The following is a 55340-nucleotide window of genomic DNA, read 5'->3' as shown; positions in this document are numbered from 1 at the left end:
GGAATCCCAGTGCGAAAGCGGAAGCAGCGGGTGCACCGGTAACCGTCAACATCGACAAGATTGAACCAGGCCAGCAGATCACCGTGGAGTGGCGCGGAAAGCCGGTGTGGATTATCCGGCGTACCCCTGAGATGCTCGAGAATATCGAGAAACTCAGTCCACGATTGAAAGATCCCGAGTCTACAGCAACCAGCCAGCAGCCGGAGTATATCAGTGGGTCTACGCGCTCCCTGAAGCCGGAGTTTATTGTGCTTGTGGGAATCTGTACTCACCTGGGCTGTGTGCCGACCTACCGTCCGGAAGTGGCTCCGGCGGATCTGGGCGACGAGTGGCTGGGCGGCCTGTTCTGTCCGTGTCACGGTTCCAAGTTCGATTTGTCGGGCCGGGTATTCTCCGGGCAGCCGGCTCCTCTGAACCTGGAGGTTCCGCCTTACCGGTATGACAGCGACACGACCATGACCGTTGGTCTTGATCCGGAGGCAGCGTGATGCAGAAACTTCTGAATTGGGTAGATGAGCGTCTGCCGGTTGTCGACGCCTGGAACAAACACCTGGCGAAGTACTATGCGCCGAAGAACTTCAACATGTGGTACTTCTTCGGTTCCCTGGCCATGCTCGTACTGGTTAACCAGCTGGTTACCGGTATCTGGCTGACCATGAGCTACAACCCGTCTGCGGAAGGCGCCTTCGCTTCCGTTGAATACATCATGCGTGATGTGGAGTGGGGCTGGCTGTTGCGCTACCTGCACTCAACCGGTGCCTCTGCGTTCTTCGTGGTGGTCTACCTGCATATGTTCCGGGGACTGATGTACGGCTCGTACCAGAAGCCGCGCGAGCTGATCTGGATCTTCGGTATGCTGATCTACCTGGTGCTGATGGCTGAAGCCTTCATGGGCTACCTGCTGCCCTGGGGTCAGATGTCCTACTGGGGTGCCCAGGTTATCGTTAACCTGTTTGGTGCCATCCCGGTTATCGGTGAAGACCTGTCTCTGTGGATTCGTGGTGACTACCTGATCTCCGGTATTACCCTGAACCGCTTCTTCGCACTGCACGTGGTTGCCCTGCCGATCGTCCTGCTGGGCCTGGTTGTCCTGCACATCCTGGCGCTGCACGAAGTTGGTTCCAACAACCCTGACGGTATCGAGATCAAGAAGAACAAGGACGAAAACGGTATTCCGAAAGACGGTATCCCGTTCCACCCGTACTACACCGTGCATGACCTGCTGGGTGTGGCGGTATTCTTCTTCATCTTCTTCATTGTTGTGTTCTTCTTCCCGGAAATGGGCGGCCTGTTCCTCGAGAAGCCGAACTTCGAGCCGGCTAACAACCTGAAGACGCCTGCGCACATTGCGCCGGTATGGTACTTCACACCGTTCTACGCCATGCTGCGTGCGGTCACGGTTGACCTGTTCGGCCTGGATGCGAAGTTCTGGGGTGTTGTAGTAATGGGTGCGGCCATCGCTATCCTGTTCGTGCTGCCATGGCTCGACAGAAGCCCGGTTCGCTCTATTCGCTACAAGGGCTGGTTGAGCAAAATCGCACTGGCTATCTTTGCGGTGAGCTTCATCATCCTTGGCTACCTGGGTATTGTTCCGGCAACGGAAGGTCGTACTACGGCTGCGCAGATTCTGACCGCCCTGTACTTCCTGTACTTTATCCTCATGCCGTTCTACACACGCATGGAGAAAACCAAGCCAGTTCCAGAAAGGGTGACAGGATGATGAGAAAGCTTATTTTTGGTCTCGTTTTCGCCATCCTGCCGGCCATCGGCCTGGCAGCTGGTGTCGCGGTTCCTCTTGACCCGATGGAGCCGGATCATACCAACAAGGAATCCCTGCAGCGTGGTGCGGCACTGTTCACCAACTACTGCATGGGTTGCCACTCCATGGAGTACGCCCGCTACAAGCGCGTGTCGGATGACCTGGAGATCCCTGCCCAGTTGTTCGAGGAGAACCTGATTTTCACCGGTGCCAAGATCGGTGAACTGATGAAGAACTCCATGAACAAGGACATGGCTGCTGACTGGTTCGGTGCTCCGCCACCCGACCTGACGCTGGAAACCCGTGTGCGTGGCGAGTCCTGGGTATATTCCTACCTGCGTGGCTTCTACAAGGACGAGACCCGTCCGCTGGGCGTGAACAACGCAGTGTTCGACCTGGTGGGCATGCCCCACGTAATGGTTGACCTGCAGGGTCTGTGTGCGGTCAAGCCGAACATCGGTGTAGGCGCCTCGGTAGAGCCGCTCAGTGGCAACATCAACAATGGTGATGTCTGCCCCGAGTACGCCATCGAAGGCAGCATGTCCGGTGCTGAATTCGACCAGGCTATGTGGGACCTGACCAACTTCATGTCTTACATGGGTGACCCGGTAAAAGTAGAGCGCGAGCGGTTGGGGATTTTTGTCCTGATCTTTGTGGTGATCTTCTTCATCTTCGCGTACCTGCTTAACCGCGAGTACTGGAAAGACGTACATTAAGATTTAGGGTATAATCCCGGATCCTGAATTCCAGCGGGCCCAGTCGGGTCCGCTGGTTTTTGCGTTTTCTGGATTGTTTCGGTTTGTAGAATCGTGAGGTAGCTATATGGGCGTTGTGACCAAGCGGTCATCAATGACATTCTTTTCAGATCCAGCCAGTCATTACAGCCATCGCGTGCGTATTGTCCTGGCCGAGAAGGGTGTTACCGTTGACATTGTGGATGTGGATCCGGATAACCCGCCGGCTGAGCTGGCAGACCTGAATCCGTACAACGCCTTGCCGACCCTGGTGGATCGTGACCTGGTTCTGTACGAGCCGAATATCATGATGGAATACCTGGACGAGCGTTTCCCGCATCCGCCGCTGCTTCCTGTGTATCCGGTCGCCCGGGCTAACAGCCGGCTGATGATTCACCGCATCCAGAAAGACTGGTGCAGGCTGGTGGATCAGATCCTGGCGCAGCCCACCGGCAAGGCGGCTGACGCAGCCCGCAAAGAGCTGAAAGAAAGCCTGCTGGCTACCGGCCCGTTGTTCGCCGAGATGCCGTTCTTCCTGTCCGAAGAGTTCACTATCGTGGATTGCTGTATCGCTCCGATCCTTTGGCGCCTGCCGGCGCTGGGCATCGAGATGAACGAGAAGCAGGCCAAGCCTCTTCAGAAATACATGGACAGCATCTTCGCCCGGGAAGGTTTCAAGGCCAGCCTTTCTGACCTGGAAGAAGATATTCGCAGCTGATTGTCAGCCCCCGGAGCCGGGGCAGGAGTGGTTGAGTGTCGGATATGAGTATTGCCATGACATCCAGCCGGCCTTATCTGGTCCGGTCGTTGAATGAGTGGATTCTGGATAACGACTGCACGCCCTACATTGTGGTTGATGCGGGTGTGCAGGGTGTTCAGGTGCCTACCGAGCATGTGGCCAACGGCCAGATCGTTCTGAACATCAGCCCCGGTGCAGTTCGGGGCCTGGTGATCGGAAACGGCGCGCTGGAGTTCAGCGCCCGCTTTGGCGGTGTACCCATGCAGGTGTTTATTCCGCTGCAGGCGGTCATGGCCATCTATGCCAAGGAAAACGGCGAGGGAATGGTGTTCGGCAGCGAACCCGGCTCTCCTGATCCTGAGGGTAACGATGATGCGGGCCAGTCCAGGCGGGCAGATGAGCGCCCGAGTGGCCGGCCTACACTGAAGGTGGTCAAGTAAGCCTGAAGATGGTTGTGCAATGATGCGAAAAGCCGGATGGAGACATCCGGCTTTTTTCTTAGCCGCCGAAAAGCTTATGGTCGATCAGGTCGCACAGGGCGTTGATGATCACCAGGAGCAGGGGCATGGCTTCATGGGGCGCCAGGTCGTTCAAGGCGATTTCATGGTCTTCCGGGTGCATCAGGGAGGAAATATCGGATTTTTCCCGGGCGCTGAGTACAACCACGCTCATTTCCCGGTCATGGGCCGCCTGGATGGCCTGGATCAGGTTGGCTTTGTGGCCGTCATCGACCACCACAAACAGCAGGTCTCCGGGTTTGCCGACGGCTCTTACCTGCCTGGAGAAGGTGTCGTTGAACCGGTTATCCCGGCAGATGGCAGAGTAGGTGGTGGCATCCGCCCCCAGGTTTATCGCGGGAAGGGCCGGGCGCTCCTGGTCAAAGCGTGATAGCAGAGCGGTGCAGAAATACTGGGCCACCACGTTGGCGTTGCCGTTGGCGCAGGCGACAATCTTGCCATCCTGCAACAGGGTATTTACAAAGGCGTCCGCCACCTGTTCGATGGCCGGGGCTGCGTGGCTGGCGGCCTGGGCTGTTTGCTCCATGTGGCTGGCAAACCACTGGTTAATCTTCTGTTCGGTATCGTTCATGCTGTTGAATCAATCTGCCTGAATTGCGTTTCGGATCCATTGTACCCGGTATTTGCTGGTGGAACCCGGTGATATGCCAACCACGTCGATGCGAGTGGGGCTGTCCCAGAGACCCTGGCGGTGCAGGTAAAAAGCGGCGGCTTTAACGAGTCGTTTCTGCTTTTGCCAGGTGATGGAGCTTGCCGGGTCGACCAGGCTGTCGGTTTTGCGAAAGCGGACTTCGAAAAATACCAGCACGCCGTCATCCATGCCGATCAGGTCAATCTCGCCACCACGGTTGTAGACGTTGCGCTCGAGGATGCGTACGCCGCGACTCATCAGGTAGCGGGCAGCCACGCCTTCATAGTGATTTCCGCGTTGTCTTGAGCCTTCCATGGCCTTCCTGTTTAGTTGAAGGTTTCGCCTTCAGTGCCCGGCGGTTCCTGTTCAGGTGTTTCCAGGAGTTCCGGCTGGCCGTTACGGATCCGTGCCCAGAGCTGTTTGCGGTGGATGGCACCGTCCGGGGTCATGCTCAGCTCGCCGGTCTGGCCGTCAATAGTGGCGTCGCTGACTTGCTGCAACAGAGGCAGTCGCTTGCTCAGTTGCCATGCATCGGCCCCCATGGCGAACAGGCGGCCCAGCTGGCCGCGGGTGCCACTCAGGTATTGCTGCGCCTGTTCCCGCAGCGGGTTATCTTCCGCCAGGACCCAGGGGATGTCGGTAAAGTTCACATTGTTAATGTCGCGATCCTTGCCCGGGTCCGGCTCACCGCCGTAGATGATGGACGGAGCGTAGACCGGCAGGTCGCCGCCATAGTAGAAGGCAAACAGGGGGTTGAACTGGCGGGCAATGGTCGGTGTGGCGACCAGTACGATACCCTGTGCGTCTTGCCGGCGCCGTGGCTCAAATTCGACGTTCAGGCCAATGGTGCGCTCTACCGCAATGGCCCGATTGCGCGAGGTGGTAATGCCGAGCAGGTCGGCGGTAACTTGCCTGAAGTTGTCTTCCGGGAAAAAGCGTTCGATATTCAGGGCGCGAAGTCCGTGGGTCTGCGCCCGGGTTCTGAGAGCTGCTTCTACCCGGTCGCCCCATTCACCATGGGGGATCAGCACGAGTACCTGGCGGACGTTGTCTTCGGCGAGTTTGTCGGCAATCTGGCGCGCTTCGTCTTCTGCGGACAGGCCGAACTGGTAGAGGCCCGCAGGTTTGCGGCTATCGCCGGGCAGGTAGTTCAGCCCCAGTACCGGAACCGGCAGGGTGTTCATGCTGGAAAGTTCGGCCAGTCCTTCTTTTTCCAGGGGGCCGACGATCAGGTCTGCGTTGGTTTCGGAAAGCTGCTGGTAGAGTTCCCGGAAAGAGCCGGCGCTGGTATCCACAATGCGGATATCGGTCTTGCTGCGGTCGGCACTGTCGTCGCTGTAGTAGGCGGCCAGGAAGCCATCACGGATGGCTTTGCCGGCTGTGGCGAGTTGCCCGTCCAGCGGCAGTGCCAGTACCAGGTGTTCAGGGCGCGATGTTGCCAGATCAGCCAGCAGGGCCAGTTTTTCCGGAAGCATCTGCGCGGCCGGGTGGCCGGGCCAGTTATTCTGCCACTGGCGGATCAGGCGCCCCTGGTTATCCAGGTCAATGTCCGGGTCTTGCAGGGTGTTGGCAAGTTCCAGCCAGCCTTCGATTTCAAAGCCCATGGCGTTATCTGCGGCCTGTCCGAGCTGGTCCGAAGAGGCATTTTTCAGGTAGTTCCAGATTTCGTTATGCAGCTGTTGCGGGTCAGAGCTGCTGTCGGTCTGGGCCAGCAGGATCAGCGTCAGTGCCGCCGGCAGAGGCTTGCCGGCGAGGGCCTGGGTGCGGGCCTGGAGCGTAGCGGCACGGGCCATGGTTTCGTTCGGATAGCCCAGGAAGTCATCGGCCTTGCTGTTGGCCGTCAGTTCGGTGGCCCAGTCGGTATCTTCCAGTTCCAGGGCGCTGGCCATGGCCTGCAGCCGGTACTGGTTTTCCAGTTCCGGAACCGGATTGGCCATCTGTTCACTGCGTAGCAGAAGGCGGGCGTCTTCATGGTTGCCGCTGTTCTGGTAGCGGCTGGCGATTCTCAGCAGGTAGCGCTGGGCAACCATCTGGTTGCTTTCATCGCTCGCCATGGCAAGAGCCTGTTCCGGGGATTCGGCAATGTGGCTGTCGAGATTGACGGTGGCGCAACCGCCGGTCAGTAGCAGAATGAGGGCTAGCAGGGCGAAAGCCGGTTTGTGGCTGCAGTGTCTGATCATGGCAGGCTCGGTCGTCTCCGGATTAATGGGCTTGTGATGCCGCTGTTTCGGTGGCAAGTTTACCAGCTCCCGGCATAATTCACATGACGTGACTGTCATCGGGCCGGTGTCCCGGCAGTTGTTGCCCCTTTAACGGAGTTTTCTATGTCCAGTTCAGAGCGTTCGCCCGATCAGTCCGGTGGCGTGCTTTCTATTGTCGCTACGCCTATCGGTAACCTTGATGATCTCTCTGAACGGGCCCGGCAGGTGCTGGCAAGTGCAGACCTGGTGGCGGCCGAGGACACCCGGCACAGTGGTCGATTGCTGCAGCACCTGGGTATCAGCAGGCCAATGATGGCGCTGCACGATCACAACGAGCGTGGCCGCGTGGAGAGGGTGCTCGAGGTACTGGGGCAGGGCCAGAAAGTGGCCTTGATTTCCGATGCCGGGACGCCGCTGATTTCCGACCCCGGCTATGTGGTGGTTCGGGAAGCCCGCGCCGCCGGCTACCGTGTAACGCCCATTCCGGGGCCTTGCGCCCTGATTGCCGGCTTGTCGGCTGCCGGTTTGCCGACAGACCGGTTCCTGTTTGCCGGATTTTTGCCCGCCAAGCGGGCCGGGCGCCAGGCAGCGTTGGAGCAGCTGCGAAAGGAGCCGGCCACGCTGGTGTTCTATGAATCTCCCCACCGGATTTCCGACCTGATGCAGGATATGGTCGAGGTGTTTGGTGCCGGTCGGGAGTGCGTGCTTGGGCGGGAGCTGACCAAGACCTTCGAAACCTTCTACTCTGGCAGTGCGGAAACCGTGCTGGGTGAACTTCAGGCCGACGCCCACGGGGCGAAGGGCGAGTTTGTGGTGATGGTGCGCGGGGCTGATGCCGGCCCGGAGGATGCTGGCTCTTCGGTGGATACCGACAAGTTGCTGGAGCTGCTGATTGCCGAGTTGCCGGTAAAGAAGGCGGCGAAGATTGCGTCGGAGTTGACCGGGCTGGGCAAGAATGAGCTTTACCAGCGAGCACTGGCGCTGAAACCTGATTAAAGCCTTGCATGGCGGTGCCGGCACAGGTATTGTCGGCGCCGAGCTCGCCAGACAGTCGCCGCCGGTTTTACCGGGGGAGGAAAGTCCGGGCTCCGCAGGGCAAGGTGCCAGGTAACGCCTGGGCGGCGCGAGCCGACGGAAAGTGCAACAGAAAGTAAACCGCCTAAGCGCCTTCGGGTGCCGGTAAGGGTGAAATGGTGCGGTAAGAGCGCACCGCGTGGCTGGCAACAGTCCACGGCGATGGTAAACCCCACCTGGAGCAAGACCAAATAGGAATCCGTTGGCGTGGCCCGCGCTGGATTCGGGTAGGTTGCTTGAGGCCTGTGGTGACGCAGGCCCTAGATGAATGACTGTCCAAGACAGAACCCGGCTTATCGGCGAGCTCGCTTTTTTCCCTTCCTGAATGTGATGTTCATCAATCTCACAAAATGGCCTTTATAGCCAAAAAATCTTAAACCTGAAGTTTGCTCTTCAGAGTTATTTGCAGGTGTTTGTTTTTCCTCCTTTTCTTTACCTTTTTTTAACATCCTCGTAACTTTTCGCTCCGTAACTCGTTGTCATTAAAGGGAGTTTTCATGATGTGGTGCCGTTTGCGGCGCTTGCATTGTGTATTGCGTGTTTCTATAGTGTGCGGAAGTGGGAAAAAGTGGTTTACGGTGGTTTTTTGTGGATATCGCACCCTTGGATTCAGCATAAATGAGCAACTTTCTTGGCAGTCATGCCATCAATATGGACGCGAAGGGACGCCTGGCGATCCCGACAAAGCTGCGCGAGGAGCTCGCGCAGCTTTGTGGTGGCCGTATTGTGCTGACTGCCAATGCTGATGAAGAGCGCTGTTTGCTGCTGTATCCGGAACCCGAGTGGGAGCAGCTGCGCCCCAAAATTGAAGCGCTGCCGAATATGAATAAAGCCGCCCGCCGGCTCCAGCGCCTGATTCTTGGTAATGCGGCGCCCATGGAGCTGGACAGTGCCGGCCGTATTCTGGTGCCGCCAACGCTCAGAAGTTACGCACACCTGGAGAAAAAGCTGATGCTGATTGGTCAGGGCAAAAAGCTGGAGCTCTGGAGTGAAGAGCGCTGGTTCGCCTGGCTGGACGAGTCGTCCGGTGACGAAGACATGCCGCCGGAAATGGAGGCGTTGTCGCTATGACGGATAACCAGCAGGAATCCGCAGCAGCCTTCAAACACCGTTCGGTACTGCTCGACGAGGCCGTGGATTACCTGGTCAACGATCCGGCCGGTTGCTATGTGGATGCAACTTTTGGCCGTGGTGGCCACAGCCGTTTGATTCTCGGGCAACTGGGCGAGTCCGGCCAGTTGCTGGGTATTGATAAAGATCCCGAGGCAATTCGCGTAGCCGGGAAGCTGGCAGCGGATGATGCCCGGTTCTCGTGGTTCCACGGTTCCTTCGCGCAGCTCGACGAGGCACTGGCCAGTAAAGAGTGGGCGCAGGTGAATGGTGTGTTGATGGACCTGGGTGTCTCGTCGCCCCAGCTGGACGACGCCAGCCGCGGATTTTCGTTTATGCGCAATGGTCCGCTGGATATGCGCATGAACCCGGAGCAGGAACCCAGCGCATCCCAGTGGCTGGCGACCGCCGACGAAAAAGACATTGCAGACGTGATCTGGCGTTACGGCGAGGAACGTTTTTCCCGTCGTATTGCCCGCCTGGTTGTGGCCCGCCGTCAGGAAGAAGCGATCGAAACCACGCGCCAGCTGGCGGAACTGGTGGCAGAAGCTGTGCCCAAGAAAGAAAAGCACAAGCATCCGGCCACCCGGACCTTCCAGGCGATCCGGATTTTTATCAACCGGGAGCTGGAAGACCTGGAAATCGGACTGAAATCGGCAGTAGACCGGCTGGCTCCGGGTGGCCGGTTGGTGGTCATCAGCTTCCATTCGCTGGAAGACCGGTTGGTTAAGCGGTTTATGAGAGACCTGGCCAAGGGGCCGAAAATTCCCCGGGGTGTCCCGGTTACTGCAGACCAGGAGCAGTCGGGGTTTCGCCTGGTGGGTAAGGCCAGCAAGGCCAATGAGCAGGAAATTGAAGAAAACGTCCGGGCCCGCAGTGCAGTTATGCGGGTTCTGGAACGGGTAGCCAATTAAACGGATTTGAAAGGGAGCGCGACGCCATGGGTGCGGTAGCGATCGAACAACCAGTAAAGACAACCCGGATTACCCGGGAGCGTGTGCGCGATGGCATGGCGACGGCGGTGCGTCTGTCCCGCCAGGTATTCGAGGTAACCCGGGAGCCGAAGGTGGTGATTACCCTCGCCCTGGTGCTGGTGCTGACCGCCTCGGCTATTGGCGTAGTGATCAGCGCCCACCAGAACCGGGAACTGTTCAATACCTTGTCCGGTTTGCAGGAGCAGCGCGACGGCTACCAGCGGGAATGGAGTCAGTTGCTGCTGGAGCAGAGTGCGCTGAGCAATCATGGTCGGGTCGAGAAGCTGGCGGCCCAGCGTTTCAACATGGTGGTGCCAGAGCGTCAGGACATTGTCCTGGTGCCGCTGATGTCCACCGTTGCAGCCAAATAATAGCAACAACAAACTCTTGGGGTGGCTGATTTGTCCAGTCAGGGAAAGCAGGCGACAAGCTGGAAACAGCGGGTGCTGACAGGCCTGAAGGCCTGGCGCTTCGGCACTGTGCTGGGCGTTTTCCTGCTGGTTATGGCTGGCATCAGCTGGCGCCTGGTTGACCTGCAAGTAGTCGACAACGAGTTCCTGCGCCAGCAGGGCGATGTGCGCACCATCCGGGTGGAGTCTATTGACGCCCACCGGGGTGTGGTGGCGGATCGCCATGGCGAGCCGCTGGCGGTGAGTACGCCGGTGCAGACCCTGTGGGCCAACCCCTCGGAAACCGATCCCGAAGATCCCGGCCTTGCGGCACTGGCCAGGGTTATCGGCATGTCTGAAGGCGCACTGCGCCAGCGCCTGCGTGATTACGCGGGGCGTGAGTTCATTTATCTGCGCCGTAAGGTTCAGCCTGCCATGGCCCGCGAAGCGTTAGAGCTGGGCATTGGCGGCATCTACTCACGGCAGGAATATCGTCGTTACTATCCTGCGGGCGAAGTGACTGCTCACATCGTCGGCTTTACCAATATTGATGAAGACGGCCAGGAAGGTATCGAACTGGCGTATAACCAGTGGCTGACCGGTGAGCCAGGCCGCAAGCGCGTACTGAAAGACAATCGCGGTCGGGTGATCAAGGATCTCATGCTGATCCGGGACGCCCGGCCCGGCAAGGACATGGAGCTGAGCATCGACCTGCGCCTGCAGTACCTCGCTTACCGGGAACTCAAGGCCGTGGTCGGTGCCCATAAGGCCCGGGGCGGCACCCTGGTGATGCTGGACGTGAATACCGGCGAAGTGCTGGCGATGGTGAATCAGGGCTCCTACAACCCGAACGACCGTTCCCAGCTGGATCCGGCCAATCTGCGCAACAAGGCCATTACCGATCTGTTTGAGCCGGGCTCCACCATGAAGCCCATCACCGTTGCTGCGGCGCTGGAATCCGGCAAGTACAAACCGGAAACCCTGATTGATACTTCGCCGGGCTACCGGCGTTTTGGCCGTTTTACGATCCGGGATTTTCGTGATTACGGCGCTTTGAGCCTGAACGACATCATTGTGAAATCGAGCAACGTCGGGGTCAGCAAGATCGCCACCGAACTGGGTGGCGATGTACTGAGAAACCTGTATGCGCGCCTGGGCATTGGCCAGGCCACCGGTATCGGTTTCCCGGGTGAGGCAGTCGGTGTGCTGCCGGCCCGTCCGAAATGGCGCCCGGTAGAAGAAGCCACTTTGTCCTACGGCTACGGGCTGAGCGTGAATGCCCTGCAGCTGGCCCAGGCCTATATGGTGCTGGCTAACGGCGGCATTCGTTATCCGGTCAGTTTGCTGAAGCAGGACCAGAAGCCAGAGGGCCACCGCGTGTTGTCCGAAGAGGTAACCCTGGCGGTCAGGAACATGTTGAGGAACGCCGTTGCCAAGGGCACCGGTGGCCGGGCCCAGCCTGGCCTGTATGCCGCTGGTGGCAAAACCGGCACGGTGCACTTGGTGGGTGCCCAGGGCTATGAAGACAGCCAGTACAAGGCCATTTTTGCCGGCATGGCGCCCATTGATGATCCGCGAATCGTAACCGTTGTGGCCGTTGATGCGCCGCAGTCCGGGGAATACTACGGTGGTGAAGTTGCCGCCCCGGTATTTGCCCGGGTTATGGGAGACGCATTGCGACTGCTGAATGTGAAGCCTGAACTGGAAGTGTCCGACGCCAAGGCGACGGCATCCGGAGAGAGAGGTTAACGCCATGTGCATCACATCAATCAGCACTCTGCTTCAGGGCATTGTGGACGTGCCATCGGTCTTTGACGTGACCATCCACGGCCTTCAGACGGACAGCCGGGCGGTACGATCGGGCGACGCCTTTATTGCCCTGGCGGGTTCTGCCACGTCAGCGGAACACTATGTAGATGATGCCATCGCTGCGGGTGCTACCGCAGTGTTGCTGGAAGCCAGTGAACACCGGGAATGCCATGAACGCTCTGGCGCCCTGATTGTTCCGGTTGTCGGCCTGCGCGCCCAGTTGGGGCGCGTTGCCACCCGATTCTTCGAGCATCCGTCCCGGCATTTGCGGCTGATTGGGGTCACCGGTACCAATGGCAAGACTTCCGTAACCCAGTACATCGCCCAGTTGCTGAAAGACACCGGCACCCCGTGCGGCGTGCTGGGTACTCTGGGTTATGGCATGCCGGGCAACCTGATGCCGGCCACCCATACCACGCCGGACGTGGTGCAGGTGAATCGTGTGCTGCATCGCATCCGGGCCGATGGTGGCAGGACTGCGGTGATGGAGGTGTCTTCCCACGCCCTGGATCAGGGCCGGATCGACAAGCTGACCATGACCGGAGCCGTGTTTACCAACCTGACCCGGGACCATCTGGATTACCACGGCACCATGGAAGCATACGGCGAGGCCAAGGCCAGGCTGTTCCAGCGCGAGGAATTGCACTTCTCGGTGATCAATTTTGACGATCCGTTCGGGCGCCAGCTGTATGGCCAGCTTGAAGGGTTGTGTGACCGTGTCCGCTACAGCCTGCACGAGGCGCAGACCGAATTGTGGCTGAAAGAATTTACACCTGAAGCCTCCGGCTTCCGTGCCCTGGTGGATGGCCAGTGGGGCGAGTTTGAGCTGCAGGTGCCGCTGCTGGGCAGCTTTAACGCCAGTAACGTGCTGGCGGCCCTGGCCACCGTGCTCACCCTGGGTGTGCCGCTTGAGCGTGCAGTTGAAGCCAGTTCGCACCTCACGCCGCCTCCAGGCCGGCTTGAGCGTTTCACCGGTGCCGATGGCAAGCATGTGATTGTGGATTACGCACACACCCCGGACGCCCTGGCTAATGCCCTGGCGGCCTTGCGGCCCCATGCGGCAGGCAGGCTGATTTGTGTATTCGGCTGTGGCGGCGACCGGGATGCCGGCAAGCGCCCGGAAATGGCAGCAGAAGCGGAAAAGCGTGCAGATGCGGTGATCGTGACTGACGACAATCCGCGCTCCGAAGATCCGGCGAAGATTGCTGCCGATATTGTGCAGGGCTTTTCTGCAGGTGCCGCGTACCGGGTTATCCATGACCGGGCGGCGGCTATCTCCGAAGCCATTGCCATGGCCGGTCCGGACGACCTGGTGCTGGTGGCCGGAAAGGGCCACGAGGCCTGCCAGGAAGTGGCTGGCCAGAAGCTGCCATTCAGCGATGCCGAGCAGGTGCGCCACCACTTGAACCTCAATGGAGGTGTGGCATGATGCGCGCCTTTTCGCTGGCGGAAGCTCAGGGCTTCCTGCAGGCCACACTGGCCGGCGCGCCGGTGGATGCGGATACGCTCCGCTTTGATGGCGTGTCGACCGATACCCGGGCAGTCAAGCCTGGCCAGTTGTTTGTTGCGCTGCGCGGCGACCGTTTCGATGGCCACAAGTTTCTGGAACAGGCCCGGGCACAGGGTGCGGTGGCTGTAGTGGTGGATACCGCAGACGACTCTGTTGTCATGCCGCAACTGGTGGTGGCTGATACCGTCAATGCCCTGGCGGGCCTGGCGGCAGCGAACCGTAACGAAAGCCGGGCAGCGCTGGTGGCGATTACCGGTAGCAGTGGGAAGACCACAGTCCGGCAGATGACCTCCGCCATTCTGGCTCAGATGGGCGCTACCCTCGCGACAGAGGGCAACCTGAACAACCACATCGGGGTTCCGCTGACTCTGTTCCGGCTGGAGCCTGCGCATCGTTACGGTGCCATTGAGCTGGGTGCCAGCGGGTTGGGCGAGATTGCCCACACAGTGAACATCGTTCGCCCGCAGGTGGTCATTCTGACCAACGCCGGGCAGGCGCACCTGGAAGGCTTCGGCAGTTACCAGAATATTGTGCAGGCCAAGGGCGAGATTATTGATGGTGTGGCTGCCGACGGAGCAGTCGTGCTGAACCGGGACGACCCGGCGTTCGACCAGTGGTTGCAGCGGGCCGGATCGAAGCGGGTCGTGAGTGTTTCCCGCATGGATCACCCGCAAGCGGATTACCGCGCCCGGGCAGCAATCCAGGCAGACCAGTCCCTGGCGCTGGAGATTGACGGCCCTGACGGCTGGCATTGCAGCCTGGTACTGCCGCTGCCGGGTGAACACAATATTACCAATGCACTGCTGGCGCTGGCGGCATGCCGGGAGCTGGGTGCGACCGGGCAGCAGCTCTTACACGGGCTGAGCGGTGTGCAACCGGTAAAAGGGCGGTTGCAGGTACTGAAGCTGACCGACGATTTCACAGTGATCGACGACAGCTATAACGCCAATCCCGCGTCCATGAAGGCGGCGCTGGATGTCCTGGCGGCCTGTCCGGGTACCCGGGTGGCCGTATTCGGCGCCATGGCTGAGCTGGGTGAAGGCGCTGAGGCGCTGCACCAGGAAGTAGGCGCCCACGCCCGGGCAAAGGGTATCGAACGCCTGTTGGCGGTGGGTGCCGGTAGCGAAGGCTACGCCCGGGGTTTCGGAACAAATGCCGAGCAGGTCCAGAGCCATGAACAGGCGATGGAGGCCATTCTGAATGGCCGGCAGGGAAATACCACTGTACTGGTGAAAGGTTCTCGCAGTTCCGCCATGGATCGCGTGGTGGAGGGAATTCAGAAAAAGGTGACAAACACATGCTGCTCTGGCTGACAGAGATACTATCGCAATACTTTTCATCACTGACGGTGTTTCAGTACCTGACCCTGCGCGCCATTCTGGGTGTGCTGACGGCGCTGCTGATCTCGCTGCTGATCGGCCCGGTGATGATCCGGAAACTCAGCCAGTACCAGATTGGCCAGGCGGTTCGGGATGATGGCCCGCAAACCCACCTGAGCAAAGCAGGCACCCCCACCATGGGCGGCGCGCTGATTCTGGTGGCTATCGCGATTTCCACCCTGCTGTGGGCAGACCTGAGCAACCGCTATGTCTGGATTGTACTGCTGGTCACCTTGTTGTTCGGTGCCATTGGCTGGGTAGACGACTACCGCAAGGTGGTGGAGCGTAATCCGCGCGGCCTGCCGGGCCGCTGGAAGTATTTCTGGCAGTCGGTGATTGGTGCCGCGGCGGCGGTAGGGCTGTATTTCAGCTCCTCATTGCCCCAGGAAACGTCCCTGTACCTGCCGTTCCTGAAAGATGTGTCCATCACCCTGGGGCCGGTGATGTTCATTCTGCTGACCTACTTTGTGATTGTCGGCAGCAGTAACGCGGTGAACCTGACAGACGGCCTCGACGGCCTGGCGATTATGCCTACGGTGATGGTGGCCAGCGCCCTGGCCATCTTCGCGTATGTGTCCGGCCATGCCCAATTCGCCAACTACTTGCTGATTCCGCATCTGCCGGGAACCGGCGAGCTGATTGTGTTCTGTTGTGCCCTGGTGGGCGCGGGCCTGGGTTTCCTCTGGTTCAACACCTATCCGGCCCAGGTATTTATGGGTGATGTAGGTGCGCTCGCCTTGGGGGCGGCCCTGGGTGTGGTGGCTGTGATCGTCCGCCAGGAAATCGTGTTGTTCATCATGGGTGGTGTGTTTGTGATGGAAACCATCTCGGTGATCCTGCAGGTGGCATCGTTCCGCCTGACCGGCCGCCGGATTTTCCGGATGGCACCGTTGCACCACCATTTCGAGCTTAAGGGCTGGCCCGAGCCGCGAGTCATCGTGCGCTTCTGGGTCATTACCGTGGTCCTGGTCCTGGTTGGCCTGGCCAGTCTGAAAATCCGATAGGAAGTTGCTACGGCTATGAGTGTCATTGTTTCGGATCGTCGCACATTGGTAGTAGGGCTCGGTAAAACCGGGCTCTCCTGCGTGCGCTATCTGTCTGGAACAGGCAGGGACATTGCCGTGGCTGACAGCCGGAGTAACCCGCCGGGGCTGGATGAGCTGAAGGCCGGCTGGCCGGATGTGCCGGTGTACCTGGGCGATTTTGATGAAGAGCTGTTTGCCCGTTTTAACGAACTGGTGGTCAGCCCGGGCATCAGCGTTGCCGAGCCCGCCATTGCCGGTGCCGCGCAGAAAGGCGCAGTGATTCGCGGTGACATCGACCTGTTTGCGGAAGCCGCAGACGCACCGGTCATCGCCATTACCGGTTCTAACGGTAAAACCACGGTGACTACCCTGGTGGGCGAAATGGCGAAGGCGGCCGGCCGCAAGGTTCAGGTAGGCGGCAATATCGGTACCCCGGCCCTGGACCTGCTGGATCAGGGCGCCGATCTGTATGTGTTGGAACTGTCCAGCTTCCAGTTGGAAACCACGGCGGAACTGAATGCGCAGGCTGCCACCGTGCTGAACGTCAGTGACGATCATATGGACCGTTACCCGGACAAAATGGCGTATTTCCAGGCCAAGCAGCGGATCTATCGCGGCTGCCGCAATGCCATCGTGAATCTGGACGATGCCCTGAGCACGCCGATGGCCCGGGATAACCTGAGATTTCTGTGTTTCGGTTTTAACCGGGTGAATCCGGAAACCTTCAGCACCCGGGATGACGAACGGGGCACCTGGATTACTTTCGGCTTCGACAACCTGCTGCTGGCCAGCGACCTGAAACTGATGGGTCTGCACAACATCAGTAATGTGATGGCTGCGCTGGCTCTGGGCCACGCCGCCGGCCTGGCGATGGAACCGATGCTGCAGGTGGCACGTGAGTTCCGTGGCTTGCCTCATCGTTGCGAGTTTATCCGGCAGCTGGGCGGCGTGGATTACATCAACGATTCCAAGGGTACCAACGTGGGTGCCACGGTTGCCGCCATTGAAAGCCTGGCCCCCGAGCAGGGCAAGGTGGTGCTGATTGCCGGCGGTGATGGCAAAGGTGCTGATTTCCAGCCGTTGGCGCAGCCAGTGGCACAGCATTGCCGGGCGGTGGTGCTGATTGGCCGTGATGCACCGGCGATTGCCGCCGCCTTGCCGGAAGACGTGGTAACGGTGATGGCGAGCAGTTTTGAGCGGGCGGTGTCTGATGCCCGGGAAATGGCCCATGAGGGCGACCGGGTCTTGTTATCGCCGGCTTGCGCCAGCTTCGACATGTTCCGGGATTACAACGATCGGGGTGATCAGTTCCGCACCCTGGTGGAGGCACTGTGATGCAGGCAGGTATGACCATACCGCAAACCAGGACCTGGGACGGCCAGTTGCAGCCGCTGCCGGTGTTGGTGGTGTCTGCGGTAGCCCTGCTGGTGGTGGGTGTGGTGATGATCTCCTCGGCCTCCATGGATATGGCCGAGGCCACCCTGGGCAATGGCTATCACTATGTGATCCGGCAGTTGCTGTATGCGGCCATGGGCTGCGTCGCCGCGCTGATTGCGGTGAATGTGCCAGTTAGCTGGTGGGAGCGCAGTGGCTGGCTGATGCTGGGTATTGGCCTGGCAGTGCTGGTGCTGGTGCTGACGCCACTGGGGCGGACTGTTAACGGTTCTACCCGCTGGATCCCGATGCTGGTGTTCAACGTGCAGGTATCGGAAGTGGCCAAGCTGTGCCTGATTGCCTACCTGGCAGGCTACGTGGTGCGCCGCCGGGAAGAGCTGCTGAATACCTGGCCGGGCTTTCTGAAGCCCCTGGTTGTGCTGGGTGTGGCTTCGGTGCTGCTGGTTATCCAGCCCGACTTTGGCGCCACGGTGGTTCTGGTGACCGCGGCGGCGGGCATGATTTTTCTCAGTGGTGTGCGGCTGACCCGCTTCGCACCGCTGATCGCCATCCTGGCGGTACTGGGTACGGTTCTGGTGGTTACCCAGCCGTACCGGCTGAAGCGGGTAGTGAGTTACCTGGACCCCTGGAAGGACCAGTTTGATTCCGGTTACCAGCTTACCCAGTCACTGATTGCCTTCGGGCGCGGTGAATGGTTCGGCGTTGGCCTGGGCAATTCGGTGCAGAAGCTGTTCTTCCTGCCGGAAGCCCACACTGACTTTATTTTCTCGATCATTGCCGAGGAGTTCGGGCTGGTCGGTGCATTGATTGTGCTGGGGCTGTTTACCGCCCTGGTGGTGAGCGGGTTTGTGATTGCCCGCCGGGCAGAAAAATCCGGCATGCCGTTCGGGGCCTGTTTCAGCTATGGCCTGACGCTGCTGATCGGTTTGCAGGCCGGCATCAACATGGCCGTTGCCACCGGCCTGCTGCCCACCAAGGGTCTGACCCTGCCGCTGGTGAGCTATGGCGGCTCCAGCCTGATGGTCACCTGCGTGGCGATCGGGGTGCTGGTACGGGTTGAAATGGAACGACTGGATCGGGTTCGTATGTCCGAACAGGAAAAGAAAAGCAAGGTACGGGGAGGGGCTGTGTATGACTGAACCTCGCCGTTTCCTGATGATGGCCGGTGGTACCGGCGGCCACGTATTCCCGGCCCTGGCAACGGCCCGGGCGCTGCAGGAGCGTGGCCATGAAGTTTACTGGCTCGGCGCCAGTGGCGGCATGGAAGAGCGGCTGGTGGGTAACACCGATATTCCGTTATCCACCATTCATATCTCCGGCCTGCGGGGCAAGGGCAAGCTGGCGCTGCTGCTGGCGCCGTTCCGCCTGATGCGGGCTCTGGGCGAGGCCTGGACACTGCTGCGCCGGATCAATCCGGATTGCGTGGTGGGTATGGGCGGCTTTGTGACCGGCCCTGGTGGAGTAGCCGCCTGGATGCAGCGCCGGCCGCTGGTGGTGCATGAGCAGAACGCGGTTGCCGGTATGACCAACCGCTGGCTGACCCGCTTTGCCGAAACCGTGCTGGAAGCTTTTCCCGGCAGTTTCGGCGACAAGGTCATTACCCGCTGCACCGGTAACCCGGTGCGCAAGGATGTCGCCGAGCTGCCGGAGCCGGCAGAGCGTTTTGCCGGCCGAACCGGGCCGGTACGCATCCTGGTAGTGGGCGGCAGCCTGGGCGCCCAGGTGTTCAACGAACAGTTGCCCAGGGCCCTGGCGCTGTTGCCGGAAGCCGACCGGCCGCAGGTGCGCCACCAGTGTGGCGAAAAGAATCTCGAAGCCGCGCAGCAGTCCTATGATGCTGCCGGCGTGAAGGCCAGCGTAGAGCCCTTTATTGCGGATATGGCAGAAGCCTACGCCTGGGCAGACCTGGTGGTGTGCCGGGCGGGTGCCCTGACGGTGTCGGAGCTGTGTGCTGCCGGGGTAGGCGCGATCCTGGTGCCGTTCCCCCACGCGGTGGACGACCATCAGACCCGCAACGGCCAGCACATGGTCAAGGCCGGTGCCGCCATTCTGGTGCCGCAGCCAAGGTTTACCCCCGAGGCACTGGCCGACACCCTGAAAGGGTTGTCCGGTGACCGGGAAAAAATTCTGGGAATGGCGCAGGCCGCGCGCTCGCTGGCCCGTCCCGATGCAACGGAGAGAGTCGTGAATTACTGTCTGGAGGCCGCCAATGGCTGATGCAAACAATCCGCCGCTGGTGTACCAGGTGCCAGAAATGCGCCGAATTCGCCATATCCACTTTGTCGGTATCGGCGGTGCCGGCATGAGCGGTATTGCCGAAGTATTGAAGAACCAGGGCTACGACGTGTCCGGTTCCGACATCAAGGAAAGCCCGGTAACAGACCGGCTTCGGGCCATGGGTGTGGAAGTGCAGATCGGCCACCGCGCCGAGAACAGCGCCAGGGCAGATGTGGTAGTGGTGTCCACCGCCGTGGGCAGTGATAACGCGGAAGTGGCAGCGGCCCGCAGCCGCCGGGTGCCGATTGTGCCCCGGGCGGAAATGCTGGCGGAAATCATGCGCTATCGCCACGGCATTGCGGTAGCCGGCACCCACGGTAAGACCACCACAACGAGCCTGATTGCCTCGGTGCTGGGTGAGGCGGGGCTGGACCCGACCTTCGTGATTGGCGGCAAGCTCAACAGCGCCGGCACCAATGCCCAGTTGGGTGGTTCCCGCTACCTGGTGGCGGAAGCCGACGAAAGCGATGCCTCGTTCCTGCATCTCACACCGGTTATTTCCGTGGTCACCAACATCGAAGCGGACCACATGGACACCTACGGTGGCGATGTCGAAAAGCTGAAGCAGACGTTCGTCGATTTCCTGCACAACCTGCCGTTTTACGGTGTGGCAGTGATGTGTGTAGACGACGACTATGTGCAGGAAATCATTCCCCGCATTTCCCGCGCCATCATCACCTACGGCATCGATAACCCCGACGCGGACTACCGCGCCGAGCAGATCACCTCGGACGGCCTGAAAACCCGCTTTGTGGTGCGCCGCCCCGGTGGCCGGCCAGACCTGGCCGTGGAACTGAAGATGCCGGGTCGCCACAACGTGCTGAACGCACTGGCGACCATCGCGGTGGCAACGGACGAAGGCGTGGACGACCAGGCGATCTGTCGCGGGCTGGCCGGCTTTGCCGGTGTCGGCCGCCGGTTCCAGGTTTACGGCGAGTATCAGATTCCGAAAGGTACTGTGACCCTGGTGGATGACTACGGCCATCACCCCACTGAAGTGGAAGCCGTCATCCGTGCCGCCCGGGATGCCTGGCCGGGCCGCCGTATTGTGATGCTGTATCAGCCGCACCGGTTTACCCGTACCCGGGACCTGTACGAAGACTTCGTACGGGTGCTGGCAGAAGTCGACGGCCTGCTGCTGATGGATGTGTATTCCGCCGGCGAACCCGCCATTCCGGGCGCTGACGGTCGGGCCCTGTGCCGGAGCATCCGTCAGCGGGGCAAGGTGGAACCGGTGTTTGTGGAAGACAACCGCGAGATTGAAAGTCTCCTGACCAACGTGTTGCAGGATGGCGACCTGCTGATTACCCAGGGGGCAGGAGACATTGGTGGAGTAGCGGCACGACTGGCCGCAGCAGGAGTAACAGCAAGTGAGTGATCTGACGCATACCGACGCACAGCCGTATCAGGCATCGCCCGGGCTGGTGAAAGCCCTGGGCCGGGTGGCGGTATTCATGGGCGGCGATTCGGCCGAGCGGGAAGTGTCGCTGAAGAGCGGCCAGGCCGTGCTGTCGGCCCTGCAATCTGCTGGTGTGGATGCCGTGGGTATGGATATCCGGGGCTGCCTGCTGGGTACCGTCGAGAATCCGGAGTTTGACCGGGTGTTTATTGCCCTGCACGGTCGTGGTGGTGAAGACGGCACCCTGCAGGCGATTCTGGGCCAGGCGGGTATTCCCTACACCGGCAGCGAAGTGCTGGCATCGTCACTGGCCATGGACAAACTGCGCACCAAGTATGTGTTCGAAGGCTGCGGCCTGCCGACACCGGCATTTCGGGCCATGAAATCGGTGGATGAAGCCGAAGCTATTGTGGCAGCTCTGGGCACACCCCTGAGCGTCAAGCCGGCCCACGAGGGCTCCAGCATTGGTATCCGCAAGGTGCGAAGCGCCAGCGAGCTGGCAGAAGCCTATGAAGCGGCTGCCGCCATGGACGACCTGGTGCTGGTGGAAAAATGGATCGAAGGGCCGGAGTTCACCGTCAGCCTGTTGCAGGACCGGGCCCTGCCGGCCATCGGTCTGAGCACCGACCACGATTTCTATGATTACGACGCCAAGTACCTGGCTGATGACACCCGCTACCGCATTCCCTGCGGACTGGCGCCGGATGATGAACTGCGGCTGCAGCACCTGGCCCTGGAAGCCTTCCGGGTACTGGGCTGTCGCACCTGGGGCCGGGTAGACATCATGCAGGATGCCGATGGTGAGTTCTGGCTGCTGGAAGTAAACACCGTGCCGGGCATGACCGACCACAGCCTGGTGCCGATGGCGGCAAGGGCTGCGGGCATCAGCTTTGAAGAACTGGTGGTGCGCATTCTGAAGGACACCGTGCAGGAGGCTGCGAATGCTTGAAACACTGCAGATCCGGAGCCGGGCGGTACCGCCCGAGCAGCCCCGGCGCCGGGGGGCAACCTCCGTGGGCCCGGAGCGGGACCGGTATGGAGTGTTGAAAGCCATTCTGGCGACTGTGCCCTGGATGCAGGTAGGGCTGGGAGCCCTGGTGGTTCTGCTGGCGGCCATGGTGCCCTGGGGCACCGATCGCCTGCTGACGGCCATGGATCAGCAGATCCTGGCGGTGGATGTACGCGGCAACTTTGTCGGTGAAAACCCGGTGGACGTAGAGCGGGCAGCCAGTGCCTGGGTCGGCAAGAGCTATTTTGCCACCGACCTGGCCGACATCAAGGCGGAGCTGGAGCGCCGGCCCTGGGTCGAGTCTGCTGCCGTCAGGCGGGTATGGCCCGGTCGCCTGGAAATCGACATCCGGGAGAAAAAGCCACTGGCCTACTGGACAGATGGCCGCCTGGTCAGCCGTGCCGGGGAACTGTTTGCCCCGGCCAATCCGGAAGTGGCGGGCAAGCTGCCCCGGCTGGCAGGGCCTGACGAGCGGGTACGAGACGTCATCGACATGGCGCGCACCATGAGCGAGCAATTACTGGGATACGGGCTGGGCTTTGCCGGCCTGACCCTTGAACAAAGGGGGGCCTGGACCCTTACCCTGGCCAACGGCATCGAAGTGGTGCTGGGCCGGGACCAGGTGGAACAGCGCTTCGAGCGTTTTATAACAGTTTACGAGAACCGGCTGGCTTCAAGAGTCAGCGAAGTCAGCCGGGTTGATGCCCGTTACTCGAACGGAGTCGCGGTGCAGTGGAAAGCGGATGTGGCACAGGCCACTCCGAAATCCTGATAACGATTATTACGAACCTGGGGTTTGGTGAAACACATGTCATCGGTTGAAACGGAAAACATGATTGTCGGCCTGGATATCGGAACCTCCAAGGTGGTTGCGATTGTCGGCAAGCGCAAGATGGATGGAACGATCGAAGTAGTGGGGATCGGTTCCCACCCGTCCCGCGGCCTCAAGCGTGGTGTGGTGGTGAATATCGAAACCACTGTTCAGGCTATCCAGCGCGCCGTGGAAGAAGCGGAGCTGATGGCGGGGTGCCGGATTCACTCGGTGTATGCCGGCATTGCCGGCAGCCATATCAAGAGCCTGAATTCCCACGGCATCGTGGCCATCCGGGACCGGGAAGTGACCCAGGCGGATATCGACCGGGTGATCGATGCTGCCCAGGCCGTGGCCATTCCGGCGGATCAGAAAATCCTGCATATCCTGCCGCAGGAATTTGTGATCGATAACCAGGAAGGCATCAAGGAGCCCATGGGCATGTCTGGCGTGCGCCTCGAAGCCAAGGTGCACCTGGTGACCTGCGCGGTGAATGCCGCCCAGAACATTGAAAAGTGCGTGGAGCGCTGCGGCCTGGAGGTGGACGACATCATCCTGGAACAGCTGGCCTCGAGCCACGCCATTCTCACCGAAGACGAGAAAGAGCTGGGTGTATGCGTGGTGGATGTCGGTGGCGGTACCACCGATATCGCGGTGTTTACCGGCGGCGCCATTCGCCATACCGCGGTGATTCCCATCGCCGGCGACCAGGTGACCAACGACATCGCCATGGCACTGCGCACGCCCACCCAGAACGCAGAAGAGATCAAGATCAAATATGCCTGTGCGCTGACCCAGCTCGCAGGCGCCGACGAAACCATCAAGGTGCCCAGCGTGGGCGATCGCGCACCCCGCGATCTGTCCCGCCAGGCCCTGGCAGAAGTGGTGGAGCCCCGTTACGAGGAGCTGTTCACCCTGGTTCAGTCGGAGCTGCGCCGGTCCGGGTTTGAAGACCTGATTCCGGCCGGCATCGTGATTACCGGCGGTTCTTCCACCATGGAAGGGGTGGTGGAACTGGCCGAAGAAATCTTCCACATGCCGGTCAGGCTTGCCTGTCCGCAGAAAGTCTCCGGCATGACGGAAGTGGTCAACAACCCGATCTACGCCACGGGCGTGGGGTTGCTGATCCATGGCTTCCGGCAAATGGATCTTGGCCGGGCGCCGGCGCTCAAGGGTGAGGATGCACCCTCACTGGTTGAGCGGATGAAAGCCTGGTTTACCGGTCATTTCTGACGGTAGGCCGGGGGTAAGGCACGAAGGTTTCTCGAAAAGCAAAAAACGATCGAAATAGCCGGCCGGGACAGGTCGGAAACCGCACGAAGGAGTAGGGGATATGTTTGAACTCGTTGATAATGTTCAGCAAAACGCAGTAATCAAGGTTGTCGGTGTTGGTGGTGGTGGCGGTAACGCTGTTCGCCACATGCTTAACAGCGACATTGAAGGTGTGGAATTTATCTGCGCCAACACAGACGCCCAGGCCCTGAAAAACCTGGACGCCCGCCAGATCATCCAGCTCGGTGGCAACATCACCAAGGGCCTGGGTGCCGGCGCCAACCCGGAAGTCGGTCGCCAGTCTGCGCTGGAAGACCGTGACCGTATTGCCGAGGCCCTGAGCGGCTCAGACATGGTGTTCATCACCGCAGGTATGGGCGGTGGTACCGGTACCGGTGCTGCGCCGATCGTGGCAGAGGTTGCCCGTGAGCTGGGTATCCTGACCGTTGCCGTGGTCACCAAGCCGTTCCAGTTCGAAGGCGGCAAGCGCATGAGCGTGGCTGAATCCGGCCTGAAGGAACTGGAAGAGAGCGTTGACTCCCTGATTACCATTCCGAACGAAAAACTGCTGGCGGTCATGGGCAAGAAAACCAGCCTGCTGGACGCCTTTGCCTCCGCCAACGACGTACTGCTTGGCGCTGTGCAGGGTATTGCCGACCTGATTACCCGTAACGGTATGATCAACGTCGACTTTGCCGACGTGAAAACCGTAATGTCCGAAATGGGCATGGCGATGATGGGTACCGGCCGCGCCACCGGCGAGAACCGAGCCCGTGAAGCAGCAGAAGCGGCCGTACGCAGCCCGCTGCTGGAAGATATCAACCTGCAGGGCGCCAAGGGCATCCTGGTTAATATCACTGCCGGTATGGACCTCAACCTGGGTGAGTTCTCCGAGGTGGGCGATATCGTTCGCGAATTCGCGTCTGACTCCGCCACCGTGGTGGTGGGCACCGTGATCGATCCGGAAATGACCGAAGAACTGAAGGTTACTGTGGTTGCGACCGGTCTGGGCGGTGAGCGCGAGAAGCCGACCAAGGTGGTGGATAACACCCGTACCCTGGATGGCAAGACCGACTACAACCAGCTGGACCGCCCGGCGGTGTTGCGTCGTCGCGCGGTAACCCAGGGCAATGTGGCACTGGACCAGAGCAAAGAAAGCGAAGAGCAGGGCGTGGACTATCTCGATATTCCCGCATTCCTTCGCCGGCAGGCTGATTGATAATCTGTCTCAAATATGACGGAGGTCCGGTTTCTGATGTTTCTCCAGGGAACCGAAAGCCTTAGTCAAACGTGAGCTGATTGACCATAGCCGATGACTATTGCAAAAGTTAAGTAAAGTCATGCTGGTTAAATGGTGCTCAGTCTTGAATTCTGATATTCTGCGGGCAGTTTTTTGCTCAGAATATCGAACTTTTGTGACGGAATAATGAACCGATGATCAGACAACGGACACTCAAAAACACCATCCGCGCGACTGGTGTAGGCCTGCACTCGGGGGAAAAGGTTTACCTGACGCTGAAGCCGGCACCTGTCGATGCAGGAATCATCTTCCGCCGTACTGACCTGGACCCGATGGTCGAGATCCGTGCCTGTGCGGAGAATGTGGGTGAGACCATGCTGTCCACGACGCTGGTAAAAGACGGTGTCCGTGTGGCGACGGTTGAGCATTTGCTCTCGGCCATGGCTGGTCTCGGAATCGACAACTGCTATGTCGAACTCAGTGCGGCAGAAGTGCCGATCATGGACGGTTCCGCCGGCCCGTTTGTATTCCTGCTGCAGTCTGCAGGGATCGCCGAGCAGGAAGCCGCCAAGCGCTTCATCCGTATCAAGCGTGAAGTCACCGTGGAAGAAGACGGCAAGAAAGCAACCTTCCTGCCGTTCGAAGGCTTCAAGGTCAGCTTTGGTATCGACTTCGACCATCCGGTGTTCAAGGGGCGCGCCCAGACCGCAACGGTAGACTTCTCTTCCACGTCGTTCGTGAAAGAAGTATCCCGTGCCCGTACTTTCGGCTTTATGCGGGATATCGAGAAGCTGCGGGCCATGAACCTGGCCCTCGGTGGTAGCGTCGACAACGCCATCGTGGTTGACGACTACAAGATCCTGAACGAAGACGGTCTGCGCTACGACGACGAGTTCGTCAAGCACAAGGTACTGGATGCCATCGGCGACCTTTACCTGTTGGGCAACAGCCTGATTGGTGAGTTCCGTGGCATCAAATCAGGTCACGACCTGAACAACAAGCTGCTGCGCAAGCTCAGGGCTGAAGAAGATGCATGGGAAGTGGTGACCTTCGATGACGAAGCCACTGCACCTATCTCTTATATGAAGCCTGTGCTGGCGGTGGGTTAAGGCCGGACGCCTTAATCCCGCACGTGGCTGGCGAGTTTTTCGAGAACCTCGCGCAAAGCTTTATCCTTCGTGTGCCCGGCTTCCTCTTTGAGGAGCCGGGCATTTTCTTGGCTCAAAGGTATTTTTTCGACTTTCTTGCGCGCCCGATACCTGAGCGGGCTGACCTTGATGCGCACCTTCCAGACAAAACGGAACAGTTCGTTCTCCCGTAATGCTTCCATAATTTCGTGCTGGCGGAAGCGCAATCGCGTGGCCTTGCTGGCGTTATCTGTAGCCAGAACCAGTTCGCCATCCTGGCAGCTGACAAATCGGGTGCCTGTCCGAAGTTCTGCGGGTATGGCTTCGAGCACCTGTTGTTCCGCCTGTAAATGCAGTTCCGCCCGGGCCATCAGCTCCTTCAGCGTGGAGGCGGGGGCCGGGCCGCTGTTTGTGCGGAAGATCATTTTTTGATCGGATTTTTCATTCATTGACAGTTTTTGTCTCGACGAGCCCGTTTACGATTGGTTACACTTCGGCACGATTTTTTGATGGTGCCAGCATTGCTCCCGTTTTACATTGTTGCGCGAGAGTGTGTCCAGCTGGCACTGTGTCTATTCAATACGTAGTTGTTGCAAGGATAGCAGACCCACTCGAAAATTTTCCGGGTCGCAGCACTACAGGGAACAGGTTGCGACTCTTCGATGACACCGAATGACGATATGAATGTAATTTTCGTTGGCAAACGCCATGGTCAGTCAAAGGCTGTCGCGTTGAATGGCGGTGTTCTGGCCGGGCTGATTTTCCTTGTGCTGGCGCTTATCCTGGCGGCCGGGTGGGCGGGCTATCAGGTAGCCGTTACCAAGGCGGCCGCTGAACAACCGACCGAATCCGAGTTGGTGGCTGAATGGCGTTCAAAGCTGGAGCAGCAGAAGGCCCAGCTTGCCCGTGTTCGGGAAGATGTACAACAGCAGGTAGACGCCTTGACCCTTCGCCTGGGTCAGATCCAGGGCCGTATGCTGCGCCTGGATGCCCTCGGTCAGCGCTTTATGGAATCGGGCCTGGTGGCCAGTGACGAATTCAATTTCGACCAGCCGCCGGCAGTGGGTGGCCCGGAAGAACTGGGCCTTGCCGGTGATTCCTACAGTGCCCCGGAGCTGACCGAAATGATTTTCCAGCTGGAGCGTCAGCTGGAAGACCGCGAGAAACAACTGCGCCTGCTGGATAAGGTGTCGTCCCGGCAAAAGCTGCAAGATGAACGCTATGTGCAGGGCCGGCCGATCACCTGGGGCTGGCTGTCTTCCAAGTACGGTTACCGTTCCGATCCGTTTACCGGCAAGCGCACCTGGCACGGTGGCGTGGACCTGGCCGGCAAGGACGGCAGCGACATTATTGCGGTGGCCAGTGGTGTGGTCACCTGGGCCGGCGAGCGTTACGGCTATGGCAACCTGGTAGAAGTGGACCACGGCGATGGCCTGGTTACCCGCTACGCCCACGCCAAAACCGTCAAGGTCAAGATCGGCGATGTGGTCCAGAAAGGCCAGGTGGTTGCACTGATGGGCAGCACCGGTCGCTCTACCGGACCGCACGTACATTTCGAAGTTATCCGTAACGGAAAGACCGAAGATCCTGTCAAATATATCCAGCGGGCAAGCCGCTGATATCATTCCCGTGAACCCTGCCTTTTGTCCTGTCGCCAAATAAGGTTAGAATGCCGGCTTCCTCCGTTTAACTGAAGAAGCAGTGGTCTATGTTCTCAAAGCTTGCAACCAAGATGTTCGGCAGTAAAAACGCCAGAGAGATCAAGCGCATGCGCAAGGCGGTTTTGCGCATCAACGACCTTGAAGAACAATTTGGCGGTTTGTCGGATACAGAGCTGCAAGGCAAGACGGCGGAGTTCCGCCGGCGCCTTGAAGAAGGCGAAGCGCTGGATGCGCTGCTTCCCGAAGCCTTTGCCACCGTACGTGAAGCCAGCCGCCGGGTAATGGGCATGCGCCATTACGACGTGCAGCTGATCGGTGGTATGACCCTGCACGAAGGCCGCATCGCCGAGATGAAAACCGGTGAGGGTAAAACCCTGGTGGCTACCGCGTCGGTATACCTCAACGCATTGCCGGGCAAGGGCGTTCACGTTGTGACCGTGAACGATTACCTGGCCAGCCGTGATGCCGAGTGGATGGGCAAATTGTACCGGTTCCTTGGGCTCACCATCGGCGTAGTGGTTGCCGGCCAGCCGCCGGAAGAAAAGCGCGCGGCCTACCAGGCCGATATTACCTACGGTACCAACAACGAGTTCGGCTTCGATTACCTGCGCGACAACATGGCCTTCAGTATTGAAGACAAGGTCCAGCGCGGGCTGAACTATGCCATCGTGGATGAGGTGGATTCCATCCTGATCGACGAAGCCCGTACCCCGCTGATTATTTCCGGTGCGGCAGAAGATTCCTCCAAGCTGTACCAGGCGGTTAACGACCTGGTACCGAGCCTGGAAAAAGGTGAGGTAGACGAAGCCGGCGAAGCCAGCGGCGACTTCACCATCGATGAAAAATCCCGTCAGGTGGAGCTGACCGAGAGCGGTCACGAGAAAGTGGAAGAGCTGCTGCTGGGCCGTGGCCTGCTGCAGGAAGGTGAAAGCCTGTATTCCGCGGCCAACCTCAGCCTGCTGCACCACGTCCACTCAGCCCTGCGGGCCCATCACCTGTTCCAGAAAGATGTGGACTACATCGTTCAGGGTGGCCAGGTGGTGATTGTTGACGAGCACACCGGCCGGACCATGCCGGGCCGTCGCTGGAGTGAAGGCCTGCACCAGGCCATCGAGGCGAAAGAGGGCCTGAAGATCCAGGCCGAGAGCCAGACCCTGGCCTCCACCACCTTCCAGAACTATTTCCGTTTGTACGAGAAGCTTGCGGGCATGACCGGTACCGCCGATACCGAAGCCTTCGAGTTCCGCCAGATCTACGGCCTGGACGTGGTGGTGATTCCGCCCAACAAGCCGATCCAGCGGATCGACTACAACGACCTGGTGTACCTGACCCAGGAAGAGAAATTCCACGCCATTATCGATGAGATCAAGGATGTAACCTCCGAAGGTCGCCCGGTACTGGTGGGTACGGCCTCCATCGAGGCGTCTGAATTGCTGTCCATGCTGTTGAAAAAGGCCCGGATCGACCACAAGATCCTGAACGCCAAGCAGCACGAATCCGAAGCCCAGATCATTGCCCAGGCGGGCCGGCCCGGTGCAGTGACCATCGCCACCAACATGGCGGGCCGTGGTACCGATATTGTGCTGGGTGGTAACTGGGAGCACGAAGTGGCCGGCCTGGACAACCCTTCCGAGGAAGAAGTTGCCCGCATCAAGGCCGAGTGGACCGAGCGTCACACCCAGGTGCTGGACGCCGGTGGTCTGCACATTGTCGGTACCGAACGCCACGAATCCCGCCGTATCGACAACCAGTTGCGGGGCCGTGCCGGCCGCCAGGGCGATCCGGGTTCTTCCCGCTTCTTCCTGTCACTGGAAGATAACCTGATGCGGATCTTTGCTCCGGAGCGGGTGAAGAACCTGATGCAGGCCATGGGCATGAAGAAGGGCGAGGCCATCGAACACCGCATGGTCTCCAACGCCATCGAGAAATCGCAGCGCAAGGTGGAAGGTCGCAACTTCGACATGCGTAAAACCCTGCTGGAATACGATGACGTGGCCAACGACCAGCGTACGGTGATCTATGATCAGCGTAACGAGGTGATGGCCTCCAACGATATTTCCGAGATGGTCGACACCATCCGGGCCGATGTGGTGGATGCCCTGATCAGCGAGTTCATTCCGCCCCAGAGCATGCCGGAGCAGTGGGATGTGGCCGGCCTGGAAGCTCAGCTGCAGTCCGAGATGGCCGTGGACCTTCCGGTTCAGAAGTGGCTGGAAGAAGACAACAAGCTGTACGAGGAGAACCTTCGCCAGAAGATCCTCGACGCGATTGTGGCCGAATACCGCTCCAAGGAAGAAGTCGCCGGCGCCGAAGCCATGCGCAAGTTCGAAAAACAGGTGTTCCTGCAGGTGCTCGACACCCTGTGGAAAGAACACTTGTCGAACATGGATCATCTGCGCCGCGGTATTCACCTGCGTGGCTACGCCCAGAAGAACCCGAAGCAGGAATACAAGCGTGAGGCTTTCAACCTGTTCGAGACCATGCTTGATACCATGAAGCGTGATGTTGCCCGGGTGCTGAGCCACGTTCGGGTGCAGAGCCGCGAGGAAATGGAAGAGATCGAGCGCCGCCGCAAGGAAGAGCTGGAGCGAGAAATGGCCCGAGCAAAGCTCCGCCATGACGAAACCAGTGCCGCCCGGGCAGCGGAAGGTGAAGGTGACGGCGAAGACGGCCAGCAAGGCCAGCAGACCACGCCGGATACCTTTGTGCGCCAGGAGCGAAAAGTGGGCCGAAACGAGCCCTGCCCCTGCGGATCTGGCAAGAAATACAAACAGTGCTGCGGCAAGGTCAGCTAACCGACCAGCCCGGCACCGAAGCACCAGAACCCGCAAACCGCCAGAGTGCTGGCAGCTTGCGGGTTTTGTCGTTTATTGATCAGGATTATTCAAGGAGACAGGCATGGCGGTAGGTGCAGGAACCTTACCCGAGTTTTTCCCGGTGGCCGGGGTGAAGATTGGCATTGCCAGCGCCGGCATCAAAAAGCCCGGCCGCAAAGACGTTGTGGTGTTCGAGCTGGCACCCGGTGCCCGGGTGGCTGGTATTTTTACCACTAACCAGTTTTGCGCCGCGCCGGTAGTGCTGAGCCGGCGCCACCTGGAGCAGGGTGCTCCCCGTTACCTGCTGATCAACACCGGCAACGCCAATGCCGGTACCGGCGCCCGTGGTATGGCCGATGCAGAACGTTGCTGCGCCGAGCTGGCCGGGCAGGCTGGTGTCCAGACGGCTGACGTTCTGCCGTTCTCGACCGGCGTCATCGGTGAGCCGCTGCCGGTGGACAAGATTGTTGCTGCGCTGCCCGAAGCCCTTTCGGGCATCCGTGAAGATCGCTGGGCGGAAGCTGCCAGTGGCATTATGACCACGGATACCCGGCCCAAGGGTGCCAGCTGCCAGGTGGACCTGGATGGCCACACGGTAACCGTCTCCGGCATCAGCAAGGGTGCCGGCATGATTCGCCCCAACATGGCGACCATGCTGGGCTTTATCGCTACCGACGCCAATATTGCACCGGACGTGCTTCAGGGCCTGGCCTCCGAGCTGGGCGAGAAGTCCTTCAACCGGATTACCATCGACAGTGACACCTCCACCAACGATGCCTGCATGCTGATGGCCACCGGCCAGTACTCCGGCCCGGAAATTACCGCAGACAGCCCGTTGCTGCCCAGGCTGAGGGAAGTCCTGCAGCAGGTCTACCTGGACCTGGCCCATGCCATTGTTCGTGACGGCGAAGGCGCCACCAAGTTTGTCACCATTGACGTAACCGGCGCCGGTAACCAGCAGGAAGCCCTGGGCGTAGCCTATACCGTGGCCCATTCGCCGCTGGTAAAGACCGCCCTGTTTGCGTCAGACCCGAACTGGGGCCGGATCCTGGCAGCCGTGGGCCGGGCCGGTGTACCGAATCTCGACCTGGAAGCGCTGGAAATCTATCTGGGCGATGTCTGCCTGGTGCGCAATGGCGGCAGGGCGGATGATTATTCCGAAGCCCGCGGCCAGGCAGTAATGGACCAGGAAGAAATTACCATCGCCATTGACCTGAAGCGGGGCGATGTCCACGAAACCGTGTGGACCTGCGACTTCTCCCACGATTATGTGACCATCAATGCCGAATACCGCACCTGAGCCCGCGGCCATGGCAGTAAAGAAACTGATCCATGTGGCGGTAGCGGTAATCGTGCGTGATGGTCGGATACTGATCGCCCGGCGGCCGGAGCACGTACATCAGGGAGGATTGCTGGAATTTCCCGGCGGCAAGGTAGAGCCGGGAGAAACCGTACAGCAGGCCCTGGTGCGTGAAATCGCCGAAGAAACCGGGCTTCGGGTGCCGGCTGAAACGCTGGAGCCGGTGATTGGTATTCGCCATGACTACGGCGACAAGCAAGTGTTCCTGGATGTCTGGCAGACCGCATCGGCGGAAGGCGAAGCCGAGGGCAGGGAAGGTCAGCCGGTGTTCTGGCTGACCCCGGAAGAGCTGCGGGATGAAGACTTTCCTGCGGCGAACCGGCCGATCATCCGGGCCCTGAGACTGCCCCGGACTTTGCACATTACCGGTTCCCTGGCTGGGCCAGGTGAGGCTGAAGGCCGGCTCGACCAGGCCCTGCAGCGGGTTACCGGTGGCCTGGTAGTGTTACGGGCGCCGGGGCTGGCTCCGGAGCAGTACCGGCAACTGGCCTCGATGGCGCTGGCGCGCTGCTCCGGCTCATCGGTCGGGGTAATGCTCCATGGCGGACCAGCCCTGCTTTCGGAATTTACGGAGGCCGACGGCCTGCATTTGCCCTGGCGTGAAGCTGAAAGGCTTTCAGGGCGTCCTGCAGCGGGTAATGCCTGGCTGGGTGTGTCTTGCCATAGCGCGGAGCAACTGCGCCATGCGGAGCGCCTGGGAGCGGATTACGCGGTGCTGGGGCCGGTGTTGCCCACGGCCAGCCACCCGGGAGAACCAACCCTGGGCTGGGAGGGCTTTGAGCAACTGGTCGCTGCAGCCAGGCTGCCGGTCTACGCACTGGGCGGTATGCAGCCCGGCCACATAGCAAAGGCCAGGGCCCTTGGCGGCCAGGGGATTGCCGGGATCGGTTTCTGGTGGTAACCGGGCCTTGCTGAAATAACCCATTGAATGACTGAGGCGGAAACAATCGTGAGCAAGCTGACTCATCTTGATGATAAGGGCGAAGCCCGGATGGTCGATGTAACCGACAAGGCCGTAACCGAGCGCGAAGCCCGGGCCGAGGCGACCATCCGTATGCAACCGGAAACCCTGCGTATGATCGTGGATGGCGAGCATCCGAAGGGTGACGTACTGGCCACTGCACGAATTGCCGGCATTATGGCGGCCAAGAGGACCCACGACCTGATTCCCCTTTGTCATGCGCTGAACCTTACCTCGGTGAAGGTGGAGCTGACCCCGGGGGAAGATGGCGCCTCGGTCCATATCCTGACCCGATGCAAGCTATCCGGCCAGACCGGTGTCGAGATGGAAGCACTGACGGCTGCCAGCATCGCGGCCCTCACCCTTTACGATATGTGCAAGGCGGTGGACAAGGGGATGGTGGTTGATAACGTCCGTTTGCTTGAGAAAAAAGGTGGTCGTTCCGGTCACTGGGTTGCCGGCACTACGCCCGCCTAGTACCACCGTGATAGAATGCCCGCCCCATTTGTCAGAACCACGAGGAATTACAGTGGCTGTTCGTTACATTGAGACCTGCCGTTTGCCCACCCCGTTCGGTGTTTTCGACATGCACGGCTTTGAAGAGCCGGATACCGGCAAGGAGCATGTAGCGCTGACGTTGGGTGATATCAGCTCAGACGAGCCACTGCTGGCCCGTACCCACTCGGAGTGTCTGACCGGTGATGCCCTGTACAGCATGCGCTGTGATTGTGGCTACCAGCTGGAAGAAGCGCTGCGCAGTATTGCCCGGGAAGGCCGTGGCATTCTGCTGTATCTGCGCCAGGAAGGCCGGGGTATCGGCCTGCTGAACAAGATCCGGGCCTACCGGTTGCAGGATGAGGGCGCAGATACGGTCGAGGCGAACGAGCGGCTGGGCTTCGGGGCAGACCTGAGGGATTACAGCATGTGCAAAGACATGCTGGAGCACCTGGGCATTACCAGCCTGAGGCTGATGACCAATAATCCGCGGAAAGTGAAGGCGCTGGAATCTTACGGCATCCGGATTGCCGAGCGGGTGCCTTTGCATGTGGGCCGTAACCCCCATAACGAGCATTACCTGAATACCAAGCAAAGCAAGCTGGGCCACTGGCTTGAGACCCACCAGGACGACGACCCGGCCTGAATAATTGATTGCTGCGGGCAACCCGGGTTGCCCGCGTACCGGTTACCTGGTGGCGGTCAGCCCCGGGTAACCCAGTTGCTCCAGGCGCCGGGCGATGGCCTCGCGAATGCCTGCGGCATTCAGCCCGCACTCTTCCAGCAGTTCCTCGTGCTTGCCGTGCTCCACGAACCGATCAGGTAGACCCAGCTGCAGCACCGGCATGGTAACCAGGCTGGCGTTCAGAAATTCGGTCACCGCACTGCCGGCACCACCCGCTACCACGTTCTCTTCCAGGGTCACCAGCAGGTCATGCTGTTCGGCCAGTTCCAGCACCAGGGCTTCGTCCAGCGGTTTCACAAAGCGCATGTCGGCCACGGTGGCATCCAGGGCTTCGGCCGCTTCCAGTGCCGGTGTCAGCAGGGTGCCGAAATTGAGAATGGCCACCCGGCTGCCGTCCCGAACCCGACGGCCCTTGCCGATGGGCAGTGCCTGCAGCTGTTGCTGGATGTCGGCGCCCGGGCCGGTGCCCCGGGGATAACGCACCGCCGCCGGGCCCTGGAATTCCAGGCCGGTGTGCAGCAGCTGGCGGGTTTCGTTTTCATCCGACGGCGTCATGATCACCATGTTCGGGATGCAACGCAGGTAGCTGATATCGAAGGCGCCGGCGTGGGTGGGGCCGTCTTCGCCCACCAGGCCTGCCCGGTCGATGGCAAACAGCACATCCAGGTTCTGGATGGCCACATCGTGCACCAGCTGATCGTAGCCCCGTTGCAGGAAGGTGGAGTAGATGGCCACCACCGGCTTGGCGCCGTCACAGGCCATACCGGCCGCCAGGGTTACGGCGTGCTGTTCGGCAATGGCAACATCGAAATAGCGCTCCGGGAAGCGTTCGGAGAAGGCCAGCAGGTCTGACCCTTCACACATGGCCGGGGTAATGCCGACAACCCGCTCGTCCTGTTCTGCCGCATCACACAGCCACTGGCCGAAGACGTTGGCGTACTTGGGTTTGGGCGAGGCGGGTTTTACCGGCTCCGGTTTGCTGGCCGGCACCGGTTCGATCTTGTTGATGGCGTGGTAGCCGATCGGATCGGCCTCGGCCGGGGCGAAGCCCTTGCCCTTAGTGGTCACCACGTGCAGGAACTGCGGGCCTTCCAGCTCGCGGATATTTTCCAGCGTTTCCACCAGCAGGGGTAGATCATGGCCGTCGATGGGGCCGATGTAGTTGAAGCCCAGCTCTTCAAACAGGGTGCCGGGTGCGATCATGCCCTTGAAGTGCTCTTCGGTCTTCTTGGCCAGCGCCATCAGGTGTGGCGTGCCTTTCAGGACCTTCTTGCTGCTGTCGCGAACCTGGTTGTAGGTACGGCTGGCCAGCAGCTTGGCAAAGTAGTTGGACAGGCCGCCCACGTTGCGGGAGATGGACATGTCGTTGTCGTTCAGGATTACCAGCATGTCGGCATGCAGGTGGCCTGCGTGGTTCAGGGCCTCGAAGGCCATGCCTGCGGTCATGGCGCCATCGCCGATCACGGCAATGCTCTTGCGCCCGGTGTTTTGCATGCGGGCGGCAATGGCCATGCCCAGGGCGGCACTGATAGACGTGCTGGAGTGGCCCACGCCAAAGGTGTCGTATTCACTTTCGGCCCGTTTCGGGAAGCCGGCCAGGCCATCCTTGCGGCGGATGCTGCCCATCTGCTCGCGGCGGCCGGTCAGGATCTTGTGGGGGTAGGCCTGGTGGCCCACATCCCATACCAGCCGGTCTTCAGGCGTGTTGAAGACAAAATGCAGAGCCAGGGTCAGTTCCAGAACTCCCAGGCCGGCACCGAAATGCCCACCGGTCTGGCCCACCGACCAGAGCAGGAATGCTCGCAGCTCCCGGGCCAGTTGGGGCAGATCTTCCGGCGGAAGTTCACGCAGCTGGGCCGGAACTTCAATCCGGTCCAGTAGCGGAGTGTTGGGCCGCTGTGACGGGATTTCCCTGAAAATATATGTGTCCTGCATCAGCTCGGGTCTTTGTCGGAAAGATGAATTCTCTGGCGGGCATTATAAGGGAACAGGACAGGCTGTTTCATACTTCCCGGGCCAGTTGTTACAAAAAGGTATGTTGCGGCGATAATCCGGTCAGTGGTTCCGGCTGACCACATAGTCTGCCATGGCCCGCAACGGAGCGGCTTCTTCGCCAAACCCGTCCAGCGCCTGCTTGGATTGCTGCAGCAACGCCCCGAGCCGCTCCCGGGCACCGTCCAGCCCCAGCAGGGCCGGGTAGGTGGGCTTGGCCTTGGCGGCGTCAGAGCCCTGGCGCTTGCCGATGATTTCAGTGTCGCCCTCGATGTCCAGCAGGTCGTCCTGCACCTGGAATGCCAGACCAAGGGCGCTGGCGTAATCCGACAAGGCACTCAGTTGCTGCTCGCTGACTCCCGGAGCGGTCAGGGCGCCCAGCCGCACGCTGGCTTCAATCAACGCGCCGGTCTTGTGCCGGTGCATGGTTTCCAGCTGTTCGATGTTCAGCGCAAGGCCGACCGATTCCAGGTCAATGGCCTGGCCGCCCACCATGCCCTGATGGCCGCTGGCCCGGGCCAGCTCGGCAATCATGCGAACCCGCTGGGTATCGGACAGTTGCGGTGCTTCAGCGAGCAGCGTGAACGCCAGGGTCTGCAGCGCATCGCCGGCCAGGATCGCGGTAGCTTCGTCGAAAGCAATATGGGCTGTAGGCCGGCCCCGGCGCAGGTCGTCGTCATCCATAGCGGGCAGGTCGTCGTGCACCAGCGAATAGGCGTGGATCAGTTCCAGTGAGCAGGCCGGTGCCACGGCGGCATCTTCCAGGCTGCCCACTGCCCTGGCGGCGGCCAGGCACAGCGCCGGGCGAATCCGTTTGCCGCCTCCCAGCACGCTGTAGCGCATGGCTTCCTGCAGGCGGTCTGACACCGAGGCCTGCTGGATGCCCTGGGCGAGTTCGTGGTCAATACGGGTGCGGCAGTGTTCCAGGTAGGCGAGTGCCGGGGAAGTGCTGTCGGTCATCAGTTGCTGTCATCCGCGGAAAAGGGCCGGGTTTCCAGCGAGCCATCGCTGTTCTGGACGAGTTGTTCCACCCGTTGCTCGGCGGATTTCAGGGCGCTCTGGCATTCCCGGGTGAGTTTGACGCCCCGCTCGAAAGCGGCCAGGGACTGCTCCAGCGACAGCTCGCCTTGCTCCAGGTCGCGAACCAGCTTTTCCAGTTCGTCCAGGGATTTTTCAAAGTCGGCAATGGATGTGCTGTTGTTGCTCTCGCCGGCCATGGGGCCCTCCGGGTCCGGTGTGTCAGAAATTGGGCGGATTATATCAGAGTCCCCGGGCTACCGCTGCCAGCTGAACTGACGTCGCTCAAGGGCGGCGCCGAACGGCCCCCAGGATTGTTCGGTTACGTGGATTTCGCCTTCCCGGGAGACCGTCACCACCGTGGTGGCCCGGGTGCCATAGTGCTCACCGGTGACGAAGGGCGCCGACAGAAATCGCTCGGTTTCGATGCCCACGCCGGTATCCGGCAGTTCGTGGTCCGGGGCCGGGCTGTTGTCCTGCAGCAGGGGAATCAGTTGCTGATGGAGTGCGCCGGCATCGCCGCCGGCCTGCTCGACACAGTGGCCCACGGCGGTGCGAAGGCGCAGCAGCTTCGGCCAGGGCGTCTGCAACAGGTGATTGCTCAGGCCGTACATGCCCCGAAATACCTGCCGGCCGGGATGGGCGTCCCGGTTACTGTAATACCAGCCGCCGGAGCCGGCCAGCGACACCAGGTTAAACCCGGCGTAGCGGCCGGGTTCGGAATTCAGCCGGTGTTGCAATTCCTCCCGTGGCCGGGCCAGTGCCAGCAGTGGCAGCTCACCCCGGCTGTGGCGACCGCTTTCGGTACTGCCTTCGCGCACGTTGGTAACCGCAGCCACCTGGCCGTCCGGAGAAATAGCCAGCCAGGTACCGCCGGATTCCAGGTCCCTGCCTGCCAGCACTTTTTGCCCGAGGGAATCCTGCCACCAGTCCATGCCGGCAGTCGGGCGCCGGAAAAATTCATCCCGGTTGGCCGCCACCACCAGCGGGAAGCGGGGATTCTGGCCAACGGCGAAGGCAATCAGGCACATGGTTCAGGCGTTTCCTTTGGTTCGGGAGGCTGCAGATGCAGTCAACTATGCGTATCATACCAGCCTGAAATCCTACCGGGACCCTTGAGACTCATGACCCTGTTCGGCGTATTTATTCTGTACCTGCTGCTCGGCGCCCTGGCCGGCACCATGGCGGGCCTGTTCGGCATTGGTGGCGGCCTGGTGATCGTACCTGTGCTGATCTTCAGCTTCGGATTTGTGGGTGTCAGCCCTGAAATCGCTGCGCACCTGGCCATCGGCACATCCCTGGCCACTATTGTGTTCACCTCGATCAGCTCCATCCGAACCCACCACCAGCACCAGGCGGTGCGCTGGGAACTGTTCCGGCCCCTGACTGTGGGTATTGTCGGCGGTGCAGTGGTCGGGGCCTGGACGGCGTCTTTACTGAGCGGGCCGGCCCTGGAAACCATTATCGGTGCCTTCGCTATCCTGGTGGCCCTGAAAATGATCCTGGAAGTGAACCCCAAACCGGGCCGGGATGTGCCGGGAACAACCGGCCTTGGCGTAGCCGGCGGCTTTATCGGCTGGGCCTCCGCCATTTTCGGGATTGGCGGCGGCACCATATCAGTGCCTTACCTGACCTGGTGTAACGTGAAAATGCAACAGGCGGTGGGAACCTCCGCCGCCCTTGGCCTGCCTATCGCCCTGGCCGGAGCCACTGCCAACATCTGGACCGGCTGGGGACACCCGGGTTTGCCGGAAATGAGTCTTGGCTTCATATATTTGCCAGCCCTGATCGGTATTGTGGTTACCAGCGTGTTCTTTGCCCGCATCGGCGCAAAGCTGGCGCACAAACTCGACGGCCGCCTGCTGAAGCGAATCTTCGCCATCGTCCTGATCATCGTCGGCCTCCGATTCCTGCTGAGCTGAGAGACATTCCATGCTGCAACACCCGCAATTTGACCCGGTGGCCATCGCCATCGGCCCACTGAAAATTCACTGGTATGGCCTGACCTACCTGCTCGGCTTCGCCGCCGGCTGGTGGCTGGGCCGCCTGCGCACCCGCAAGCCCTGGTCGCCCCTGCACGAAGAACAGGTGGGCGACATGCTGTTCTACCTGGCGTTGGGGGTCATCCTCGGTGGCCGCTTCGGATACGTGGTGTTCTACAACTTCGACACCTTCCTGGCAGACCCGCTGTGGCTGCTCAGAGTGTGGGAAGGCGGCATGTCGTTCCACGGCGGATTGCTGGGCGTGATGCTGGCCATGTGGTGGTTTGGCCGCAAAACCGGGGCCGGCTTCTGGAAAATTGCGGACTTCGTGGCACCCCTGGTGCCGGTGGGGCTGGGTGCCGGGCGCATCGGCAACTTCATCAACGGCGAACTCTGGGGCAAGCCCACCGACGTGTCCTGGGGCATGGTCTTCCCCCAGGCACCGGACAGCCTGGCGCGACACCCGTCCCAGCTCTACCAGTTCGCCCTGGAAGGCGTGGTGCTGTTCGCGTTGCTGTGGTGGTTCTCCTCCAAACCCCGCCCGAAAATGGCCGTCTCCGGCCTGTTCCTGGTGGGCTACGGCAGCTTCCGCTTCCTGACCGAATTCGTGCGCCAACCAGACCCGCAACTGGGCTACCTGGCCTTTGACTGGCTCACCATGGGGCAGGTGCTCTCCACCCCCATGATCGCCGCCGGCGCCGCCCTGATGATCCTTGCTTACCGGAGAAACGCCCAATGAAAGCCTACCTCGACCTGATGCAAGACGTAGTCGACAACGGATTCGACAAAGGCGACCGCACCGGCGTAGGTACCCGCTCGGTATTCGGCCGACAAATCCGCTTCAACCTGCAGGACGGCTTCCCGCTTGTCACCACCAAAAAAGTGCACCTGCGCAGCATCATCTACGAATTACTGTGGTTCCTGAAAGGCTCCACCGACAACACCTGGCTGGCGGAACGCAAAGTCAGCATCTGGAACGAATGGGCCCTCGAAAACGGCGACCTGGGCCCCATCTACGGTAAACAATGGCGCAGCTGGCAATGCCACGACGGCCGCGTCATCGACCAGATCAGCGAAGTCATCGACCAGATCCGCACCAAACCCAACTCCCGGCGCCTGATCGTCTCCGCCTGGAACCCGGCAGAATTGCCGGACGAGTCCGTTAGCCCTCAGGACAACGTGCGTGAAGGCCGCATGGCACTGGCGCCTTGCCACTGCCTGTTCCAGTTCTACGTAGCCGACGGCAAACTCTCCTGCCAGCTATACCAGCGCAGCGCCGACCTGTTCCTCGGTGTTCCGTTCAACATCGCCTCTTACGCGCTGCTGACGCATATGATCGCCCAGCAGTGCGATCTGGAAGTGGGGGAGTTTGTTCATACGTTTGGCGACTGTCATCTGTATCAGAACCACCTGACGGACGACATTGTTTTCGAGCAGCTGAAGCGCGAGCCACGGCCGCTGCCGAAACTGGTCATCAAGCGCAGGCCGGAATCCATCTTCGATTACGAACTAGAGGATTTCGAATTCGACGGCTATGACCCATACCCGGGTATAAAAGCGCCGATAGCTATCTGATCCTGAGTCTGGGATCGTGGCCCGGTTGGTTCGGGGGAGGCAGGGCAGCGGGTGGGGCTTTCCGAAAAACGCTGTGAATACGTCCGTGTACGCTTGGCTCCGCCATCCATGGCTACGCACATTTTCGGAAAGCCCCACCCGCTACCCTGCATTCGAACAATGGTGATCGAAGACCCGGAACGCCCACACAAGAGGTCAAGTTATGAGAAAGGCACTGATAGTCGCTATGGCCAGAAATCGGGTCATCGGGAGGAACAACCAGCTCCCCTGGTATCTGCCGGGGGATTTGAAGTACTTTAAGCAGGCCACCATGGGCAAGCCCATCATCATGGGGCGGAAAACCTGGGATTCCATTGGCCGGCCGTTGCCCGGGCGCATGAATGTGGTGATATCAAGGAACGCAGACTGGCAGGCACCCGCAGGCACCGTTGCTGCGTCATCACTGGAAGCGGCACTGGTTAAAGCAGAAGCGCAGGCTGAGCTGGAAGGCGGTGAAGAAGTAATGATCATTGGCGGCGGTCAGATCTACGCTGAAGCCCTGCCAATGGTCGACCGTATGTACATCACCCAGGTACACGCCGAGGTAGACGGAGATGCGTATTTTCCGGAAGTGAACTGGGATGAGTGGGAAGAAATCGGACGCGAAGACTTCTCCGCGTCAGACAACAATCCTTACGACTACAGCTTCGTAGTCTACCAGCGTAGCCGGTCAAGCTGACCGGCTAGCTGATCAGGCCTCAGCGCGGGGCGCGCTTGGGGCCCTTGGCTGCAGGCTTGCCGCCCTTGCCGGCGGGCTTGCCAGCTTTCGGGCCGCTCTTGCGGAAGCCCGGCTTGCCATCCTTACTGAACTTCTTGCCCGGGGCACCCTTACGGAAACCGCCTTTGCCCGGAGGCGGGCCTTTGCGATCACGGCGGGGTGCGGCAGAAATCTCCGGCAGGGCTTCCGGCTGCTCCAGTGGCAGGGAATCCGGCTGGGAGGCTTCCAGCAGGCAGGCCAGGGCGCCGGCTACGGCCGCCATGTCCATGTCGTTACGCTCGGCAATCTCGTCCAGCAGGGCGATAGCCTTGCCAGAACGGGGATCGTTGGTGAAGCCCAGCAGCTGCTCTTCAAACTGTTCTACCCGCATTTTCTGCAGGGCAGCCGGTGACGGCAGCTGGTACGGTTCCATCGGAGAGTTGGTGGCCCGCTCCAGAGTACGCAGCCAGCTGCGCTCACGCGGAGTGACCAGCAGGATAGCCTTGCCGGTACGGCCGGCACGACCGGTACGACCAACACGGTGAATATACGCTTCAGTGTCGTAGGGCACATCGTAGTTGATGACGTGGGTAATCCGGGGCACGTCCAGGCCGCGAGCTGCTACATCGGTGGCAATGATAATGTCTTTCTTGCCACGCTTGAGATCTTCAACGGTCTGCTCGCGCTGGCGCTGGTTCAGGTCACCGCTCAGGGGTGCCACAGCGTGGCCACGGGCTGACAGCTTTTCAGCCAGCAGGGTGGTTTCGGCCTTGGTGCGCACAAAGATAATGGAGGCATCGAACGGCTCCACTTCCAGAATGCGGGTCAGGGCATCCAGCTTGCGCTCGGCGTACACCGGCAGAACGAACTGGGAGATACGCTCAACCGTGCGGGTCTCGCTCTCGATTTTTACTTCAGTCGCGTTTTTCAGGTAGGTCTGCGCAACTTTCTTGATCTGCGGCGGCATGGTGGCCGAGAACAGGGCGCGCTGACAGGTATCCGGGGTTTTCGACAGAATCGCTTCTACGTCGTCGATAAAGCCCATGCGCAGCATTTCGTCGGCTTCATCCAGCACCAGTGCCTTCAGGCTGCCCAGTTTCAGCGTGCCTTTGCGCAGGTGGTCGAGCATACGGCCCGGGGTGCCCACAATAACCTGGGCGCCACGCTTGAGGCCGCGAATCTGCGGAGCAAAGTCCTGGCCGCCGTAAATGGGCAGTACATGGAAGTTGCGGAACTTGCTGGCGTAGGTCGTGAAGGCCTCTGCCACCTGGATGGCCAGCTCTCGTGTCGGAGCCAGTACCAGGATCTGGGGTTCAGCGATGTTGGCGTCGATGCGGCTCAGCAGCGGCAGGGCAAAGGCTGCGGTCTTGCCGGTACCGGTCTGGGCAACGCCCAACAGGTGGTTACCGGCCAGGAGGGCAGGGATGGATTGCGCCTGGATGGGCGACGGAGTTTCATAGCCAACAGCGGAAACGGCTTCCAGTACAGCTGGATCCAGCCCCAGTTCGGCAAAAGACAATTCTGACATGAATGTACTCGGTATTCGGAGGGTATTGCACCGCAGGGCAGTGCGTGATTTTGAAACATTATAGTCGTTTTGTCGCTGCTTTAATATGAATAATGCCGGTTTGGTGGTAGGTAGTTGCCGGGGCAAGGTTATTGCGGGCGTGTTGCGATTGGTGCAGTCTATGAGGTTTGCATACTAACCAACTGGAAAATAAGCCTATGACCTTTGATCAGCTGCTGGCCGAAGTACGCCAGGATGGCACAGTGACCCTTCCTTCTGACTGGGCACAGGGGCGCGCCACGTTTGGCGGCCTGGTTGCGGCCCTCGCATTTGATGTGATGGCAACAAAGGTAGCGGAAGGCCGGGCTATGAGGGCCCTTCAGGTATCATTTGTCGGGCCGGTGGAGCCCGGCGTGCCGGCGCAGTTTGAGGCCGAACTGTTACGCGAAGGCAAGGCCGTTTCGCAAGTACAGGGGCGGATTCTGCAGAATGGCGAACCTCGCCTGGTCTGCCTGGCCAGCTTCGGCGGAGACCGGGAATCCGCCATTCAGGTGGAGCCGCTTCCGGCGCCCGAAGCCAGGCCGGTCGACCAGTGTCAGGGGCTGCCCTACATCAAGGGCATGACTCCGGAGTTCACCCAGCACATCGAGATGCGCTGGGCGTTCGGCAATTTGCCGTTTTCCGGTAAGGGTGGCCGTGACATGGGCGGCTGGATGCAGTTCCGGGAAACTCCGGAAGTGTTCACAGATGCCCATATTGTTGCGCTGGTAGATGCCTGGCCGCCGGCGGTACTGCCGCACCTGAAAGATCGTGTGCCGGCCAGTTCCCTGAGCTGGGCACTGGAAATTGTGCATCCCCGGCCGGTGATCGAGCCCGGTGACTGGCTGCTGTACCGGGCCACCATTGACCAGGCCGGTGCGGGCTACGGCCACACCCATGCCGGTGTCTGGACTGCCAGCGGTGAGCTGGTGGCGCTGAGCCGGCAGACGGTTACCGTGTTCGGATAAGCCAGGAACGGGCGTCAGGCGGCCATCTCGGCCTTCAGGGCGTCCAGTATCACCCGGGCAAACTGGCGGGGTGAATCTTCCTGCAGGAAGTGACCGCCACTGAGGGTAATGTGGGGCTGGCCGAAGGCGCCGGGAATGCGGCGCTGCATCAGCCGGTCTCCGCCCCGGGTAATCGGGTCACTGCTGCTGAAGCAGGTAATAAACGGCTTGCGCCATTTTTCCAGTATCCGCCAGGCTTCCCGGTTGGCTGCGCTGGATGGATCCGAGGGCGAGGTGGGCACCAGTTTCGGAAAGGCCCGTGCCCCGGCTTTGTGGCGGGCGTCCGGAAAGGGGGCTTCGTAGGCGGCCAGTTCGCCGCTGGACAGGGTTCTCTCGGTACCCAGCTGGATGATCCGTGCTACGGGAAACCAGGGGCTGTGGCTGGCAAAGGCTTTCCACAGGCGAAAAACAGACGGTACCGGTGAGTCTCCGGTGGGCAGCATTCCGTTACCGACAATAATGCGGCTGAAGCGCCGGTGGTTTTCTGCAGCCAGTCGCAAGCCCAGCAGTGAGCCCCAGTTCTGGCATACCAGCGTGATATTCCACAGGTCCAGCTCTTCGACCCATCGGGTCAGCCAGTTTACGTGGTTGTCCGAGGTGTAGTCTGCGGTGTCGACGGGTTTGTCCGATTTTCCGAAACCGACGAGGTCCGGCGCCAGTACCCGGTGCCCGGCATCGGCGACCACGGGGATCATGTGCCGGTACAGGTACGACCAGGAAGGCTCACCGTGCAGCATCACCACCGGTGCCGCACTTTTCGGGCCTTCATCCACGAAGTGCATTCGCAGGCCCGGTTCGACATCCAGATAGTTGGGGGAGAAAGGGTAATCCGGGAGGCCTGCGAAGCGGGCTTCGTCAGTTCTCAGAATACGCATGCCATCGACTGTCCTGACTGATAGGTTGCGCGATTGTCGCGGTGACAATGTTCAGTCTTCAGGATAATGCAGATGGAATGTTGCTGTGTTTGAGTTCGGTAACAGAGCGTTGCGGCTTTGAATCAGGACGCAATATCGAACAGGCGCTCGGGGTTGTCGACCTGCGCGAGGGCTTCGTCACAGCAGTTGACGGCGCCGCAGTCGTCGGCCGAGCACAGGCCGATGGTGTCGCAGCAGATGTCCTGGTGGTTGTCGCCCTGGTTCCGGAAAATCCGGGCCCGGGACAGGATCGAGCGGCAATGGCCGCACAGCAGCGTGGGTACTGCGCTTCTTTCTGCCAGAAAGGCATTGAAGTGTTGATGTTGAGTCATAAGAAATCCTCCTGATCTACCTACCATAGGGACGCTTTGTGACAATTCAAAGTCTGCCAGCGGGCGTTCCATGGTTCGGGTTCAGCAGTTATACGTATCAGGCGTCAGGATCGACTACCGGGCGGCGGTTGGAACGTTTGTCGTCCCAGTCCAGGTCTTTCGGGTCGTACCAGCCCAGCCGGTCGGTTACCTTGCGCCGGGTGAACTCGGAAAGCGTGGGCCAGAGTTCCTGGAAGTCTTCCAGCCCTCTTTCCCGTTGCCGTAACTGCTTGCTGGCCAGCCGGCTGATGGTGCGGGGCAGGTGCAGGGCTTCGCCGAGTTGCCCGGGCACCAATACCTCCTGCCCCATCACTTTCCGGCGATGGGTGCGGGCGGCCAGCACCTTCTGCAGTTCGGTGGCAGCCTCAAGGGCGGTTTCGATGGTAAAGCTATCGGGATCCAACAACATGGCCTGTTTATTTGCTGTTCGATAACCTGCCACTATAACGTGAATCCGGCTACAGTGGCCACGCTCTCATGGTAGTCTGCGGGGCTGGAAAACCGGTTCGCCGGGAACGTCATTGCTTCAGGAATGTTTGATATGTACGCAAAACTCGAGACACGGACCTTTCTGGCCATGCTGGTGGGGGTGTCGTTTGCTTTTATCTGGCTGATGAAGCCGTTTTTCGGGCCGATTTTCTGGGCCGTGGCCATTGCCCTGATTTTTCACCCGGTCCAGCAACTGCTGGTCAGGCGCCTGGGCGAGCGCCCCAACATCAATGCCCTGATCACCCTTATGATCTGCATGATTATCGTGGTGATTCCGGTGCTGTTTCTCGGGACTGCGCTGATTGCCGAAGGCGTTGGCATCTATCAGAAAATCCAGGAAGGGGAAATCCGGCCCGGGGAATACATTGACCAGGTGAACCGGTCCTTTCCGGCCATTCAGGCTTTCCTGGCCCAGTTTGACATCAACTTCGGTGAACTTCGGGATCGCGCGGTGAACGCCATTCTGGGCGGCAGCCAGTTCCTGGCCAAGCAGGCCCTGGGCATTGGCCAGAACACCTTCCAGTTTTTTCTGGGGCTGGCGCTGATGGTTTACATGGCATTTTTTCTGCTGCGGGACGGCCATAAACTGGTGGAGTTGCTGATCAAGGCGTTGCCGCTAGGGGATGAGCGTGAGCGGCTGCTGTTTGCCAAGTTTGCCGAGGTTACCCGGGCTACCGTGAAGGGCAACCTGCTGATTGCCATTATCCAGGGTGCGCTCGGGGGGCTGATCTTCTGGGCCCTGGGTATTACCGGCGCCTTGCTGTGGGGGGTGGTGATGGCGATTGTCTCGCTGCTGCCGGCCGTGGGGGCGGCGATTGTCTGGGTGCCGGCAGCGGTCTACCTGGCTGCCGTTGGCGATATCATCCCGGCCATCATCCTGACGGCGTTTGGCACCATTGTTATCGGCCTGGCCGACAACCTGCTGCGCCCGATACTGGTGGGCCGGGACACCAAGATGCCGGATTACCTGGTGCTTCTGTCCACCCTCGGTGGCATCGTGCTGTTCGGCATCAATGGCTTTGTTATGGGGCCGCTGGTGGCAGCGCTGTTTATGGCGTTCTGGGGGATTTTTATCCGGGAGTTCGGCGAAGAGGCCCATGCTTCCCGGCCAGAATGTGAACCAGGTAGCAAGGATGAGGATTAGCTTGTGCTAGGGTCGGGTTAATGCCCTCGACCGTGGAGATGGGCGCCGCATTACCCTAATAACAAGATATTCAAGCGATATCAGGAGTAAGCCGGTGTTTACCACGAAAACTGCCAGCCATCCATTGCACAAACTGGTCCTCGCTGCGGGAGCCGTTGCGCTCCTTGGCACTGCCTCTTTGTCCCACGCCAATGATGTTGTCGCACTAAAGCACGCTTTATATGGCGCCGGGTACGATATAAACAATGTGAACCCCAAACTGGATGAACATACCCGGGCCGAGTTAACCCAATATCAGGAAGATCAGGGGCTGGAAGCCAGCGGTACCCTGAATGAAGAAACCAAGAAGGCGCTCGGGATGGTGGTCGTTGCAGAGGCTGCTCCCGAATCCAGGGCGCCCGCTCAGGCAGCTGCGAAGCCGGAAAGTGAGCCGCAGCCTGAAGCTGCCGAGCAAGCTGAAGAAAAGGATGACGAAGACGAAGCCTGGTCGCTCTGGTAATCCCGGCCCGGCCGCTTTGGCCAATGTCATAAAAAAGCCCGCAGGCTTGGCAGCTTGCGGGCTTTTTGTTTAAGGCCTGTTGGGATCAGTCCAGCTTGGACAGGTCCCGGACCGCGCCTTTATCTGCGCTGGTGGCCAGCAGGGCGTAGGCCTTCAGGGCCGCCGACACCTTTCGGGGACGGGAGTTTTCCGGTTTCCAGCCCTTGGCATCCCGCGCTTCGCGGCGCTTCTGCAGCTCGTCGTTGCTGACCTGCACATTGATGCTGCGGTTCGGGATGTCGATCAGGATGGTGTCGCCTTCCTCGATCAGGCCGATAGCGCCGCCGGCAGCCGCTTCCGGAGACGCATGGCCGATGGACAGGCCCGAAGTACCGCCAGAGAAGCGGCCGTCAGTCAGCAGGGCGCATTCCTTGCCCAGTCCCTTGGATTTCAGGTAACTGGTGGGGTAGAGCATTTCCTGCATGCCGGGGCCACCTTTCGGGCCTTCGTAGCGAATGATGACCACGTCGCCTGCCTTCACTTCGTCATTCAGGATACCGGCCACGGCCGTGTCCTGGCTCTCGAAGACCTTGGCCTTGCCTTCGAATACGAAGATGCTTTCGTCTACACCGGCGGTTTTTACCACGCAGCCGTCGACCGCAATGTTGCCGAACAGTACGGCCAGGCCGCCTTCGGACGAGTAGGCGTTTTCGACAGAACGGATACAGCCGTTCTCACGGTCACCGTCCAGGCTCGGCCAGCGGGTGCTCTGGCTGAATGCGGTCTGGGTGGGAATGCCGGCCGGACCGGCCTTATAGAATTCCACCACTTCAGCGGTGGGGGAGCGCATGATGTCCCACACTTCCAGGGCTTCTTTCATGGTCTTGCTGTGTACGGTGGGCAGATCGGTGTTGATCAGGCCGCCGCGTTCCAGTTCACCCAGAATGCCCATGATGCCGCCGGCGCGGTGCACATCTTCCATGTGGTACAGGGGCGAGTTCGGGGCCACCTTGCACAGCTGCGGTACCTTGCGGGACAGCCGGTCGATATCGGCCAGGGTGAAGTCCACCTGGCCTTCCTGGGCTGCTGCCAGCAGGTGCAGGATGGTGTTGGTGGAGCCGCCCATGGCAATGTCCATGGTCATGGCATTCTGGAACGCTTCCATGGAGGCAATGCTGCGGGGCAGCACGCTGGCATCGTTCTGCTCGTAGTAGCGCTTGGCGTTTTCCACAATCTGGCGGCCGGCGTTCAGGAACAGCTGCTCGCGGTCGGAGTGGGTTGCCAGCAGCGAGCCATTGCCCGGAAGGGCCAGGCCGATGGCTTCGGTCAGGCAGTTCATGGAGTTGGCGGTGAACATGCCGGAGCAGGAGCCACAGGTGGGGCACGCGCTGCGTTCGTATTCTTCCACCATCTCGTCGGTGGCGGTCGGATCAGCCGCGATCACCATGGCATCTACCAGGTCCAGCTTGTTCTCGGACAGCTTGGTTTTACCGGCTTCCATGGGACCGCCGGAAACGAAGATCGTCGGAATGTTCAGGCGCAGCGCGGCCATCAGCATGCCCGGGGTGATCTTGTCGCAGTTGGAAATGCACACCAGTGCATCGGCACAGTGGGCGTTGGCCATGTACTCTACGGAGTCGGCAATGATCTCCCGGGAGGGCAGGGAATACAGCATGCCGTCGTGGCCCATGGCGATACCGTCGTCTACGGCGATGGTGTTGAATTCCTTCGCCACACCACCGGCGGCTTCGATTTCGCGACAGACCAGCTGGCCCAGGTCTTTCAGGTGCACGTGGCCGGGCACAAACTGGGTGAACGAGTTGGCAACGGCGATAATCGGTTTGCCGAAATCGTCATTTTTCATACCGGTGGCGCGCCAGAGCGCACGGGCTCCGGCCATGTTGCGGCCGGCGGTTGAGGTGTGGGAACGATACTGGGGCATGGCGTGCTGCTCTCTCCCTTAATTTTGAACGGACTAAGCGAAACCGAGAGGATAACAGATTCCGTGCCCCTCGCATGGCTGTTTTCCGGATCGGTGTTTACAATAAACCTTCAGCCCGCAGGCTGAATTCCATAAAACCAACCAAGAGCCATTCCCACAGTGACTGACTCACTTTCCAGCGTGCCGCTGTTTCCGCTCAATTCCATTATCCTGCCCAAGGGGCGTATTCCCCTGCAGCTGTTCGAGCCCCGCTACATAGATATGCTGACCCGCTGCCTGAAAGAGCAGCAGGGCTTTGTGGTAGTGCTTTTACAGGATGGCGACGAGGTTGGCCGCAAGGCCCTGTTCCACGATCAGGGCACCTATGTGCGGATTATCGACTTTCAGCAGCTGGACAACGGCTTGCTGGGTATCACCGTTGAAGGCGACACCAAGGTGCGGGTAGTCCGCAACTGGCAGCAGGAAGACGGTTTGCACATGGGGGACGCCGAGCCGTTGGAGCCGGAGCAGCAGGTTGATATTCCGGACCGGCACTATGAATTGCCGGCGGTTCTGCAGGCCCTGTTCCGGCATCCGGTGGTGAAGGATCTGGGCATGGATGTCGATTTTGAGGATGCCCGTGAGGTGGGCTGGCGGCTTACCGAGCTGTTGCCCCTGGACAAGTCCGAGAAGCAGCAGCTGGCGGAGTGCCAGGATCCGGTCGAACGCCTGGACCGGTTGCAAGCCCTGCTGGACATCCTTGAACAAGGCTCCTGAAACCGGTCAGGGCGTCACAGGCTGCGGCGAGTAGGCCAGAACGGCACCGTCCCAATGGCTGGCCATGTAAACGGCGGTGAATGCCAACCACAGGCCCAGCGCTGCCCAGGTGAACGGATCCGGGCTCAGGGGCACGCGATCATATCGGCTGTAGCTGGCGCGGATAACCCCGGTAATGGCCAACCCCAGGAACAACCCTCCCAGAACATCGGTGAACCAGTGTACCCCCAGATACAGCCGGCTCAGGGCTACCGGCAGCAATGGCAGTGACAGCAGCACGTAGCTTTGCCAGCGTTGCCGTTGCCGGCTTTCCGCCGCAATGAAGCTGGCGCACAGGGTTACCAGCACCGTGGCCCCGGCAGTGTGGCCGCTGGGAAAGGCTCCTGAAGATGGCGGGAGCATCACCGTATCGGGCCGTGGTATTCCGAAGCCGGCTTTCAGTAACCAGATGCTCCCGCTGGCCAAAATGGCGGCTGCGGCCACGTGGATAGCGGCGGCATAGTAGCCGCGAAATACCAGCACCAGAAACCCGAGCACGGCGGCGGCAATCAGTACCGGTGGGTCTCCGGCCAGGGTAAAGGCAACCATCGGCAAATCCAGCAGCGGCTGGCGCAGCAGGGCAAACCAGGCCAGCACCTGTTGGTTCAGTTCATACAGTTTGCTGCTGACCGTCACCACCTGTGCCAGTATCAGGAACAGCGCCAGGGCTGTAACGGACATCATCAGGGACGGCAGCGGGAATTCGCCACGGCGGGCCGGCCGCTCGCTGGTGTACAGCCGCCAGAACCGGTGGGTTGCATCGTAGCGGGCCATAGTGGTTTCCAGCCACCGGTACGGGCGGCTGCCTTCCCCCAGACCCAGTCGCATTTGCAGCAGGATCAGGTAAACCACCAGCAGTACCCCAAAGCTGACTCCGAGCACCAGGTAGAAGTGAGGTGGCGGTTTGATCTCGCTGGCCAGTGCCGTGCCTACGGTGAACCCGGGCAGGATATACACCAGTGCCCATCCTACTGCCGACAGCAAGTTAAAGGTAATGAAGGTGCGCCAGGGCATGTGCAGTGCGCCTGCCACCATGGGGATGATAGGGCGTATCGGGCCCACGAATCGCCCGATGATGACGCTCTTGCCGCCATGGGCCCGGAAGAAGTTTTCTCCCTTGGCAATCAGGCCGGGGTAACGGCTCAAGGGCCACACGGTGTCGAGTCGTCCTTTGAGTAGCCGGCCGATGGAGAAGCTCAGGACATCGCCGGCAACGGCGCCCAGGCTGGCCCAGATCAGGGCTTCGGACAGGGGAATGCCGGTTTTGCCGGCCAGGGCGGCAAAGGCAAACAACATGGCCACGCCCGGCACGATGATGCCGGCGATAGCCAGGGATTCAATCAGGGCCGTGGCAAACAGGGCGAACACCAGCCAGCCCGGGTTGCCAGCTACCCAGGTGGTCAGCTCAGTGAACCAGCTCCCTGTCATGCCCGGACCGGCTCTCCCGGGGTGAACCAGGCGGAATCAGCCCCGTGTTTCCTGGCTTCCAGCATGGCATTGGTTGCCCGCTGGCGAAGCAGCTCGGTGCTGGTATCGCCATTGCCCCGTGTAGTACAGCCAAGGCTTACGGACACCTTGCCGGTTTCCGGCCAGTCCCGTTCGGCGATGGTGCGGCGGATGCGTTCGGCAATGACCCGCAGGCCTTCTTCCGGGGTGAATGGCAGGATCAGGAAAAACTCGGAATCCTGCAGGCTGTACAGGGAGTCTCCCGCCCGGATGGTTTCGAACAGTTGCCGGGTAATCTGGCTCAGCAGGCGGTTCAGGCCGCGCTTGCCGTGCAGGTCGCGGATCTGGTCGTGGTGGTCCAGGCTCAGGCTGATGACCGACAGCGGGTGGCCGGTGGCAATGGCCCGGCTGATTTCCTTTTGCAGGGTTTCATCCAGGAATCGGGCATTGTGGGCGCCGGTGATCGGGTCGGTAATGGCCAGGTCCTGGGCGGACTGGGTCATGTGGTCGTAGTGCCAGACATAAAGCGCGGTGACGGCGGCCAGCAACAGCAGCCCCGCACTGGTGATAACGGCATCGGTTACAGGGTTGCCGAGCCAGGTCACGGCAATCACCGGTAGCAGTAGCAGGGCGCACAGCGCCAGCCCCTGCCGAAGGGGCAGGATTAGCAGGTTGAGCACCAGCAGGGGCATGGCCCAGTGGCTGATGCCGGGCGCGTTCATGGTCAGAACGGCCGCCACCAGGCCACTGTTCAGGCCGGCCAGGATGATCAGGTGGCCCGGTGCCGAAAGCTGGTGGCGACGGCAGAAGTAGGTATACACCAGCCCGGTCAGCAGCAGGGCGGTCATTGCCAGGGCCAGGTAAAACAGCTGGTAGAAGCCGTAGCGCAGGTTCTGCAGCGCCAGGACAGAAATAACCAGGGCCGTCAGGCTGTAGGCGGCGCTGTGGCTCCAGGTGCGCAGGCGGGTTTCGGTCATTGAGCGCTGGCCTCCGGGTCCTGCTTGCCCGGAAGGTCGGACGGCAGAGGGTTGCTGAAGGTCTGGGTGCGATTGCCACCCTGTTGCTGGGCCCGGCGCAGGGCGTTGGCCACGCTTTGCTGCAGGCTGTCGGCATCATCGCCAATGTTCAGGCCGGCGACGCCGGTGCTGACGGTGAGTTTCAGGCCGTGAGACTCCATCAATTTATCAAGTCCCTGGCGGATGAGGTCTGCCTTCTTTGCGGTTTCGGCGGTATTGGCGCCCGGCAGAATCGCCAGGAATTGCAGGTCTGCCACCCGGTAGTAGGTATCGAAGTCCCGTAACTGGGAATGCAGGTAACGGCCGATTCTGGGCAGGATGGCGCGGATGTCTTCGTCCGGGTCGCTGTCACTCAGATGGGTGTCGAGGCCGATCATCATCACCGACAGGTTGGTGCCCTCCCGTTCGCTGCGCTGGATTTCCTTGTGCAGGTCCGTCGACAGGTACTCCCGGCTGGCGGCCTGGGTGAGCTCGTCGGTGCGGCGCAGTGGCGCCAGCTGGCGGGACTTGTATTCCCGCAGGAACACCAGGATGCCGGCCAACAGCGTGGTCAGTACAAACGCGCTGACCATCTGGTGGCGGTCTGGCAGGTTGACCAGCCATTGGGCGCTGGACAGTACGAGGACCAGCAGAACCAGGGTCACCGGTGCCGCCAGGTAAACCGGCAGCAGGGCGAAGGTGGCCAGCGGCAGGGCATAGAGCCAGTGGCTTAGCGACCACGGCCCCAGCCACAGGGCGGCAATAAGCGCCAGGGCCAGGGCGCCGAGGAAAAAATACCTCAGTTGTGGCCATGGCAGTTTGCCCTGTTGATTGTTCAGGGGGCTGCCTGCCAGGCACAACCCCGCCGCAGCCGCCGCAGAAGCCGCCGCAAGGGGTTCGCCAAGCAGCACACTCAGGGCGCTGGTTAGCGCCAGGGCGGCACAACCGGCTTTGGTGAGGGTGCTGGGCAGGAATTTTTCGGCCGACTGGGGCATGGAACCTCTGTCCTTCGCTGGCACATCCATTGAATATTGAAAGCAGTGCAGCGGTATAATAGTCGTTTGGGGTGCGGACTTGAAACGGGAAAGGTAAAGTAACCGCCCGGTTTTGGAATCAGCTAGCAGAATAAAAGGTATATCGATGGATGTTGCAGCCTACATGGCGGAGCTTGGCCAACAGGCCAGGGTCGCCTCAAGAGAAGTCGCCCGTTCGGCAACCGCCGTGCGCAACCAGGCCCTGCTGGCAACAGCGGAAACACTGGATGCGGCGCGCCAGGCACTGGCAGAGGCTAACCGCAAGGACCTGGAAAACGGCCGGGCCAATGGCCTGGACGAGGCCATGCTGGACCGCCTTGAGCTGACGCCGGCCCGTATCGACACCATGATTGAAGGCCTGCGCCAGGTGGCAACCCTGCCGGACCCGGTGGGCGAAATCACCGATATGACCTATCGCCCCTCCGGTATCCAGGTGGGCAAGATGCGCGTTCCGCTGGGCGTTATCGGCATCATCTACGAATCCCGGCCGAATGTGACGGTCGAGGCGGCCAGCCTTTGCCTGAAGTCCGGCAATGCCACCATTCTGCGTGGTGGCTCCGAGGCCATCCATTCCAACCAGGCGATTGCCGAATGCCTGGCCACCGGCCTGGCGGCCGCCGGGCTGCCGGAAACCGCAGTGCAGGTGGTGAAAACCACCGACCGCGCCGCGGTGGGCGAGCTGATCACCATGCCCCAGTACGTGGATGTGATTGTGCCCCGGGGTGGTAAAGGCCTGATCGAACGCATCAGCCGCGATGCGCGGGTGCCGGTGATCAAGCACCTGGACGGCGTGTGCCACGTGTACATCGACAGCCATGCCGACCCTGAAAAGGCCTTGAAGGTTGCGGTCAACGCCAAGACCCACCGTTACGGCACCTGCAACACCATGGAAACCCTGTTGGTGGACCAGGAAGTGGCAGACGATATGCTGCCCCTGCTGGCCGCCGAATTTGCCGCCAAGGGTGTGGAGTTGCGGGGCTGTGACCGTACCTGCGCGATTGTTGAAGGTATCAGTGCCGCCACCGAGGACGACTGGCACGAAGAGTACCTGGCGCCGATTCTTGCGGTGCGTGTGGTCGACGGCCTGGATGGCGCCATCGAGCACATCAACCGGTACAGCTCCCAGCATACCGACAGCATCATCACCGAGAACTACACCCGGGCCCGCCGGTTCCTGACCGAGGTGGATTCCAGTTCGGTGATGGTCAACGCCTCCACCCGCTTTGCGGACGGTTTCGAATATGGCCTGGGGGCTGAAATCGGCATTTCCACCGACAAGATCCACGCCCGTGGCCCGGTTGGCCTGGAAGGCCTGACTTCCCAGAAATATGTGGTATTCGGCGACGGCCACATCCGGGCCTGATGCCATGCATGTAATCTACGGTGGCACCTTTGACCCCATCCATCACGGACACCTCCGGCTGGCGCTGGAGGTATCCGACGCCCTGGCGGTGGATCGGGTTCACCTGGTGCCCTGTCATATTCCTCCCCATCGGGGCGACACGGGAGCAACCTCT

The 55340-nt window shown here is 60.6% G+C and carries 54 protein-coding genes and 1 other RNA gene (2 of these 55 running past the window's edge); 39 read left to right on the top strand and 16 right to left on the bottom strand.

Annotated elements, in window-relative coordinates; genetic code table 11:
* The 5 genes from petA to LWH94_RS01295 form a co-directional block, all read left to right on the top strand.
* Nucleotides 1-488: the 3' portion of a ubiquinol-cytochrome c reductase iron-sulfur subunit gene (gene petA, locus LWH94_RS01315; protein WP_094624566.1), read on the top strand. The gene continues 109 nt to the left of window position 1, outside the view; 488 of the gene's 597 nt are visible here — the last part of the coding sequence; its start codon lies off the left edge, out of view; its stop codon occupies nucleotides 486-488.
* Complete coding sequence (locus tag LWH94_RS01310; protein WP_022988667.1) at nucleotides 488-1720, top strand: cytochrome b; 1233 nt, start codon at nucleotides 488-490, stop codon at nucleotides 1718-1720. The genes petA and LWH94_RS01310 overlap by 1 nt, the downstream gene beginning before the upstream one ends.
* Nucleotides 1720-2475 carry a cytochrome c1 gene (locus LWH94_RS01305; RefSeq protein WP_232900920.1) on the top strand — a complete coding sequence of 252 codons (756 nt, stop codon included), beginning with the start codon at nucleotides 1720-1722 and terminating at the stop codon, nucleotides 2473-2475. Before LWH94_RS01310 ends, LWH94_RS01305 begins: the two co-directional genes overlap by 1 nt.
* Before the next feature lie 106 nt (nucleotides 2476-2581).
* A complete protein-coding gene (locus LWH94_RS01300) occupies nucleotides 2582-3211 on the top strand; it encodes a glutathione S-transferase N-terminal domain-containing protein (RefSeq protein WP_022988669.1) in 630 nt (209 codons plus the stop codon).
* A gap of 56 nt (nucleotides 3212-3267) precedes the next feature.
* Nucleotides 3268-3672 carry a ClpXP protease specificity-enhancing factor gene (locus LWH94_RS01295; protein ID WP_227498303.1) on the top strand — a complete coding sequence of 135 codons (405 nt, stop codon included), beginning with the start codon at nucleotides 3268-3270 and terminating at the stop codon, nucleotides 3670-3672.
* Nucleotides 3673-3730: 58 nt separating this feature from the next.
* On the opposite strand, the gene LWH94_RS01290 is transcribed toward LWH94_RS01295, so the two are convergent.
* Genes LWH94_RS01290 through LWH94_RS01280 form a run of 3 tightly spaced genes read right to left on the bottom strand, consistent with a single transcriptional unit; the run spans nucleotide 3731 to nucleotide 6561 of the window.
* The gene (locus LWH94_RS01290; RefSeq protein ID WP_232900902.1) at nucleotides 3731-4321 is read right to left on the bottom strand and encodes an SIS domain-containing protein; all 591 of its coding nucleotides are present in this window, start codon (nucleotides 4319-4321) and stop codon (nucleotides 3731-3733) included.
* 9 nt (nucleotides 4322-4330) lie between these two features.
* Nucleotides 4331-4696, bottom strand: coding sequence for a YraN family protein (locus LWH94_RS01285; protein WP_199457466.1), 366 nt, complete (start codon nucleotides 4694-4696; stop codon nucleotides 4331-4333).
* A gap of 11 nt (nucleotides 4697-4707) precedes the next feature.
* Nucleotides 4708-6561, bottom strand: coding sequence for a penicillin-binding protein activator (locus LWH94_RS01280; RefSeq protein WP_232900901.1), 1854 nt, complete (start codon nucleotides 6559-6561; stop codon nucleotides 4708-4710).
* Between the two features lie 144 nt (nucleotides 6562-6705).
* Here LWH94_RS01280 and rsmI point away from each other — a divergent pair, with 144 nt between their 5' ends.
* The 18 genes from rsmI to lpxC all read left to right on the top strand — a co-directional run bounded on the left by rsmI (nucleotide 6706) and on the right by lpxC (nucleotide 26364).
* On the top strand, nucleotides 6706-7578 hold the full coding sequence (rsmI, locus tag LWH94_RS01275) for a 16S rRNA (cytidine(1402)-2'-O)-methyltransferase (protein WP_232900899.1): 873 nt from the start codon (nucleotides 6706-6708) through the stop codon (nucleotides 7576-7578).
* 39 nt (nucleotides 7579-7617) lie between these two features.
* Nucleotides 7618-7968: RNase P RNA component class A (gene rnpB / locus LWH94_RS01270), an RNA gene on the top strand.
* A 306-nt stretch (nucleotides 7969-8274) separates the two neighbouring features.
* Complete coding sequence (gene mraZ, locus LWH94_RS01265) at nucleotides 8275-8727, top strand: division/cell wall cluster transcriptional repressor MraZ (protein ID WP_058340417.1); 453 nt, start codon at nucleotides 8275-8277, stop codon at nucleotides 8725-8727.
* Nucleotides 8724-9680 carry a 16S rRNA (cytosine(1402)-N(4))-methyltransferase RsmH gene (gene rsmH / locus LWH94_RS01260; protein ID WP_232900897.1) on the top strand — a complete coding sequence of 319 codons (957 nt, stop codon included), beginning with the start codon at nucleotides 8724-8726 and terminating at the stop codon, nucleotides 9678-9680. Before mraZ ends, rsmH begins: the two co-directional genes overlap by 4 nt.
* 26 nt (nucleotides 9681-9706) lie before the next feature.
* The gene (ftsL, locus tag LWH94_RS01255) at nucleotides 9707-10111 is read left to right on the top strand and encodes a cell division protein FtsL (RefSeq protein ID WP_232900895.1); all 405 of its coding nucleotides are present in this window, start codon (nucleotides 9707-9709) and stop codon (nucleotides 10109-10111) included.
* Nucleotides 10112-10141: 30 nt separating this feature from the next.
* Entirely contained in the window at nucleotides 10142-11878 is a 1737-nt protein-coding gene (locus LWH94_RS01250; RefSeq protein WP_232900894.1) for a peptidoglycan D,D-transpeptidase FtsI family protein, read from the top strand.
* 4 nt (nucleotides 11879-11882) lie between these two features.
* Nucleotides 11883-13367, top strand: a complete 1485-nt coding sequence (locus tag LWH94_RS01245; protein WP_232900893.1) for a UDP-N-acetylmuramoyl-L-alanyl-D-glutamate--2,6-diaminopimelate ligase — start codon at nucleotides 11883-11885, stop codon at nucleotides 13365-13367.
* Complete coding sequence (locus tag LWH94_RS01240; protein WP_232900891.1) at nucleotides 13364-14761, top strand: UDP-N-acetylmuramoyl-tripeptide--D-alanyl-D-alanine ligase; 1398 nt, start codon at nucleotides 13364-13366, stop codon at nucleotides 14759-14761. Before LWH94_RS01245 ends, LWH94_RS01240 begins: the two co-directional genes overlap by 4 nt.
* Nucleotides 14746-15831, top strand: a complete 1086-nt coding sequence (gene mraY, locus LWH94_RS01235; protein WP_058340412.1) for a phospho-N-acetylmuramoyl-pentapeptide-transferase — start codon at nucleotides 14746-14748, stop codon at nucleotides 15829-15831. The genes LWH94_RS01240 and mraY overlap by 16 nt, the downstream gene beginning before the upstream one ends.
* Before the next feature lie 15 nt (nucleotides 15832-15846).
* Nucleotides 15847-17187, top strand: a complete 1341-nt coding sequence (gene murD, locus LWH94_RS01230; protein WP_232900889.1) for a UDP-N-acetylmuramoyl-L-alanine--D-glutamate ligase — start codon at nucleotides 15847-15849, stop codon at nucleotides 17185-17187.
* An 11-nt stretch (nucleotides 17188-17198) separates the two neighbouring features.
* A complete protein-coding gene (gene ftsW / locus LWH94_RS01225) occupies nucleotides 17199-18386 on the top strand; it encodes a putative lipid II flippase FtsW (protein WP_227498301.1) in 1188 nt (395 codons plus the stop codon).
* Nucleotides 18379-19464 (top strand): undecaprenyldiphospho-muramoylpentapeptide beta-N-acetylglucosaminyltransferase, encoded by a 1086-nt coding sequence (murG, locus tag LWH94_RS01220; RefSeq protein WP_232900887.1) that lies wholly within the window; start codon nucleotides 18379-18381, stop codon nucleotides 19462-19464. Before ftsW ends, murG begins: the two co-directional genes overlap by 8 nt.
* Nucleotides 19457-20902 (top strand): UDP-N-acetylmuramate--L-alanine ligase, encoded by a 1446-nt coding sequence (gene murC, locus LWH94_RS01215; RefSeq protein WP_058340408.1) that lies wholly within the window; start codon nucleotides 19457-19459, stop codon nucleotides 20900-20902. Before murG ends, murC begins: the two co-directional genes overlap by 8 nt.
* Nucleotides 20895-21872 (top strand): D-alanine--D-alanine ligase, encoded by a 978-nt coding sequence (locus LWH94_RS01210; protein WP_022988686.1) that lies wholly within the window; start codon nucleotides 20895-20897, stop codon nucleotides 21870-21872. Before murC ends, LWH94_RS01210 begins: the two co-directional genes overlap by 8 nt.
* Nucleotides 21865-22704, top strand: a complete 840-nt coding sequence (locus LWH94_RS01205) for a cell division protein FtsQ/DivIB (RefSeq protein WP_232900886.1) — start codon at nucleotides 21865-21867, stop codon at nucleotides 22702-22704. The genes LWH94_RS01210 and LWH94_RS01205 overlap by 8 nt, the downstream gene beginning before the upstream one ends.
* Before the next feature lie 36 nt (nucleotides 22705-22740).
* Complete coding sequence (ftsA, locus tag LWH94_RS01200) at nucleotides 22741-23976, top strand: cell division protein FtsA (protein ID WP_022988688.1); 1236 nt, start codon at nucleotides 22741-22743, stop codon at nucleotides 23974-23976.
* Between the two features lie 100 nt (nucleotides 23977-24076).
* Nucleotides 24077-25234 (top strand): cell division protein FtsZ, encoded by a 1158-nt coding sequence (ftsZ, locus tag LWH94_RS01195; protein ID WP_022988689.1) that lies wholly within the window; start codon nucleotides 24077-24079, stop codon nucleotides 25232-25234.
* Nucleotides 25235-25449: 215 nt separating this feature from the next.
* Nucleotides 25450-26364 (top strand): UDP-3-O-acyl-N-acetylglucosamine deacetylase, encoded by a 915-nt coding sequence (lpxC, locus tag LWH94_RS01190; protein ID WP_022988690.1) that lies wholly within the window; start codon nucleotides 25450-25452, stop codon nucleotides 26362-26364.
* Between the two features lie 11 nt (nucleotides 26365-26375).
* Here lpxC and LWH94_RS01185 read toward each other — a convergent pair whose 3' ends face one another.
* Complete coding sequence (locus LWH94_RS01185; RefSeq protein WP_058340406.1) at nucleotides 26376-26831, bottom strand: DUF721 domain-containing protein; 456 nt, start codon at nucleotides 26829-26831, stop codon at nucleotides 26376-26378.
* Nucleotides 26832-27062: 231 nt separating this feature from the next.
* Here LWH94_RS01185 and LWH94_RS01180 point away from each other — a divergent pair, with 231 nt between their 5' ends.
* The 6 genes from LWH94_RS01180 (at nucleotide 27063) to ribA (ending at nucleotide 34321) form a co-directional block, all read left to right on the top strand.
* Nucleotides 27063-28001 carry a M23 family metallopeptidase gene (locus LWH94_RS01180; protein WP_442914955.1) on the top strand — a complete coding sequence of 313 codons (939 nt, stop codon included), beginning with the start codon at nucleotides 27063-27065 and terminating at the stop codon, nucleotides 27999-28001.
* 89 nt (nucleotides 28002-28090) lie between these two features.
* Complete coding sequence (secA, locus tag LWH94_RS01175) at nucleotides 28091-30838, top strand: preprotein translocase subunit SecA (protein WP_232900882.1); 2748 nt, start codon at nucleotides 28091-28093, stop codon at nucleotides 30836-30838.
* A gap of 103 nt (nucleotides 30839-30941) precedes the next feature.
* Nucleotides 30942-32159 (top strand): bifunctional glutamate N-acetyltransferase/amino-acid acetyltransferase ArgJ, encoded by a 1218-nt coding sequence (gene argJ, locus LWH94_RS01170; protein WP_232900880.1) that lies wholly within the window; start codon nucleotides 30942-30944, stop codon nucleotides 32157-32159.
* 10 nt (nucleotides 32160-32169) lie between these two features.
* Nucleotides 32170-33120 (top strand): Nudix family hydrolase, encoded by a 951-nt coding sequence (locus LWH94_RS01165; protein WP_022988695.1) that lies wholly within the window; start codon nucleotides 32170-32172, stop codon nucleotides 33118-33120.
* 48 nt (nucleotides 33121-33168) lie between these two features.
* Nucleotides 33169-33657 (top strand): cyclic pyranopterin monophosphate synthase MoaC, encoded by a 489-nt coding sequence (moaC, locus tag LWH94_RS01160; protein WP_022988696.1) that lies wholly within the window; start codon nucleotides 33169-33171, stop codon nucleotides 33655-33657.
* A gap of 52 nt (nucleotides 33658-33709) precedes the next feature.
* Nucleotides 33710-34321, top strand: coding sequence for a GTP cyclohydrolase II (gene ribA, locus LWH94_RS01155; RefSeq protein ID WP_232900879.1), 612 nt, complete (start codon nucleotides 33710-33712; stop codon nucleotides 34319-34321).
* Nucleotides 34322-34363: 42 nt separating this feature from the next.
* Here the strand turns inward: ribA and dxs are convergent, their stop codons facing one another.
* The 4 genes from dxs to LWH94_RS01135 form a co-directional block, all read right to left on the bottom strand.
* A complete protein-coding gene (gene dxs, locus LWH94_RS01150; RefSeq protein ID WP_058340401.1) occupies nucleotides 34364-36295 on the bottom strand; it encodes a 1-deoxy-D-xylulose-5-phosphate synthase in 1932 nt (643 codons plus the stop codon).
* A 120-nt stretch (nucleotides 36296-36415) separates the two neighbouring features.
* Nucleotides 36416-37312 carry a (2E,6E)-farnesyl diphosphate synthase gene (ispA, locus tag LWH94_RS01145; RefSeq protein WP_232900877.1) on the bottom strand — a complete coding sequence of 299 codons (897 nt, stop codon included), beginning with the start codon at nucleotides 37310-37312 and terminating at the stop codon, nucleotides 36416-36418.
* Nucleotides 37312-37569, bottom strand: a complete 258-nt coding sequence (locus tag LWH94_RS01140) for an exodeoxyribonuclease VII small subunit (RefSeq protein WP_022988700.1) — start codon at nucleotides 37567-37569, stop codon at nucleotides 37312-37314. Before LWH94_RS01140 ends, ispA begins: the two co-directional genes overlap by 1 nt.
* Nucleotides 37570-37626: 57 nt before the next feature.
* On the bottom strand, nucleotides 37627-38400 hold the full coding sequence (locus tag LWH94_RS01135; RefSeq protein WP_232900876.1) for an NRDE family protein: 774 nt from the start codon (nucleotides 38398-38400) through the stop codon (nucleotides 37627-37629).
* Nucleotides 38401-38493: 93 nt separating this feature from the next.
* On the opposite strand from LWH94_RS01135, the gene LWH94_RS01130 reads away from it, so the two are divergent.
* The 4 genes from LWH94_RS01130 to LWH94_RS01115 all read left to right on the top strand — a co-directional run bounded on the left by LWH94_RS01130 (nucleotide 38494) and on the right by LWH94_RS01115 (nucleotide 41644).
* On the top strand, nucleotides 38494-39291 hold the full coding sequence (locus LWH94_RS01130; protein ID WP_022988702.1) for a sulfite exporter TauE/SafE family protein: 798 nt from the start codon (nucleotides 38494-38496) through the stop codon (nucleotides 39289-39291).
* Between the two features lie 10 nt (nucleotides 39292-39301).
* Nucleotides 39302-40090, top strand: coding sequence for a prolipoprotein diacylglyceryl transferase (gene lgt / locus LWH94_RS01125; protein WP_022988703.1), 789 nt, complete (start codon nucleotides 39302-39304; stop codon nucleotides 40088-40090).
* Complete coding sequence (locus LWH94_RS01120) at nucleotides 40087-40926, top strand: thymidylate synthase (RefSeq protein WP_232900874.1); 840 nt, start codon at nucleotides 40087-40089, stop codon at nucleotides 40924-40926. Before lgt ends, LWH94_RS01120 begins: the two co-directional genes overlap by 4 nt.
* Nucleotides 40927-41128: 202 nt before the next feature.
* A complete protein-coding gene (locus tag LWH94_RS01115) occupies nucleotides 41129-41644 on the top strand; it encodes a dihydrofolate reductase (protein ID WP_232900872.1) in 516 nt (171 codons plus the stop codon).
* Between the two features lie 19 nt (nucleotides 41645-41663).
* On the opposite strand, the gene LWH94_RS01110 is transcribed toward LWH94_RS01115, so the two are convergent.
* Complete coding sequence (locus LWH94_RS01110) at nucleotides 41664-43190, bottom strand: DEAD/DEAH box helicase (RefSeq protein WP_022988706.1); 1527 nt, start codon at nucleotides 43188-43190, stop codon at nucleotides 41664-41666.
* A gap of 197 nt (nucleotides 43191-43387) precedes the next feature.
* On the opposite strand from LWH94_RS01110, the gene LWH94_RS01105 reads away from it, so the two are divergent.
* Nucleotides 43388-44176: an acyl-CoA thioesterase gene (locus tag LWH94_RS01105; protein ID WP_232900871.1), complete on the top strand. Its 789-nt coding sequence runs from the start codon at nucleotides 43388-43390 to the stop codon at nucleotides 44174-44176.
* Between the two features lie 14 nt (nucleotides 44177-44190).
* On the opposite strand, the gene LWH94_RS01100 is transcribed toward LWH94_RS01105, so the two are convergent.
* The 3 genes from LWH94_RS01100 to LWH94_RS01090 all read right to left on the bottom strand — a co-directional run bounded on the left by LWH94_RS01100 (nucleotide 44191) and on the right by LWH94_RS01090 (nucleotide 45909).
* The gene (locus LWH94_RS01100; protein WP_058340393.1) at nucleotides 44191-45090 is read right to left on the bottom strand and encodes a haloalkane dehalogenase; all 900 of its coding nucleotides are present in this window, start codon (nucleotides 45088-45090) and stop codon (nucleotides 44191-44193) included.
* 122 nt (nucleotides 45091-45212) lie between these two features.
* Nucleotides 45213-45461, bottom strand: coding sequence for a hypothetical protein (locus LWH94_RS01095; RefSeq protein ID WP_022988709.1), 249 nt, complete (start codon nucleotides 45459-45461; stop codon nucleotides 45213-45215).
* A gap of 97 nt (nucleotides 45462-45558) precedes the next feature.
* On the bottom strand, nucleotides 45559-45909 hold the full coding sequence (locus tag LWH94_RS01090; protein ID WP_094624591.1) for a hypothetical protein: 351 nt from the start codon (nucleotides 45907-45909) through the stop codon (nucleotides 45559-45561).
* A gap of 132 nt (nucleotides 45910-46041) precedes the next feature.
* On the opposite strand from LWH94_RS01090, the gene LWH94_RS01085 reads away from it, so the two are divergent.
* Nucleotides 46042-47133: an AI-2E family transporter gene (locus LWH94_RS01085; protein WP_199457441.1), complete on the top strand. Its 1092-nt coding sequence runs from the start codon at nucleotides 46042-46044 to the stop codon at nucleotides 47131-47133.
* 94 nt (nucleotides 47134-47227) lie between these two features.
* Nucleotides 47228-47632: a peptidoglycan-binding domain-containing protein gene (locus LWH94_RS01080; protein WP_232900870.1), complete on the top strand. Its 405-nt coding sequence runs from the start codon at nucleotides 47228-47230 to the stop codon at nucleotides 47630-47632.
* 85 nt (nucleotides 47633-47717) lie between these two features.
* Here LWH94_RS01080 and ilvD read toward each other — a convergent pair whose 3' ends face one another.
* Nucleotides 47718-49553 carry a dihydroxy-acid dehydratase gene (gene ilvD, locus LWH94_RS01075; protein WP_022988713.1) on the bottom strand — a complete coding sequence of 612 codons (1836 nt, stop codon included), beginning with the start codon at nucleotides 49551-49553 and terminating at the stop codon, nucleotides 47718-47720.
* A 159-nt stretch (nucleotides 49554-49712) separates the two neighbouring features.
* On the opposite strand from ilvD, the gene LWH94_RS01070 reads away from it, so the two are divergent.
* Nucleotides 49713-50309: an LON peptidase substrate-binding domain-containing protein gene (locus LWH94_RS01070; RefSeq protein WP_232900867.1), complete on the top strand. Its 597-nt coding sequence runs from the start codon at nucleotides 49713-49715 to the stop codon at nucleotides 50307-50309.
* Nucleotides 50310-50315: 6 nt separating this feature from the next.
* Here the strand turns inward: LWH94_RS01070 and LWH94_RS01065 are convergent, their stop codons facing one another.
* Genes LWH94_RS01065 through LWH94_RS01055 form a run of 3 tightly spaced genes read right to left on the bottom strand, consistent with a single transcriptional unit; the run spans nucleotide 50316 to nucleotide 53784 of the window.
* Nucleotides 50316-51776, bottom strand: a complete 1461-nt coding sequence (locus LWH94_RS01065; protein WP_232900865.1) for a bifunctional DedA family/phosphatase PAP2 family protein — start codon at nucleotides 51774-51776, stop codon at nucleotides 50316-50318.
* A complete protein-coding gene (locus LWH94_RS01060; protein ID WP_232900863.1) occupies nucleotides 51773-52771 on the bottom strand; it encodes a GGDEF domain-containing protein in 999 nt (332 codons plus the stop codon). The genes LWH94_RS01065 and LWH94_RS01060 overlap by 4 nt, the downstream gene beginning before the upstream one ends.
* Complete coding sequence (locus tag LWH94_RS01055; protein WP_022988717.1) at nucleotides 52768-53784, bottom strand: GGDEF domain-containing protein; 1017 nt, start codon at nucleotides 53782-53784, stop codon at nucleotides 52768-52770. The genes LWH94_RS01060 and LWH94_RS01055 overlap by 4 nt, the downstream gene beginning before the upstream one ends.
* Nucleotides 53785-53929: 145 nt before the next feature.
* Here LWH94_RS01055 and LWH94_RS01050 point away from each other — a divergent pair, with 145 nt between their 5' ends.
* Nucleotides 53930-55186, top strand: a complete 1257-nt coding sequence (locus LWH94_RS01050) for a glutamate-5-semialdehyde dehydrogenase (RefSeq protein WP_022988718.1) — start codon at nucleotides 53930-53932, stop codon at nucleotides 55184-55186.
* A 4-nt stretch (nucleotides 55187-55190) separates the two neighbouring features.
* Nucleotides 55191-55340, top strand: the start of a protein-coding gene (nadD, locus tag LWH94_RS01045) for a nicotinate-nucleotide adenylyltransferase (RefSeq protein ID WP_022988719.1). Its footprint extends 501 nt past the window's final position; the window shows 150 of its 651 coding nt (coding positions 1-150); it begins with the start codon at nucleotides 55191-55193; its stop codon lies beyond the right edge, outside the window.

The sequence above is a fragment of the Marinobacter sp. G11 genome (genome assembly GCF_021282325.1).
GTDB lineage: Bacteria > Pseudomonadota > Gammaproteobacteria > Pseudomonadales > Oleiphilaceae > Marinobacter > Marinobacter vinifirmus.
Note: the sequence above shows the minus strand (reverse complement) of the source record. Positions and strands in the feature narration are given on the sequence as shown.

What these genes read in the sequence shown, in the direction of transcription:
- LWH94_RS01310 (WP_022988667.1), top strand. Translation starts at nt 488, where the DNA reads ATGCAGAAACTTCTGAATTGGGTAGATGAGCGTCTGCCGGTTGTCGAC.
- LWH94_RS01305 (WP_232900920.1), top strand. Translation starts at nt 1,720, where the DNA reads ATGAGAAAGCTTATTTTTGGTCTCGTTTTCGCCATCCTGCCGGCCATC.
- LWH94_RS01300 (WP_022988669.1), top strand. Translation starts at nt 2,582, where the DNA reads ATGGGCGTTGTGACCAAGCGGTCATCAATGACATTCTTTTCAGATCCA.
- LWH94_RS01295 (WP_227498303.1), top strand. Translation starts at nt 3,268, where the DNA reads ATGACATCCAGCCGGCCTTATCTGGTCCGGTCGTTGAATGAGTGGATT.
- LWH94_RS01290 (WP_232900902.1), bottom strand. Translation starts at nt 4,321, where the DNA reads ATGAACGATACCGAACAGAAGATTAACCAGTGGTTTGCCAGCCACATG.
- LWH94_RS01285 (WP_199457466.1), bottom strand. Translation starts at nt 4,696, where the DNA reads ATGGAAGGCTCAAGACAACGCGGAAATCACTATGAAGGCGTGGCTGCC.
- LWH94_RS01280 (WP_232900901.1), bottom strand. Translation starts at nt 6,561, where the DNA reads ATGATCAGACACTGCAGCCACAAACCGGCTTTCGCCCTGCTAGCCCTC.
- rsmI (WP_232900899.1), top strand. Translation starts at nt 6,706, where the DNA reads ATGTCCAGTTCAGAGCGTTCGCCCGATCAGTCCGGTGGCGTGCTTTCT.
- mraZ (WP_058340417.1), top strand. Translation starts at nt 8,275, where the DNA reads ATGAGCAACTTTCTTGGCAGTCATGCCATCAATATGGACGCGAAGGGA.
- rsmH (WP_232900897.1), top strand. Translation starts at nt 8,724, where the DNA reads ATGACGGATAACCAGCAGGAATCCGCAGCAGCCTTCAAACACCGTTCG.
- ftsL (WP_232900895.1), top strand. Translation starts at nt 9,707, where the DNA reads ATGGGTGCGGTAGCGATCGAACAACCAGTAAAGACAACCCGGATTACC.
- LWH94_RS01245 (WP_232900893.1), top strand. Translation starts at nt 11,883, where the DNA reads ATGTGCATCACATCAATCAGCACTCTGCTTCAGGGCATTGTGGACGTG.
- LWH94_RS01240 (WP_232900891.1), top strand. Translation starts at nt 13,364, where the DNA reads ATGATGCGCGCCTTTTCGCTGGCGGAAGCTCAGGGCTTCCTGCAGGCC.
- mraY (WP_058340412.1), top strand. Translation starts at nt 14,746, where the DNA reads ATGCTGCTCTGGCTGACAGAGATACTATCGCAATACTTTTCATCACTG.
- murD (WP_232900889.1), top strand. Translation starts at nt 15,847, where the DNA reads ATGAGTGTCATTGTTTCGGATCGTCGCACATTGGTAGTAGGGCTCGGT.
- ftsW (WP_227498301.1), top strand. Translation starts at nt 17,199, where the DNA reads ATGACCATACCGCAAACCAGGACCTGGGACGGCCAGTTGCAGCCGCTG.
- murG (WP_232900887.1), top strand. Translation starts at nt 18,379, where the DNA reads ATGACTGAACCTCGCCGTTTCCTGATGATGGCCGGTGGTACCGGCGGC.
- murC (WP_058340408.1), top strand. Translation starts at nt 19,457, where the DNA reads ATGGCTGATGCAAACAATCCGCCGCTGGTGTACCAGGTGCCAGAAATG.
- LWH94_RS01205 (WP_232900886.1), top strand. Translation starts at nt 21,865, where the DNA reads ATGCTTGAAACACTGCAGATCCGGAGCCGGGCGGTACCGCCCGAGCAG.
- ftsA (WP_022988688.1), top strand. Translation starts at nt 22,741, where the DNA reads ATGTCATCGGTTGAAACGGAAAACATGATTGTCGGCCTGGATATCGGA.
- ftsZ (WP_022988689.1), top strand. Translation starts at nt 24,077, where the DNA reads ATGTTTGAACTCGTTGATAATGTTCAGCAAAACGCAGTAATCAAGGTT.
- lpxC (WP_022988690.1), top strand. Translation starts at nt 25,450, where the DNA reads ATGATCAGACAACGGACACTCAAAAACACCATCCGCGCGACTGGTGTA.
- LWH94_RS01185 (WP_058340406.1), bottom strand. Translation starts at nt 26,831, where the DNA reads ATGAATGAAAAATCCGATCAAAAAATGATCTTCCGCACAAACAGCGGC.
- LWH94_RS01180 (WP_442914955.1), top strand. Translation starts at nt 27,063, where the DNA reads ATGAATGTAATTTTCGTTGGCAAACGCCATGGTCAGTCAAAGGCTGTC.
- secA (WP_232900882.1), top strand. Translation starts at nt 28,091, where the DNA reads ATGTTCTCAAAGCTTGCAACCAAGATGTTCGGCAGTAAAAACGCCAGA.
- argJ (WP_232900880.1), top strand. Translation starts at nt 30,942, where the DNA reads ATGGCGGTAGGTGCAGGAACCTTACCCGAGTTTTTCCCGGTGGCCGGG.
- LWH94_RS01165 (WP_022988695.1), top strand. Translation starts at nt 32,170, where the DNA reads ATGGCAGTAAAGAAACTGATCCATGTGGCGGTAGCGGTAATCGTGCGT.
- dxs (WP_058340401.1), bottom strand. Translation starts at nt 36,295, where the DNA reads ATGCAGGACACATATATTTTCAGGGAAATCCCGTCACAGCGGCCCAAC.
- ispA (WP_232900877.1), bottom strand. Translation starts at nt 37,312, where the DNA reads ATGACCGACAGCACTTCCCCGGCACTCGCCTACCTGGAACACTGCCGC.
- LWH94_RS01140 (WP_022988700.1), bottom strand. Translation starts at nt 37,569, where the DNA reads ATGGCCGGCGAGAGCAACAACAGCACATCCATTGCCGACTTTGAAAAA.
- LWH94_RS01135 (WP_232900876.1), bottom strand. Translation starts at nt 38,400, where the DNA reads ATGTGCCTGATTGCCTTCGCCGTTGGCCAGAATCCCCGCTTCCCGCTG.
- LWH94_RS01130 (WP_022988702.1), top strand. Translation starts at nt 38,494, where the DNA reads ATGACCCTGTTCGGCGTATTTATTCTGTACCTGCTGCTCGGCGCCCTG.
- lgt (WP_022988703.1), top strand. Translation starts at nt 39,302, where the DNA reads ATGCTGCAACACCCGCAATTTGACCCGGTGGCCATCGCCATCGGCCCA.
- LWH94_RS01120 (WP_232900874.1), top strand. Translation starts at nt 40,087, where the DNA reads ATGAAAGCCTACCTCGACCTGATGCAAGACGTAGTCGACAACGGATTC.
- LWH94_RS01115 (WP_232900872.1), top strand. Translation starts at nt 41,129, where the DNA reads ATGAGAAAGGCACTGATAGTCGCTATGGCCAGAAATCGGGTCATCGGG.
- LWH94_RS01110 (WP_022988706.1), bottom strand. Translation starts at nt 43,190, where the DNA reads ATGTCAGAATTGTCTTTTGCCGAACTGGGGCTGGATCCAGCTGTACTG.
- LWH94_RS01105 (WP_232900871.1), top strand. Translation starts at nt 43,388, where the DNA reads ATGACCTTTGATCAGCTGCTGGCCGAAGTACGCCAGGATGGCACAGTG.
- LWH94_RS01100 (WP_058340393.1), bottom strand. Translation starts at nt 45,090, where the DNA reads ATGCGTATTCTGAGAACTGACGAAGCCCGCTTCGCAGGCCTCCCGGAT.
- LWH94_RS01095 (WP_022988709.1), bottom strand. Translation starts at nt 45,461, where the DNA reads ATGACTCAACATCAACACTTCAATGCCTTTCTGGCAGAAAGAAGCGCA.
- LWH94_RS01090 (WP_094624591.1), bottom strand. Translation starts at nt 45,909, where the DNA reads ATGTTGTTGGATCCCGATAGCTTTACCATCGAAACCGCCCTTGAGGCT.
- LWH94_RS01085 (WP_199457441.1), top strand. Translation starts at nt 46,042, where the DNA reads ATGTACGCAAAACTCGAGACACGGACCTTTCTGGCCATGCTGGTGGGG.
- ilvD (WP_022988713.1), bottom strand. Translation starts at nt 49,553, where the DNA reads ATGCCCCAGTATCGTTCCCACACCTCAACCGCCGGCCGCAACATGGCC.
- LWH94_RS01065 (WP_232900865.1), bottom strand. Translation starts at nt 51,776, where the DNA reads ATGACAGGGAGCTGGTTCACTGAGCTGACCACCTGGGTAGCTGGCAAC.
- LWH94_RS01060 (WP_232900863.1), bottom strand. Translation starts at nt 52,771, where the DNA reads ATGACCGAAACCCGCCTGCGCACCTGGAGCCACAGCGCCGCCTACAGC.
- LWH94_RS01055 (WP_022988717.1), bottom strand. Translation starts at nt 53,784, where the DNA reads ATGCCCCAGTCGGCCGAAAAATTCCTGCCCAGCACCCTCACCAAAGCC.
- LWH94_RS01050 (WP_022988718.1), top strand. Translation starts at nt 53,930, where the DNA reads ATGGATGTTGCAGCCTACATGGCGGAGCTTGGCCAACAGGCCAGGGTC.